General features: G+C 32.0%; 50 protein-coding genes (2 of these 50 cut by a window edge). 20 read left to right on the forward strand and 30 right to left on the reverse strand.

Annotated elements, in window-relative coordinates; all coding sequences use genetic code 11:
* The 8 genes from J1D01_RS15250 to J1D01_RS15285 all read right to left on the reverse strand — a co-directional run.
* On the reverse strand, positions 1 to 241 hold the beginning of the coding sequence (locus J1D01_RS15250; RefSeq protein WP_421151449.1) for an NAD(P)/FAD-dependent oxidoreductase. Its footprint begins 824 nt before the window's first position; the window shows 241 of its 1,065 coding nt (coding positions 1-241); its start codon is at positions 239 to 241; its stop codon lies off the left edge, out of view.
* Positions 242 to 313: 72 nt separating this feature from the next.
* On the reverse strand, positions 314 to 1,204 hold the full coding sequence (gene gldN, locus J1D01_RS15255; RefSeq protein WP_372937443.1) for a gliding motility protein GldN: 891 nt from the start codon (positions 1,202 to 1,204) through the stop codon (positions 314 to 316).
* A gap of 39 nt (positions 1,205 to 1,243) precedes the next feature.
* Positions 1,244 to 2,809 carry a gliding motility protein GldM gene (gene gldM / locus J1D01_RS15260; protein WP_421151450.1) on the reverse strand — a complete coding sequence of 522 codons (1,566 nt, stop codon included), beginning with the start codon at positions 2,807 to 2,809 and terminating at the stop codon, positions 1,244 to 1,246.
* Between the two features lie 53 nt (positions 2,810 to 2,862).
* Entirely contained in the window at positions 2,863 to 3,501 is a 639-nt protein-coding gene (gene gldL, locus J1D01_RS15265) for a gliding motility protein GldL (protein ID WP_372937441.1), read from the reverse strand.
* Positions 3,502 to 3,585: 84 nt separating this feature from the next.
* Positions 3,586 to 4,950 carry a gliding motility lipoprotein GldK gene (gldK, locus tag J1D01_RS15270; protein ID WP_372937440.1) on the reverse strand — a complete coding sequence of 455 codons (1,365 nt, stop codon included), beginning with the start codon at positions 4,948 to 4,950 and terminating at the stop codon, positions 3,586 to 3,588.
* 163 nt (positions 4,951 to 5,113) lie between these two features.
* Entirely contained in the window at positions 5,114 to 6,280 is a 1,167-nt protein-coding gene (locus tag J1D01_RS15275) for a formimidoylglutamase (protein ID WP_421151451.1), read from the reverse strand.
* 5 nt (positions 6,281 to 6,285) lie between these two features.
* Positions 6,286 to 8,775, reverse strand: a complete 2,490-nt coding sequence (gene topA, locus J1D01_RS15280; RefSeq protein WP_421151452.1) for a type I DNA topoisomerase — start codon at positions 8,773 to 8,775, stop codon at positions 6,286 to 6,288.
* Between the two features lie 138 nt (positions 8,776 to 8,913).
* A complete protein-coding gene (locus tag J1D01_RS15285; protein WP_372937998.1) occupies positions 8,914 to 9,696 on the reverse strand; it encodes a hypothetical protein in 783 nt (260 codons plus the stop codon).
* 258 nt (positions 9,697 to 9,954) lie between these two features.
* On the opposite strand from J1D01_RS15285, the gene miaB reads away from it, so the two are divergent.
* From miaB to groL, 7 genes are all read left to right on the forward strand, one after another.
* Positions 9,955 to 11,403, forward strand: coding sequence for a tRNA (N6-isopentenyl adenosine(37)-C2)-methylthiotransferase MiaB (gene miaB, locus J1D01_RS15290; protein WP_372937997.1), 1,449 nt, complete (start codon positions 9,955 to 9,957; stop codon positions 11,401 to 11,403).
* Positions 11,404 to 11,411: 8 nt separating this feature from the next.
* Entirely contained in the window at positions 11,412 to 12,680 is a 1,269-nt protein-coding gene (locus J1D01_RS15295) for a sigma-54 interaction domain-containing protein (RefSeq protein ID WP_421151453.1), read from the forward strand.
* A gap of 115 nt (positions 12,681 to 12,795) precedes the next feature.
* Positions 12,796 to 13,302 (forward strand): LPS assembly lipoprotein LptE, encoded by a 507-nt coding sequence (lptE, locus tag J1D01_RS15300; protein WP_076697941.1) that lies wholly within the window; start codon positions 12,796 to 12,798, stop codon positions 13,300 to 13,302.
* A gap of 31 nt (positions 13,303 to 13,333) precedes the next feature.
* Positions 13,334 to 14,293, forward strand: a complete 960-nt coding sequence (locus J1D01_RS15305) for a hypothetical protein (protein ID WP_372938221.1) — start codon at positions 13,334 to 13,336, stop codon at positions 14,291 to 14,293.
* Positions 14,290 to 14,643 (forward strand): preprotein translocase subunit SecG, encoded by a 354-nt coding sequence (gene secG / locus J1D01_RS15310; protein WP_076697944.1) that lies wholly within the window; start codon positions 14,290 to 14,292, stop codon positions 14,641 to 14,643. Before J1D01_RS15305 ends, secG begins: the two co-directional genes overlap by 4 nt.
* Before the next feature lie 166 nt (positions 14,644 to 14,809).
* Positions 14,810 to 15,085: a co-chaperone GroES gene (locus tag J1D01_RS15315; protein ID WP_421151454.1), complete on the forward strand. Its 276-nt coding sequence runs from the start codon at positions 14,810 to 14,812 to the stop codon at positions 15,083 to 15,085.
* 89 nt (positions 15,086 to 15,174) lie between these two features.
* Positions 15,175 to 16,806 carry a chaperonin GroEL gene (gene groL / locus J1D01_RS15320; protein ID WP_421151455.1) on the forward strand — a complete coding sequence of 544 codons (1,632 nt, stop codon included), beginning with the start codon at positions 15,175 to 15,177 and terminating at the stop codon, positions 16,804 to 16,806.
* Between the two features lie 123 nt (positions 16,807 to 16,929).
* On the opposite strand, the gene J1D01_RS15325 is transcribed toward groL, so the two are convergent.
* The 8 genes from J1D01_RS15325 to xrtF form a co-directional block, all read right to left on the reverse strand.
* On the reverse strand, positions 16,930 to 18,054 hold the full coding sequence (locus J1D01_RS15325; protein WP_372938259.1) for a PepSY-associated TM helix domain-containing protein: 1,125 nt from the start codon (positions 18,052 to 18,054) through the stop codon (positions 16,930 to 16,932).
* 97 nt (positions 18,055 to 18,151) lie between these two features.
* Positions 18,152 to 20,548 (reverse strand): TonB-dependent receptor domain-containing protein, encoded by a 2,397-nt coding sequence (locus J1D01_RS15330; RefSeq protein WP_421151456.1) that lies wholly within the window; start codon positions 20,546 to 20,548, stop codon positions 18,152 to 18,154.
* 176 nt (positions 20,549 to 20,724) lie between these two features.
* The gene (locus J1D01_RS15335) at positions 20,725 to 22,002 is read right to left on the reverse strand and encodes a cryptochrome/photolyase family protein (RefSeq protein ID WP_421151457.1); all 1,278 of its coding nucleotides are present in this window, start codon (positions 22,000 to 22,002) and stop codon (positions 20,725 to 20,727) included.
* Between the two features lie 25 nt (positions 22,003 to 22,027).
* Positions 22,028 to 22,375, reverse strand: a complete 348-nt coding sequence (locus tag J1D01_RS15340) for a heavy-metal-associated domain-containing protein (RefSeq protein ID WP_372938831.1) — start codon at positions 22,373 to 22,375, stop codon at positions 22,028 to 22,030.
* Positions 22,376 to 22,417: 42 nt separating this feature from the next.
* Positions 22,418 to 24,658: a TonB-dependent receptor gene (locus J1D01_RS15345; protein WP_421151458.1), complete on the reverse strand. Its 2,241-nt coding sequence runs from the start codon at positions 24,656 to 24,658 to the stop codon at positions 22,418 to 22,420.
* Between the two features lie 72 nt (positions 24,659 to 24,730).
* The gene (locus J1D01_RS15350; protein ID WP_421151459.1) at positions 24,731 to 25,141 is read right to left on the reverse strand and encodes an HYC_CC_PP family protein; all 411 of its coding nucleotides are present in this window, start codon (positions 25,139 to 25,141) and stop codon (positions 24,731 to 24,733) included.
* A gap of 57 nt (positions 25,142 to 25,198) precedes the next feature.
* On the reverse strand, positions 25,199 to 25,627 hold the full coding sequence (locus J1D01_RS15355) for an exosortase F system-associated membrane protein (protein WP_372938020.1): 429 nt from the start codon (positions 25,625 to 25,627) through the stop codon (positions 25,199 to 25,201).
* On the reverse strand, positions 25,620 to 26,171 hold the full coding sequence (xrtF, locus tag J1D01_RS15360; RefSeq protein WP_421151460.1) for an exosortase family protein XrtF: 552 nt from the start codon (positions 26,169 to 26,171) through the stop codon (positions 25,620 to 25,622). The genes J1D01_RS15355 and xrtF overlap by 8 nt, the downstream gene beginning before the upstream one ends.
* A 75-nt stretch (positions 26,172 to 26,246) precedes the next feature.
* Between xrtF and J1D01_RS15365 the strand changes: the two genes are divergently transcribed.
* The 8 genes from J1D01_RS15365 to def all read left to right on the forward strand — a co-directional run bounded on the left by J1D01_RS15365 (position 26,247) and on the right by def (position 34,767).
* A complete protein-coding gene (locus tag J1D01_RS15365; RefSeq protein WP_421151461.1) occupies positions 26,247 to 26,702 on the forward strand; it encodes a GAF domain-containing protein in 456 nt (151 codons plus the stop codon).
* A 166-nt stretch (positions 26,703 to 26,868) separates the two neighbouring features.
* Positions 26,869 to 28,401, forward strand: coding sequence for a bifunctional phosphoribosylaminoimidazolecarboxamide formyltransferase/IMP cyclohydrolase (gene purH, locus J1D01_RS15370; RefSeq protein WP_421151462.1), 1,533 nt, complete (start codon positions 26,869 to 26,871; stop codon positions 28,399 to 28,401).
* Between the two features lie 158 nt (positions 28,402 to 28,559).
* Positions 28,560 to 29,588 (forward strand): rod shape-determining protein, encoded by a 1,029-nt coding sequence (locus J1D01_RS15375; RefSeq protein WP_421151463.1) that lies wholly within the window; start codon positions 28,560 to 28,562, stop codon positions 29,586 to 29,588.
* 11 nt (positions 29,589 to 29,599) lie between these two features.
* Entirely contained in the window at positions 29,600 to 30,412 is an 813-nt protein-coding gene (gene mreC / locus J1D01_RS15380; RefSeq protein WP_421151464.1) for a rod shape-determining protein MreC, read from the forward strand.
* Positions 30,405 to 30,911, forward strand: a complete 507-nt coding sequence (locus J1D01_RS15385) for a rod shape-determining protein MreD (protein WP_421151465.1) — start codon at positions 30,405 to 30,407, stop codon at positions 30,909 to 30,911. The genes mreC and J1D01_RS15385 overlap by 8 nt, the downstream gene beginning before the upstream one ends.
* Positions 30,908 to 32,812 (forward strand): penicillin-binding protein 2, encoded by a 1,905-nt coding sequence (gene mrdA / locus J1D01_RS15390; protein ID WP_421151466.1) that lies wholly within the window; start codon positions 30,908 to 30,910, stop codon positions 32,810 to 32,812. The genes J1D01_RS15385 and mrdA overlap by 4 nt, the downstream gene beginning before the upstream one ends.
* A gap of 8 nt (positions 32,813 to 32,820) precedes the next feature.
* A complete protein-coding gene (gene rodA, locus J1D01_RS15395; RefSeq protein ID WP_421151485.1) occupies positions 32,821 to 34,098 on the forward strand; it encodes a rod shape-determining protein RodA in 1,278 nt (425 codons plus the stop codon).
* Positions 34,099 to 34,131: 33 nt separating this feature from the next.
* Positions 34,132 to 34,767, forward strand: coding sequence for a peptide deformylase (gene def, locus J1D01_RS15400; protein WP_372937248.1), 636 nt, complete (start codon positions 34,132 to 34,134; stop codon positions 34,765 to 34,767).
* 66 nt (positions 34,768 to 34,833) lie between these two features.
* Here the strand turns inward: def and gldC are convergent, their stop codons facing one another.
* Positions 34,834 to 35,169: a gliding motility protein GldC gene (gene gldC, locus J1D01_RS15405; RefSeq protein WP_372937247.1), complete on the reverse strand. Its 336-nt coding sequence runs from the start codon at positions 35,167 to 35,169 to the stop codon at positions 34,834 to 34,836.
* Positions 35,169 to 36,131 (reverse strand): gliding motility lipoprotein GldB, encoded by a 963-nt coding sequence (gene gldB, locus J1D01_RS15410; RefSeq protein WP_372937246.1) that lies wholly within the window; start codon positions 36,129 to 36,131, stop codon positions 35,169 to 35,171. The genes gldC and gldB overlap by 1 nt, the downstream gene beginning before the upstream one ends.
* Before the next feature lie 92 nt (positions 36,132 to 36,223).
* Between gldB and nadE the strand changes: the two genes are divergently transcribed.
* Together nadE and J1D01_RS15420 are read left to right on the forward strand one after the other, a co-directional pair.
* Positions 36,224 to 37,012 carry an NAD(+) synthase gene (gene nadE, locus J1D01_RS15415; protein ID WP_421151467.1) on the forward strand — a complete coding sequence of 263 codons (789 nt, stop codon included), beginning with the start codon at positions 36,224 to 36,226 and terminating at the stop codon, positions 37,010 to 37,012.
* Positions 37,013 to 37,110: 98 nt separating this feature from the next.
* A complete protein-coding gene (locus J1D01_RS15420) occupies positions 37,111 to 37,743 on the forward strand; it encodes a response regulator (protein ID WP_372937244.1) in 633 nt (210 codons plus the stop codon).
* Here the strand turns inward: J1D01_RS15420 and dnaG are convergent.
* Complete coding sequence (gene dnaG, locus J1D01_RS15425) at positions 37,738 to 39,696, reverse strand: DNA primase (RefSeq protein ID WP_421151468.1); 1,959 nt, start codon at positions 39,694 to 39,696, stop codon at positions 37,738 to 37,740. The two genes, J1D01_RS15420 and dnaG, sit on opposite strands and share 6 nt — an antisense overlap.
* A gap of 140 nt (positions 39,697 to 39,836) precedes the next feature.
* Between dnaG and J1D01_RS15430 the strand changes: the two genes are divergently transcribed.
* Entirely contained in the window at positions 39,837 to 41,882 is a 2,046-nt protein-coding gene (locus tag J1D01_RS15430; protein WP_421151469.1) for a hypothetical protein, read from the forward strand.
* A 77-nt stretch (positions 41,883 to 41,959) separates the two neighbouring features.
* On the opposite strand, the gene J1D01_RS15435 is transcribed toward J1D01_RS15430, so the two are convergent.
* From J1D01_RS15435 to porU, 11 genes are all read right to left on the reverse strand, one after another.
* Positions 41,960 to 43,036, reverse strand: a complete 1,077-nt coding sequence (locus tag J1D01_RS15435) for a hypothetical protein (RefSeq protein WP_421151470.1) — start codon at positions 43,034 to 43,036, stop codon at positions 41,960 to 41,962.
* A gap of 38 nt (positions 43,037 to 43,074) precedes the next feature.
* Positions 43,075 to 43,824, reverse strand: coding sequence for a hypothetical protein (locus J1D01_RS15440; protein ID WP_421151471.1), 750 nt, complete (start codon positions 43,822 to 43,824; stop codon positions 43,075 to 43,077).
* A complete protein-coding gene (locus J1D01_RS15445) occupies positions 43,811 to 44,377 on the reverse strand; it encodes an RNA polymerase sigma factor (protein ID WP_372937239.1) in 567 nt (188 codons plus the stop codon). The genes J1D01_RS15440 and J1D01_RS15445 overlap by 14 nt, the downstream gene beginning before the upstream one ends.
* Before the next feature lie 132 nt (positions 44,378 to 44,509).
* Positions 44,510 to 45,145 (reverse strand): HAD family hydrolase, encoded by a 636-nt coding sequence (locus tag J1D01_RS15450; RefSeq protein ID WP_421151472.1) that lies wholly within the window; start codon positions 45,143 to 45,145, stop codon positions 44,510 to 44,512.
* A gap of 2 nt (positions 45,146 to 45,147) precedes the next feature.
* Entirely contained in the window at positions 45,148 to 45,831 is a 684-nt protein-coding gene (locus J1D01_RS15455; RefSeq protein WP_421151473.1) for an SDR family NAD(P)-dependent oxidoreductase, read from the reverse strand.
* Positions 45,824 to 46,756 carry a M28 family metallopeptidase gene (locus tag J1D01_RS15460; RefSeq protein ID WP_421151474.1) on the reverse strand — a complete coding sequence of 311 codons (933 nt, stop codon included), beginning with the start codon at positions 46,754 to 46,756 and terminating at the stop codon, positions 45,824 to 45,826. The genes J1D01_RS15455 and J1D01_RS15460 overlap by 8 nt, the downstream gene beginning before the upstream one ends.
* A 100-nt stretch (positions 46,757 to 46,856) precedes the next feature.
* Complete coding sequence (locus J1D01_RS15465; RefSeq protein ID WP_421151475.1) at positions 46,857 to 48,500, reverse strand: pyruvate dehydrogenase complex dihydrolipoamide acetyltransferase; 1,644 nt, start codon at positions 48,498 to 48,500, stop codon at positions 46,857 to 46,859.
* A 3-nt stretch (positions 48,501 to 48,503) separates the two neighbouring features.
* The gene (gene pdhA / locus J1D01_RS15470) at positions 48,504 to 49,502 is read right to left on the reverse strand and encodes a pyruvate dehydrogenase (acetyl-transferring) E1 component subunit alpha (protein WP_372937027.1); all 999 of its coding nucleotides are present in this window, start codon (positions 49,500 to 49,502) and stop codon (positions 48,504 to 48,506) included.
* A gap of 186 nt (positions 49,503 to 49,688) precedes the next feature.
* Positions 49,689 to 50,171 (reverse strand): cytidine deaminase, encoded by a 483-nt coding sequence (cdd, locus tag J1D01_RS15475; RefSeq protein WP_372937026.1) that lies wholly within the window; start codon positions 50,169 to 50,171, stop codon positions 49,689 to 49,691.
* A 182-nt stretch (positions 50,172 to 50,353) separates the two neighbouring features.
* Positions 50,354 to 51,556 (reverse strand): type IX secretion system outer membrane channel protein PorV, encoded by a 1,203-nt coding sequence (gene porV / locus J1D01_RS15480; RefSeq protein ID WP_421151476.1) that lies wholly within the window; start codon positions 51,554 to 51,556, stop codon positions 50,354 to 50,356.
* Positions 51,557 to 51,590: 34 nt separating this feature from the next.
* Positions 51,591 to 55,472 carry a type IX secretion system sortase PorU gene (gene porU, locus J1D01_RS15485; protein WP_421151477.1) on the reverse strand — a complete coding sequence of 1,294 codons (3,882 nt, stop codon included), beginning with the start codon at positions 55,470 to 55,472 and terminating at the stop codon, positions 51,591 to 51,593.
* Between the two features lie 263 nt (positions 55,473 to 55,735).
* Between porU and gldJ the strand changes: the two genes are divergently transcribed.
* Entirely contained in the window at positions 55,736 to 57,430 is a 1,695-nt protein-coding gene (gldJ, locus tag J1D01_RS15490) for a gliding motility lipoprotein GldJ (RefSeq protein ID WP_372937023.1), read from the forward strand.
* Positions 57,431 to 57,518: 88 nt separating this feature from the next.
* Positions 57,519 to 57,671, forward strand: the start of a protein-coding gene (locus J1D01_RS15495; protein WP_421151478.1) for a UDP-N-acetylmuramoyl-tripeptide--D-alanyl-D-alanine ligase. It continues 1,122 nt past the right edge of the window; 153 of the gene's 1,275 nt are visible here — the first part of the coding sequence; it begins with the start codon at positions 57,519 to 57,521; its stop codon lies beyond the right edge, outside the window.

Below are 57,671 nucleotides of genomic sequence, written 5' to 3' on the forward strand. Positions count from 1 at the left end.
AATTAGCATACATGGGTAATGCTAACTCTAATTGTTCTTTGGCTTTCCATACAGGCGTAAATCTTTTTAAAACTACAGGATTGTAAAGTCCGCCCGCAACTGCTGATGATAATTGCGAATTATTATCAAAAACTATAAAGGTTTTGTTGTTGTTTCTAAGTTGTTCGCAAAAACTAATACCTGCTAATCCAACACCTACAACTATATAATCTACATACATACTGCGAAGATAAAAAATCAATGTCTACCTATGTAATGATAGCAAAAAAAAGCCCACTTAAAAGTGGGCTTTTTTAAATTATGTTTAAGTGGATTAGTAGGTCCACATATCTAATTCAAAATCTCTGATTTTATCTTTAATTCTTTCAGATTCTAACAACTGCATTAAAGAATTATCAGTTACATATTCTTTGATTTCACGGTCTCCATAAACATTTTCTTCTTTGTATATTAAGCCGTTAAAACGTCTAGAATTTAAAAGATGATCAAAAGAATAAGGTTGTGAGCTATTTTGGTTATTAAACGCTTTAGCCTCATGCAACACCTCTCTAGCATCTGGGAAAAACACCCAAAATAAAGGTACTAAATCAGGAGAATCAGAATCAATAAAATTCACATCTGGAGCTACAGGAGCTATGGCTAACAACCTGTATTTCATTTCAGCTTGACGTTTATCAAAATACCAAAGACCTTTCATACGGTATTCAACAATATCTGCTGCTGTTATCTCTCTTCTGTTTATATACTCTTCTGATACCTGTTCCCCAGCATTTAATTGTTCAATACCTAGCTCTGTGGTATCAATTTTAACTAATGCAGCTTCAATATCTTTTAAGGTACGTTTTGTTGAAAAGTAAGAATCATCATAGATGTTTTTTATTTTTCCGTTTTTAACATTCTTCATAAGAACATCATATAAACAACGTCTGTCTTTACCAATGTTATTGGTATCAATTGGGTAGTATAACGGAAAATTAATACGTTCATCAAGAACGACTCTTTCCCAGGTCATTTTAGCAAACAGAATATCTCTATCGTCTACGTAACCATACTCTAAAGGTTTATCGTTATCTACTGCCTTTTGTGCTTCTGTTCTTACCCCAATTTGGTCTGGACTTGTGGCGTTTAATATATTGGCTTGCGCAAACATACTAGTTGCTGTAAAAGCGGTTGCCACGGTTAATAAAAAACTTCTTAAATTCATTTTCTTTACTTTTTATTTATTAGGTAAATACCCAACATTTTAGTTTGTAAGTTCAATAAATACTGGTGAAACTTTCTTTATTTTCACACTAACACCCGTTGCTTTTGCTTGAATATCGAATATTTGAACTCCAGAACCTCTTTTAGCTTTACGTAAAGCTGCTTTTGCTCTACTATCTAATTTGTTTCCTTTTACTATAATTGTTGGTTGTCCTGGTACTTTAAATTTAAATTCTGCTACGCGTAATGGTAATTCAAAATCAAAATCATCAAATTTAGCACCAATGGTAGCAATTTCTAAAGAGTTTCTTTGCATTTTTAATGCACCATCTTCTCCTCTTACTGTACCCGTTGGTTTTGGTAAATCTTTAATTCTAAATTTAGCGTTATCTGATACTTTTTGACCATCTGGCAATGTACCTGTTACGTTAATAGTTACTTCTCTACCTTTAATTCTTGTAGCATCCATTACATATTTACTACCAGAAACTCTAGATAAACCTTGAGCACTAGCGTGTACTTTATTGTCAGAAACACCTGCAAAAGAAATAGTCATAGGGTTTTTAACACCTCTATATACAACATTCATTTTATCTGCAGAAATAGTTGCTGCATTTGGTTTTGGCACTGTAGCAAAAGATTGATTTACTTCAACTTCTACTTCTTCTCCATCTTGAGCAAAGATTAATTTTCCTTTAATTTTGTGCTCTCCTGCAGAACCAGAATTTACATTTAATTTAACTTTACCGCCTTCTAGAGTAAAATCTTTACCTTCTTCTAGCTTTCTGCCGTCTAAAGATAATTCTACTCTACTAGGTTTAGTAGAAGCATCTGTTCTTCCTAATACAATTTCTCCATCAAATTTTTCACCATTAAAATAGGCTGACTTTGATGTTTCCATTAATGTAGAATAGTTTGTCATAGACACCTCGCTAGAAAGCGTTCCTGCTAACATTTGAGATAAAACTTCAGATTCTGTAGTTTTAACATCAGACTGTAATTGAGTCATCTTAGTTAATGATGCCACTAAAGGAAAGCCTTTATAGTGATAATCTAACCAATCTACTTTTCTGCCATCTCTATTAATTTCTGGCTCAGTACTGAATTTTTCTTTTACATCATTAACAATAGTTTCCATACCTTTTTTACCTTCTAGTAAAGAAACAACACCTTCTCTAAAAGTATTTATTTGGTCTAAAAACTCTTGTCCTTCTGGTTTAAGTTTATCTCCTTTAAAAAAGTTTTGATCAAGATAATCTCCTTTATCCATGATTTCATAATCAGTTGGATTGTCAACAGTTGCTGTCATCTTGCTCTTTAGTTCTGCTAAATATCTATCAAAATTAGAAGCTAATTTGTGTAAACTCTCTGCCTCTGCTTTTAAAGGTTGATATTTTTCTGGTTGTTCTTCAGCCTTAAGGTTTAAGCTTGCAACAAAATTATTGTTACGCTCCTCGGCTGCTTCGTTTGACTCTACAAGTCTTTCATTCATTAATCCGAAGGCTGAAAGCACTTCTTTAGACATATTTAATGCTAACATAGCAATGAAGATTAAATACATCAGATTAATCATCTTCTGTCTTGCTGATAAATTATTTCCTGCCATTTTTAATTAGGTTTTGGTTAATTATTTAGTATGATAATTTGGGCAACCCCTAATTAATTTTTATTCATTGCAGATAACATACCACCATAAACGCCGTTTAATGAAGAAAGGTTAGATGCTAATGATTGCATTTGCTCTTTTAATTTAGCTGCATTTTCTACAGACTCTTCGTTAATTGCTGCTTGTTTGTTAATGCTCTCTAATTGTACTTTATATAAACTATTTAAAGATTCCATTTGAGCTGCTGCTAATGATAATTCTTCGCCATATTTCTTAGTAGCTTCAATTGAGTCTACAGTAGATGACATATTTTTAGCTGCACCTTCAAAATTTTTAATGCTTTCTCCTAAACTAGAAATTAATTCACCATCAATTTTAGCTTCTTTTAATAAGTCATCTAATTTTTTAGACAATAATCCTTGAGGATTTTCTTCTTTTTCTTTTTTGCTTTTTTGCCCGCCAGCTAATTCTGGATATACTAACGACCAATCTAAATCATCATCAACTGGTTCGAATGCAGATAACGCGAAAATAATTGCTTCGGTTACAAGACCTATGGTTAACATAACGTTACCAGTTAAAAATCCAATTTCGAAGTGTGTGATTTTAAACAATGCTCCAACGATTACAATAGATGCACCTAATCCGTAGGCCATATTCATGAATCTTTTACTTGTTTTTGACTGTGCCATAATTTCTGGTTTTTAAATATTAAGCAGACAAACTACTTAAGTAGGTTAATTAATAGTATTAAATTTGATTTGATTAAATAAATGTTATTTACCCCCGTTACTAGTTACTTTTGTCCCCATGTAATCTTGAACGGTTCTGAAACCTATATAACTTCTTGCAGAATCTGCATATTCATAATCTCTTGAACTAACTTGTAAAAAGTAAGCAACATCTTTCCAAGACCCACCTCTTATAACTTTACGTGTATTGTCTTCATCATTAACATTTGGATTAATGGTTGACGTGTATTCATAAGAACCTGGATCATACGACGCGTTTACCCATTCTGAAACGTTACCAGCCATATTGTATAAGTTATAGTCGTTTGGTTCATATGACTTAGCTTCTACTGTATATAATGCTTGGTCTGCAGCGTAATCTCCTCTTACAGGCTTAAAGTTTGCCATAAAGCATCCTCTATCACTTTTAGTGTATGGCCCACCCCAGGGGTAAGTTGCTGCTTGTAAACCTCCTCTTGCTGCATATTCCCATTCTGCTTCTGATGGTAATCTAAATCTATTTACTAAAGCAGCTCCTTTAGATTTTTGGTAAGAGTTTTTCTTAATGGTTCTCCATTCACAAAATGCTTTTGCTTGTTTCCAAGTTACTCCAACTACAGGGTATTCACTGTAAGCATCATGCCAAAAGTAATCATTATGCATTGGCTCATTGTATGAGTAAGCGAAATCTCTAATCCAAACTGTAGTATCTGGGTATATTTCTATTTCTTCTTTTTTAATAACATCTTTTCTAGCTACACCTCTATTTCTTGCAGCCTCTTTAATATCCATGTAATTGTATTGAAATTTAAATTTCTTTACATCCCATGTGCGCTGTCCGTTATAAGATTCTTCTATAGGCAAATACATAGTATCCATTACTTCTGCATAATACTCATCTATATATTCTGAGGTATCAAAGATTAAATCTATGTCTTTATTTATTTTTCTGCCTTCGTAACCTGTAGGTCCTAAACCTGTATAGTTTTCGAACATGTATTTTTCATAAACGGTCATATTAGAGGTATCTGCATCTTTAAATGCATACTCGCCAATAGTACCTTCATCTTCTTGTGTTAACCCTACTTCATCGGCAAGAATAGCTAATTTCATCCTAATTATTGAGTCCCTAACCCAATGAACAAATTCACGATATTCACTGTTAGTTATTTCTGTAGCATCCATATAAAATGCTCTAACAGTTACAGTTTTAGCAGGTGCATCATGCACTCCAGCTAAATCATCGTCTGCTTTTCCCATAATAAATGCTCCACCCGGAATAAGTTCCATTCCATAAGGCTTCTCTGGGTGCCATTTTTTACCTTTAACACCCACTAGCTCACCTCTATCTTTAGAGCCACAACTAGCTAGCATTGTTATTACTGCGGTTAATAAAATAAACTTCTTCATATCTATAGTAAACTCGAGGTTAATTAATTAAGCTTCACTTTTCGTGGCGTAAACATATTTATAATATTCTATAAAAACAACTTTTTCTACAAAAAAATTACATTTCATCGTGAAAAAATAACGTTTCACCGATGAAATAAACCCTTTAACCATACTTAATATCTTACATGCAATTCTTTCTAAAAGCTTTATACCAGCGGTCTGGCACCTTATTATTACAGGCATCTAGGTAATCTTGGTGCATGCAAGGTAATAACGTATGTCTTTTCAATTTATTATTTACTTCTGATAAAAAAGGAATCTCAATCCACCATCTTCCTGTTTTATTACTTTTATAAAATATTAACTCTTCTGACTCTATTAATGTAATAAACTTCTGGTAGTTTCTTTCGTCTGAAAAGTCATCATCTTTAACTCTTAGGTTTACACCTTCAATAAAATACCATAGCATTTGAGAGATGAGCATAGATGTAATTTCATCATCTTTAGATGGTTTATATTCATAGATACCAAATGAAGTTACCTTGTTACTGATACCTGCATATCTTGATATAGCACAAATTTCTTTTCCATCTAAGCCATTAGGTGAATACTTTTGATTTAAACTTACTTCTGCGCTTCTAACTGATGATAAATCTATAGTTACAATGTTAGCATCTCTTAAAACAGGCTCTACTAGTGATATGTTATTAGATACATCTCCCAATCTATAAGATTCAAAATAAAGATTATCCATTAAATCAATTTCTTCTTGAGAGTTGAAATAAGTTTGATATCCTATTGTTGCATAATTAAAGAGGTTGTAAGGTTTATCTAAAACAATCTTACCTACAAAGCTGTTATTTTTAATAGGTTTTGTAGAATCTCCTAAATCAAACTTACTATCTACATTCACTATGTTTACCATAGGAATTAGGTTATCATAAGCTCTATAGTTAGGATATGTTAAATCTTGAGTACCTCCTAATATAACAGGAATGATGTTTTTTTTAACTAATAAATTAATGGCTGTTTTTAATGCAAAATAGGTATCTTCTACACTTTCGCCTTTGTTTATATCGCCTAAATCTGCAATGGTAGTGGTCCATGTACCAGGGTAAAGACTATAAAATGACTTACGAATTTCATCTAAATTAAACTCTGCACCAATGTAGTTTATATCATTTCTATTTTCTAAAACACCTATAATAGCAATAGAAACGTCTTCTAAATCTGGAATACCATTTTGTTCTGAGTGAATTTTAATTTTTCTTCCTAGTGCTTGTGCAGATAACAGCTCGTTATGAGCTAAAACTAAATCTGAAACTGGAGATAGAAAGTTAAAATTCATTTATGTTATTTCTTTTTTGTAGTTTTTCGTTTTCTTGCTGTTTTTTTCTTTGGTGCATTGGCTTCAATAATGGCTTTTGCTTCTTCTAAAGTCATTTCAGACACATCAACAGTTTTGGCCAACTCTACTTTAATTTTACCTTGTATAACATTATGTCTTCCCCAACGAGCCTTTTCTACTCTAATGCCCTCATCTTCCCAATGGTGAATTAATTTATCTTTTTCTTTTTGAATTTTATCTTCAATTAATTCAACAATATCATCATCAGATAAATTATCCCAATCGTACTTTTTGTTTACGTTAATGAACATATTGTTCCATTTAATAAATGGCCCAAAACGCCCCTTACCTTTTTGCACTGGTAAATCTTTATACATATATATTGGCGCATCTGCTTTTTGTTTTTCTTTTATTAAAACAATAGCATCATCTAAATCTACACTTAACGGATCTGTTCCTTTTGGTAGAGAAACATAAGCTTTTCCAAATTTAACATAAGGACCAAAACGCCCGTTATTTACTTGAACTTCTTCTCCTTCATAAGTTCCTAAACTTTTTGGAAGTTGAAATAAATCCATTGCTTCTTCAAAAGTAATGGTGGTTAATTGTTGGTCTGGGCTTAAACTTGCAAATTGCGGTTTTTCTTCGTCATCAACAGTTCCTATTTGCACCATAGGGCCAAACCTTCCTAAACGTACGCTTACTTGCCTTCCTGTTTTAGGGTCTGTTCCTAAAATACGTTCTCCAGATTCTCTATCGGCATTTTCTTTTACATCTTCTACTTTAGGATGGAAGGTTTTCCAGAATGACTTCATCATTTTTGTCCAATCTTCTTCTCCTTCGGCTATACTATCAAACCCTTCTTCTACTTTAGCTGTAAAATTGTAATCTAAAATTTGATCGAAATGATTTACTAAAAAGTCTGTTACTATCATTCCTATATCTGTTGGTACTAGCTTACCTTTATCAGATCCTACTTTTTCTGTAAGCGTTTTATCTGTAACACTTCCTGCCTTAAGTGTTAGTTGAGCATATTGCCTTTCTTCTCCTTCAACTGACCCTTTTTCTACATAATTTCTATTTTGAATAGTTGAAATTGTTGGTGCGTAAGTTGACGGACGACCAATACCTAACTCTTCTAGTTTTTTAACCAAAGAGGCCTCGGTATATCTTGCTGGCGGACGTGTATAACGTTCTGTTGCTGTAATATAATTATTAACAAGTGTTTCTCCTGTTTTCATTGCTGGCAACATACCTTCTTGTTCTACGTCTTCATCATCAGTTCCTTCTAAATATACTTTTAAAAAGCCATCAAAAGTAATTACCTCTCCGTTGGCCGTAAATGTTTCGTTATGCGTTGACGCTTCAATTTTAACATTAGTACGCTCTAATTGTGCTTCACTCATTTGTGATGCAATGGCGCGTTTCCAAATTAATTCATATAAGCGTGCTTGATCTCTATCTATATTAACCGTATGTCTTGAAAAATCTGTTGGCCTAATAGCCTCATGTGCTTCTTGGGCACCTTTTGATTTTCCAGAGTAATTTCTAGGTTTACTGTAATTAGAACCGTAAGCTTTTTCTATTTCTTCTTGGGCGCCTTGTCTTGCTTCATCAGATAAATTAGTACTATCTGTTCTCATATATGTTATTAAACCAGCTTCATATAGGCGTTGTGCCATGGTCATGGTTTTACTAACAGAGAAATATAATTTACGTGATGCTTCTTGCTGTAAAGTAGAAGTTGTAAATGGTGCTGCTGGTGATTTTTTTGCAGGTTTTTTTGTTAAATCTGCTATTTTAAAACTTGCAGTAGCATTTTTTTCTAAAAATGCCTGTGCTTCCTTTTTTGTTGAAAGGTTTTTTGGAAGCTTTGCTTTAAATGACTGTCCGTTTTCATTAGCAAACTCTGCATCAATTCTGTATGAAGCTTCTGGTGTAAAATCTTGAATCTCACGTTCTTTTTCTACAATCAAACGTACTGAAACCGATTGTACCCTACCTGCAGATAAACCTCCTTTTACTTTTCGCCATAAAACTGGAGACAACTCATACCCCACAATTCTATCTAAAACTCTACGTGCTTGTTGTGCATCTACTAAATCATAATCTATTCCCCTTGGGTTTTTAATAGCTTTTTGAATAGCAGACTTTGTAATTTCATGAAAAACAATACGCTTAGTTTTTTCTTTATCTAGTTTTAAAGCTTCGGCTAAATGCCACGCAATAGCTTCTCCTTCGCGGTCTTCATCACTAGCCAACCAAACAGTTTCTGCTTTTTTAGCTAATTCTTTAAGTTTTTTAACTACTGCCTTTTTATCTTTTGAAACTTCATATTTTGGTTTAAAGTCTCCATCTACATCAACCCCTAATTCTTTTGAAGGAAGGTCTGATATGTGCCCAAAACTAGACTCTACTTTAAAATCTTTTCCTAAAAATTTCTCAATAGTCTTTGCCTTTGCAGGTGACTCAACAATCACTAAATTCTTCGCCATACTTCCGTTTTTGAAGCTACAAATGTATATGAAAAAAAGTTTATCTGCTGCATTTTAAAGATTAACTGTAAAATATTTTTTAAAAAAAGCCCTTGTTAAACATAGAAAACATGGGCTTTTAAGAGTATTTTAAAAAATTTATTCTTCTGGAGTTCCTATTTCTTCTATAGCAGAAGTTTCATCAAAACCTATTACTTCTTTATAAACATTATAAATTGGATGATAAGGAAATGCAGCCGTAAACAAAATACCTATACCACATAATAAAAGCCCCACTATTTCTGCTAATAAGCCAGAAACTATTAATAAACCAAAAATAAGTAACCACTTCTTATTACCTAGTTTAAAGCTCACTTTCACAATCTCCCCAACGCTTAATTCTGGATTAAACGCAAAGACTATTGCAAATAAAGATAAAGGTACCATGACATATAAAATTGGCAAATAGCATAATAAAGCCGCTACAATTCCTATTCCTATAGACACTAGCATTAAAACAAAAGTTTTGCTTAAATATTTTCCTTTAACAAAATAGAAAAAATCTGAAGTAGACACTTGCTCATCATAATCTAACCGCTTCATTATTCTATAAAAACCAGCATTCAACGCTACAGAAATAGCCCCTAACACTAAAACACCAACAATAACAAATAGAATATAAAGAATAGACATACCAGCAAAAAGGCTATCAAATGCTTGAGTATTTCCATACCCACTTTCTTGTTGCGCAATAACAGCCCCTATAAACGGAATGTAAAACACAATAATTAAAGGTAACATTACAATTACCGTAAACAGTTGAAGCAAAAACCCTTGGAGCCATGTTTTTTTAAACAACTCTATAGAATTACTAAAAATAGTACCAAAATCTAAATCTTTGGCTGTACTTATCTTTTCAATTAAAGTATTAAGAGAATTCATTATAAAATGTATTTGGTTAGTTAATGAGTTAAATTTCTACACAATAAAAGTAATTGTTTTTTACAATTTGTTACTCATTGAAACAAAAAAACTATTTAAAAGCAGATTTTCTTGATGGTTTATTTTCTTTTTCACAGTTCTATCGCCAGAAATAATCTCAAAAATTTAACTTAAAATTAGAACATGCCACTTTGTCAGAAAACCCAAATTAATTGTATCTTTGCACACTTATTGACCATAAACTGGTTCTAATATACTATGGAAAAGATAATAGACGAAAACAAACAAGGAGAATCTTTAATTTTAGAGCAAAAAGAAGGCAACAAACGTAAGCTTTTTATTGAAAGCTATGGTTGCCAAATGAATTTCTCTGACAGTGAAATTGTAGCTTCAATTTTAGCAGACCAAGGATTCAATACAACCCAAAACCTTGAAGATGCCGATTTGGTTTTGGTAAACACCTGCTCTATTAGAGACAAAGCAGAACAAACGGTACGCAAACGTTTAGAAAAATATAACGCTGTTAAAAAACAACATAATCCACATATGAAAGTTGGTGTTTTAGGTTGTATGGCAGAACGCTTAAAAAGCAAATTTCTTGAAGAAGAAAAAATTGTAGACTTAGTTGTTGGACCAGATGCTTACAAAGATTTACCTAATCTTTTAGCTGAAGTTGATGAAGGAAGAGATGCCATTAACGTTATTCTTTCAAAAGAAGAAACCTACGGCGATGTTTCTCCCGTACGTTTAAACACTAATGGTGTAACAGCATTTGTTTCTATTACTAGAGGGTGTGATAACATGTGTACCTTTTGTGTAGTGCCTTTTACACGAGGGCGCGAACGCAGTAGAGACCCTCAAAGTATTATTGAAGAAGTAAACGATTTATGGAATAGAGGTTACAAAGAAATTACATTGCTTGGACAAAATGTAGACAGCTACCTTTGGTATGGCGGTGGACTTAAAAAAGATTTTGATAAAGCCAGTGATTTACAAAAAGCTACCGCCGTTAATTTTGCTCAATTATTAGCAATGTGTGCAGAGGCGCAACCTAAAATGCGTTTTCGCTTCTCTACATCAAACCCGCAAGATTTTACTATGGATGTTATTAAAACCATGGCAAAATATAAAAACATCTGTAATTATATTCACTTACCTGTTCAAAGTGGTAGCAATCGTATTTTAAAAGCCATGAATCGTTTGCACACCCGCGAAGAATACTTTGAATTAATAGATAACATAAAACGTTTAATTCCAGATTGTGCTATAAGTCAAGATATGATTGCCGGTTTTCCAACAGAAACCGAAGAAGACCACCAAGACACCTTGAGTTTAATGGAATATGTAAAATATGACTTCGGTTTTATGTTTGCCTATTCTGAAAGACCTGGCACTCTAGCAGAACGTAAAATGGAAGACAACGTACCTTTAGAGGTGAAAAAAAGACGCCTTAATGAAATTATAGCGCTTCAACAAAAACATGGCTTAATGCGTACTCAAGAACATGTAGGAAAAATTGAAGAAGTTTTAATTGAAAAAGCATCTAAAAGATCAGATGCGCATTGGTCTGGCAGGAATAGTCAAAACACGGTTGTAGTATTTCCTAAAGGTAATTATAAAGTGGGCGATTTTGTAAACGTAAAAATTACAGATTGTACCAGTGCTACACTTATTGGTGAAGCTATTGGGTACTCTGAAAATAATTAAAAAAATCAATGGAATCAATTCAAGCTATAAAACAACGTTTTGGTATTATTGGTAACTCACCATCGTTAAATCGTGCTATTGAAAAAGCCATTCAAGTAGCACCAACAGATATTTCGGTGTTAGTAACTGGTGAAAGCGGTGTTGGTAAAGAAAGTATTCCTAAAATAATACACCAATTATCACACAGAAAGCACAATAAATATATTGCTGTAAACTGTGGTGCCATTCCTGAAGGCACCATAGATAGTGAACTTTTTGGTCATGAAAAAGGTGCCTTTACAGGAGCCACACAAACCCGTAGTGGTTATTTTGAAGTAGCCGATGGCGGAACCATTTTTTTAGATGAAGTTGGAGAACTACCACTAACAACACAAGTACGGTTACTTCGTGTTTTAGAAAATGGCGAGTTTATAAAAGTAGGCTCTAGTAAAGTTCAAAAAACAAACGTACGTATTGTTGCTGCTACAAATGTTAACATGTTTGAAGCTATTGAAAAAGAAAAATTTAGAGAAGATTTGTACTACCGCCTAAGTACTGTTGAAATTCATCTACCTCCGCTTCGTGAAAGACAAGAAGATATTCATTTGCTTTTTAGAAAATTTGCTAGTGATTTTGCTTTAAAATACAAAATGCCAACAATAAAATTAACAGATAATGCTGTTCAAGTTTTAACAAAATATCGTTGGAGTGGTAACGTACGTCAACTTCGTAACATTGCCGAACAACTTTCGGTTTTAGAGCAAAACAGAACCATTTCTGCAGATACACTTCGTGGTTATTTACCAACTGCAAGTAATAATCTACCAGCAGTGGTAAAAACATCAAAATCTGAAAGCGATTTTAGTAGCGAGCGTGAAATTCTTTACAAAGTTTTATTCGATATGAAAAACGATTTAAACGACTTAAAGAAACTCACCATGGAACTCATGAAAAGTGGCAATGTAAAAGATGTTGAAAAAGACCACGAACATCTCATACAAAAAATTTATGGCGATGATAAACCAGAGGAAACAATATACAATGAGCCCGTTCAAGAAACCGAAGTTTTATCAATTCCAGAACTTGTAACAAACAACGAAACCGCCACAAATACTCAAGATAAATATCATTTTGCTGAAGAGATTGAGGAAGAAGAAACTTTATCTTTACAAGACAAAGAATTAGAATTAATAAAAAAATCGCTTGAACGCCATAATGGAAAACGTAAATTAGCTGCAGCAGAACTAGGAATTAGTGAACGTACCTTATACCGAAAGATTAAACAATATGATCTTTAAAAAGCACATTAATAGCTCTTGCTTAAAATCTAGATTACAACATTATAAAAAAGTAACCGTTTAAAAATAATTAATAACATACTTAGTACTATTTAGAGGTATCTATATACATAGAATGAAACACTTAAAATATATTTTTTTAGCATTAGCATTTGTTACTTTAACAAATTGTAAAGTACAATACAGCTTCAATCCACCAACCTCAATAATTGCAGAAACATACCAAGTAAATCAATTTGAAAATACCGCATTATTATTTGATGCAACTTTAGCAAGAGACTTTAAATTGGCCCTTGAAGACTTAATACAAAATCAAACAAACTACAGGTTGGTACCATCTAGAGGCGACTTAATTTATGAAGGCGAAATTACAGATTACAGAATTTCTCCAACAACCTCAACGTCCGATAACACTGCTGCCCAAAACAGATTAACAATTTCTGTTAGGCTTAGATTTTACAATACAAATAATGAAGAAGATGATTTAGAGCAAACGTTTTCTTTTTTCTATGATTTTGATGCCAGTGAGCAATTAGTAGGCTCTGTAAAAGAAACAGCTCATGAAGAGATTTTAGACCGCTTAACACAAGACATATTTAACGCCACCCTAGCTAGGTGGTAATAAATGATTAAATTTGGTTTATCCAAAAAAAATGAATTCGTCAGATTTTATAAACATACTACAAAACCCTCAGAATATTACGCATCAACAAACTGAAGCTATCAAGTCTATTATAGATGAGTTTCCATATTTTCAATCGGCCAGAGCAGTATATCTAAAAGGTCTAAAAAATGATAGTAGTTTTAAATACAATCAAGAATTAAAAACAACAGCTGCCTACACTACAGACCGTAGTATTTTATTCGATTTTATTACTTCTGAAGCTTTTGCTCAAAACGAAATTTCTCAATTTATAAAGCAAAACACCGCACATTTAAAAGATATTGAAGTTTCTGCCGATGATATTTCAGTTAATAAAAGTGTTGCAGTTGATGAAGCTTTAAAACGTCAAATTAAAGAAACTAAAGGTGTTCTAGATCCTGCTCTTTTTCAACCTAAAAACCCCTTACCCAAACAAGAAGAGAACACTTTTAAATTAGATGAATCTAAAAGCATTGAAACTACAACAGAAATTAATGAAACACCTCAGCTTTCTGCTTCTGAAATATTAAATTTAGGAAAACCGCTTCATTTTGAAAAAAACGAAAAACATTCTTTCAATGAATGGTTAAAACTAACTCGATTTAAACCTATTGATAGAGAAAATGAAGTAGTTGAAACAAAATTAGAAGAAAAAAAAGAAGTTTCTAATAAACCAACATCTATAGAAAAAGCCAAAAAATTTGAATTAATTGATAGGTTTATTAGCAAAAACCCTAAAATAAAACCCTCAATTCCCAATAAAAAAGGCAATTTAGCAAAAGCTCAAATGATAAAACCAGAGTCTTTAATGACGGAGACTTTGGCTCGTATTTACGTAGAACAAAAAAACTATAAAAAAGCAATTCAATCTTATAAGATTTTAAGTTTGAAATATCCAGAAAAAAGTGGTTTCTTTGCAAACCAAATTAAGGCAGTAGAACAATTACAAGAACAAAACAATAAAAAATAATGAGTTTTACAATATTTTTAGTATTAATTGTGGTAGTAGCATTTTTACTAATAGTAGTTATTATGGTACAGAACCCTAAAGGTGGCGGATTATCATCATCTTTCGGGGGCGGTGGCACACAACAATTAGGAGGCGTAAAAAAAACAACCGACTTTTTAGATAAAAGCACTTGGTATTTAGCAACCTTTTTATTGGTGCTAATTTTAGCTTCTAACGTAGCAATAAACAAAGGAGGAGACAATGTAGAGTCGAAAGCGTTAGACCCAGACACACAATCTACGCAACCTTTGCCTGTTCCTACCCAAACAGACAACAGTAACACTGCAACAGATTCAACATCTGCAGAATAATACAATGATAAAACATTAAAAAAATGCCAACTCTTACAGTTGGCATTTTTTATTCCTACTACTAAAAGAAACAAATCTGCAAGTTTGTCAGTTCTTTACCATTGGCACATTTTTAGCATAACGCTAAAGCGTTAAATTAATCAATAAATAAAAAATATATAGAAAAATGGGACTAAACATTAAGCCATTAGCAGACAGAGTTGTTATTGAACCTGCTGCAGCTGAAACAAAAACAGCATCAGGTATTATTATACCAGACAACGCAAAAGAAAAACCACAAAAAGGAACCGTAGTTGCTGCTGGACCTGGTACAAAAGACGAACCTATTACTGTTAAGGTTGGTGATACTGTTTTATATGGTAAATATGCAGGAACAGATCTAAAACTAGAAGGTAACGACTATTTAATTATGCGAGAAAGCGATATTCTTGCTATTGTATAATTTAAGCTATTATAAGCTCAATTAAAATTAATTATTAATTCTTATAGCCAATAGCCCAAAGCTAAAGGCAAAAGCAAAATTTTAAAAAAATGGCAAAAGACATAAAATTTGATATTGAAGCACGCGATGGATTAAAACGCGGTGTAGATGCATTAGCAAATGCAGTTAAAGTAACATTAGGTCCTAAAGGAAGAAACGTAATTATTTCTAAAAGCTTTGGAGCGCCTTCTGTAACAAAAGATGGTGTTTCTGTAGCAAAAGAAATAGAGTTAGAAGACGCTCATGAAAACATGGGCGCACAAATGGTTAAAGAAGTAGCTAGTAAAACCAACGATTTAGCTGGTGATGGTACTACTACTGCTACCGTTTTAGCTCAAGCTATTGTAAAAGAAGGCTTAAAAAATGTAGCTTCTGGTGCTAACCCAATGGATTTAAAACGCGGTATTGATAAAGCCGTTGAAGCTATTACTGCAGATTTAGAAAATCAAGCTCAAAAAGTAGGTAACTCTTCTGAAAAAATAAAACAAGTAGCTGCTATTTCTGCCAACAATGATGACACTATTGGTGAGTTAATCTCTCAAGCTTTTGAAAAAGTTGGTAAAGAAGGGGTTATTACTGTTGAAGAAGCTAAAGGAATGGATACCTATGTTGATGTTGTTGAAGGTATGCAGTTTGATAGAGGTTACCTTTCTCCTTACTTCGTAACAGATTCAGATAAAATGATTGCAGATTTAGAGAATCCATATATCCTTTTATTTGACAAAAAGATTTCTAACTTACAAGAAATTCTTCCAATATTAGAGCCAGTAGCTCAATCTGGTCGTCCATTATTAATCATTGCTGAAGATGTTGACGGACAAGCATTAGCTACCTTAGTAGTAAACAAATTACGTGGTGGTTTAAAAATTGCTGCCGTTAAAGCTCCTGGATTTGGAGACAGACGTAAAGCTATGTTAGAAGACATTGCTATTTTAACAGGCGGAACTGTTATTTCTGAAGAAAGAGGATTTACTTTAGAAAATGCAGACCTTTCTATGTTAGGAACAGCAGAAACTGTAACAGTTGATAAAGACAATACAACTATTGTTAACGGTTCTGGTGATAATGAAGCTATTAAAGCTAGAGTAAACCAAATTAAAGCACAAATTGAAACTACCACTTCAGATTACGACAAAGAAAAACTTCAAGAGCGTTTAGCTAAATTAGCTGGTGGTGTTGCTGTACTTTATGTTGGTGCCGCTTCTGAAGTAGAAATGAAAGAGAAAAAAGACCGCGTAGATGATGCTTTACATGCTACTAGAGCTGCTGTAGAAGAAGGTATTGTTGCTGGTGGTGGTGTAGCACTAGTTAGAGCAAAAACTGTTTTAGAGAAGCTAACTACAGAGAACTTAGACGAAACAACAGGTGTTCAAATTGTAAATAAAGCTATTGAAGCACCTTTAAGAACTATTGTTGAAAATGCAGGTGGAGAAGGTTCTGTTGTTATCAATAAAGTTTTAGAAGGTAACAAAGATTTTGGTTACGATGCTAAATCTGAAGAATATGTTGATATGCTTAAAGCTGGTATCATTGACCCTAAAAAAGTAACACGTATTGCTTTAGAAAATGCTGCGTCTGTTGCTGGAATGATTCTTACTACAGAATGTGCTTTAATTGATATTAAAGAAGATGCTCCTGCAATGCCTCCAATGGGAGGTGGCGGAATGCCAGGAATGATGTAATCGAGAACCCTCGATACGGAAAAGAACATCTCTCACTCAAACTTTAAAACTTTTAGTGAGATATAGATATAAAAAAACGCTTCAATTAATAATTGAAGCGTTTTTATTTTATATAATGAATATTTAAGTCTGTTTTTTATATTTCCGCCCATACCAAAGTAAAATTCCTGTTACTGGTAATGTGGCAATAATTAAGCTTACCAAAAAAGCAATAATTTTACCTGCTATACCACCAATAGCACCAACATGAATATCATAATTCATTCTAAGAATCTTATCGGCTAATTTAGCATCTTTATATTTACCAAAAATTCCTGGAGTCTCAATTTCTTCTAAGGTATTCTGATCGAAAAAACGATAATCAGAGTCATAATACAAACCCTTACTGTTAGATACTTCTATATAAACACTCGAGGTATCAGTTTCTGGGTAGTGTAATTCAAAACTCTCAGCATTTGGAGATTCTTTTTTAAGTTTATCAATTAAACCATCAATAGGCTTTACGTAATAGGAATCTTTTAGTTTACCGCTATTATTTTCTGGAATTATAAACGCAGGTACTTTATCTCCACCTGCCGATACATACACCACATATTTTAACCAATTATAAGAAATAACAGAACCTGTAAATGCCACCACCAAAGCCAAAGAACAAATATAAAAGCCAACTATGGTATGTAAATCAAAGTTTTTACGTTTCCAACGTGTGGTAGATTTCCAATCAAATGTTATACGCTGTTTTAAATTCTTTCGCTTTTTAGGCCACCACAAAATGAATCCCGAAATAATCATAACAATAAACAACAAAATAGATACACCAACCACTTGTTCTCCAATATCTTTAGGCAACCACAAACGCATATGCCCTTTTAAAATAAAAGCAAAAAACCCTGTAAGATGATCGTCAACTTGAATAACTTCTCCAGAATAAGGATTTAAAAACACACTTCTATAAAACTCAGGTTCGGCATCATAAAAGATAACTTCTACGGCTTCATCCTTGGCATTTTTAAATAAAGTACCATGTACAGAATTATTAGGGAAAAGGCCTTTTGCAATTTCTTTAGCTTGCGTTGGGGTAATAACAGGTTTATCTTGGGGAGTAACATATTTGTAATGGTCATACAAACTTTCAATTTCATCTCTAAATGCCCAACAGCACCCCGTTATAGCCACAATAAATACAACAGCTCCGGTAACAAGCCCTAATATTTTATGGAGTGTAAGTATCTTTTTTCTTAATGCCATAATTTTAAAAAAGTAATCATGCTATGTAATGTAAAGCTTATATAAGAGCTTCTACCTTACTTAGCATGATATTAAATAAACTAAAAAATAATTTATTTTAAAACTTAAATCCTATTGTTGCTAAAATCATTCTTCTTTGTTGTGGTGTAATTGTACTCCACCCAGAATAATAGGTTTTATCTGCTAAATTATTTCCTTTTATGCCTATTCTAAATTTATCTGTTTCATAGTATGCCGAAGCATTAAAAATGGTATACCCTGGTAAATAAAAACTACCTGTTACGGCTTTGTAACCTACCATAGTATCATATTCTGTTTGTCCATTAAAACCAGCTCCTACCCCAAACTTATCAAGAAACTTGTAATCTGCCCAAAAATTATACGTTATTTCTGGACCAGACTCTCCGTATCTACTTCCTTCTAAATAAGTAGCTGAAGGCGAGTTTGTAATTTCAGAATCATTGTAACTAAATCCTGAATGTATATTTAAGCCATCAATAGGGTTTGCGTTTACTTCCAATTCTATACCTTGACTGTTAATTTCTAAATCTTGAGTTTGAGTTGCCCAATAATACTTATTATCAACATTAATATTATAATAGCTTAAAGTAGCTTCTAATTTATTGTTGAATATATTGGTTTTTACACCTATTTCTAATTGGTTAGCTTGCTCAACATCAAACGCTTGAAGTGTAGTCTCTCCTGTTGAATAATCAGTAATATACTGTGGATCTACATAAGAAAACCCATTTTGGTAATTAGCAAAAATGGATAATTCATTAAGAATTGGTTGATAAACGATACCAAATTTTGGTGAGAATGTAGATTCTGTATATTCGGTTTCATCATCAGAATCAGTATTTTGATTGCCATTGTAATCAAATCTATCATAACGCACACTTCCCATAACAGATAATGATGGCAATATGTTTATAACATCAGATATGTAAGCGCCTAAAATATTTTGACGTACATCACTATCTACATTTCCTAAGCCAGATAAAGCATTACTTAAGTTTTCTTCGTTAATTGCTGGCTCACCATAAATTAAATCGCCGTTAATATTTATGGTATGTAAATACCCCCAATTAGAACTGTTATCAATTATTTTAGTGTTTAAGTAATCAACTCCTACCAATAATTTATTCTGCAAATCTCCAATTTTAAATGTACCAGTAAAGTTTTGCTGTAAGTTTATCGTTCGTGTTCTAGCGTTTGTATCTTGGGCATACAAACTAAAATTTTCTGTACCTATAGGAGCAGAAGGGTCTGTCCAATCGGCTGCATTCCACAGATAAGTGTAATACCCTAAAGATTTTGCTAAACCACCAGCCACAAGCGTTTGTGATGACCAATTATCTGAAATTTTCCAAGCAATTTCTCCACGATAGTTTTGGGTAATATTTTCTATAGTTACATCATTACTGGTAAAAGATAAATCTGTATCATAACCTAACTCTTCAATAGAATTAAAGGCAAGAGGACCATATCTATTTAAAAATAAAAAGGTTTCATTTGTTTGTTCATTTCCTGAAGCTTCATACGAAAAGTTAAGCGCTACATTATTACTGAATTTGTATGAAATAGAAGGCGCTACAAAAACAGATCTTTTAAATCCAGCATCTTGAAAACTATTATCATTTTGAAAACCAGCGTTGATACGTAACGACAATTTATCGCTACTACTTACATTAACATCGGCATTAAATTTTCTAAAGTCATAAGAACCACCAGCTACTGTAATTTCTCCACCAGTACCACTATATGGTTTTTTAGTTATAATATTAATTAAACCACCATAAGAAGTTACGGTACTACCAAATAAAGTTCCTGAAGGACCTTTTATAACCTCAACACGTTCTACATTTGAAGGATTAATAAACCCGTTTGTGATACCGGCAACACCATTAACCAATTGAGGTTGTACCGCAAAACCACGACTAGAATAATACCCAGCACCATCACCACTTCTACCTGTAGAAGACCATAACTTTGTAATACCTGCGGCATTTTTTAAGGCATCTTCAAATGTGTTAACCGATTGAGAAATAAGTAATTGGTTAGTTATAGTATTGTAAACTTGAGAGTTTTCTATGTTCTTTAAAGGCATTTTTGAAACATAGGCGCTTTGCTTTCTAGAAAACTTATTTTTTCTTTTAGAATCAATAACAACTTCTTGCAAAAGTTCATTTCCTTCATATAAAGTAATAGTACCTAGATTAACTGTTTGATTATTAACAGAAAACGCTACCTCTTTAGTTTTAAAACCCAAATAAGAAACTAAAAGTATATAATCTCCATTTTCTAGATTTTTAATTTCAAACGAACCATTCTCATTTGTTTGTGCGCCTTTTGAAGTATTTTTTATTAAAACATTTACTCCTATTAATTCATTTCCTGAATTATCTGCAATAGTTCCTTGCACTAAATTTGTTTGAGAAAACCCCATTAAACTTAAAGCAAAAAGAAGCACAAAAGTAATTTGATATTTCATTTTGTATTTATTTAGACTTATTTTAAATAATAAAATTTCGGCAAATATAGATGCTCTTATACAATTGAGCAAATTATTTAAACTAAATCTAAATAAAGATTTTAAAAATTTGTGGTTAAAGAAACCTCAAACTGAAATCACTTAAGCTTTGATTATTAAAGACTATGTTAATCAAATTATTGTAGTCCTTCTTTATAAACAGCAAGAGCTCTTTGTCTTGCATATTTATGGTCTACCATTGGTTCTGGATAATCTGATGCTCCAAATTCTGGAATCCATTTTTTAACATATTCTAAATTTGTATCAAACTTTTTTAACTGTTCAATAGGGTTAAATATTCTAAAGTATGGTGCTGCATCACAACCTGTTCCTGCTGCCCATTGCCAATTTCCATTATTTGAAGCTAACTCATAATCTAACAACTTTTTAGCAAAATAAGCTTCGCCCCATCTCCAATCAATTAATAAATGTTTACATAAAAAACCAGATGTTATCATTCTTACACGGTTGTGCATATAACCTGTTTTATTTAATTGACGCATTCCAGCATCAACCATTGGGTAACCTGTTTTTCCCTCGCACCACTTTTTAAAATCGGCTTTATCATTGCGCCATTGTACACCATCGTATTTAGATTTAAAATTACTAGTTACAACATGCGGAAAATGATACAGTATCTGCATAAAAAACTCACGCCAAATTAACTCGCTTAAAAACACGCTGTTTTCTTTATTTAATTTGCTAATTACTTCTCTAATACTTACTGTACCAAAACGTAAATGCGGACTTAAATAACTGGTAATATCGGCATATGGAAAATCTCGTTTTTCTTTATAAACATCTAAATGATTTAAATTATAATCTTTAACTTTAATAGAAGATGCAATAAAACCTATATCATTTAGTGTTGGAAAAACATATGATGTATTTAAAAATTTATTGGTATTTACTATTTTTTCAGGCGTTTTACTTTTATAAACTTCTAACCACTTGTTTTTATAAGGTGTAAAAACAGTGTATGGCCTGCCATCGTTTTTCAGAACATCATTTTCTTCATGAATTACTTGATCTTTAAAAGCACTATAAATTATACCTTTTTCTTTTAAAAATGCGGCTATTTTAGCATCTCTATTTCGAGCATATGGTTCATAATCTTTATTAGAAAAAACGGTTTTAACTTGATAGTTTTCTGTTAGTTCTTGCCAAATTTCTAGCGGCTTCCCTTTTAAAACTAAAAGCGATGTTTTATAATTTTGAAGTTGTTCATTTATCAGTTTTAGTCTTTCGTAAATAAAACTAACCCTAGCGTCATCTTCTAATAATTCATTTAAAATATTTTCATCAAAAATGAAAACACAAAGCACTTTCAGATTACTAGAAAGTGCTTTGTTTAATGCGGTATTATCATGAAGTCTTAAATCTCTTCTGAACCAAAAAACTGATATTTCAGTCATATAAACATCTTTATTTCCTTAATTGTTAATGAGCTTCTTTCACTTCTACATCGCGATATCTACAACATGGATGTACAGAATTATATGCCTCTTCTGTTGCTTTTTTATTTTTCACATCGTGTCCTACTGCTAGCACATTTGCTTCAATAGCTTCTAGATTTGTTTTGCGCTCATCAAAAATCAATTTCAATTCATGGGTATCTACATTCCATTCGGCCCATTTTACACCTTTGGTATTTAAACATGCTTTTTCTATACGAGCTTTACACATACCGCAAACCCCATCTACCTCTGTAGTTGCTTTGGCATTTTTGTTTTGTGCAAAGGTTGCGGTTCCTATTAATAATAATGTAATTGTGATTAATTTTTTCATTTCTTTTTGTTTTATAAAATTTTGATTTTCAGAGTAATCTATTTATTTTATTCTATATCGTAATCCTGCATAATACATACTTCCAAAAATTGGACCATAAACAAAAGTGGAATCAAAATTAGCTCCAAAGGGGTCATCTGCTCCTAAAATAGGATTTGATTGCCTAACATTGGTAATATTTTCACCTCCTAAATATACTTCAAATTTAGGAGAAAACACTTTTGTAATTTGGGTATTAAGAGTTGCTATGGTTGGAGTTCTTTCTGGTAATTGATATTGCACTGGATTGCTGGTAGTAGAAGCATATCTTTGATTGCTTAACCAATTATAAGTGATATCAAATTTCCAACGGCTTGTTGCTCCTTCTTCACGATTTGTTATATAACCTATGTTAGCAAAAAACCGATGTTTAGGTGTTAATGGTTTTTCTAATTTCCCAGAATTGTAATCGGTTTTTACATCATAATACTTATAGGCGGTACGTAAATCTACTCCTTCAAAAGGTGTGTAATTTACTTCAGTTTGAAAGCTATTGGCATAACTTTTACCTTCTAGGTTATAAAAATTAATCTCGGTAGGTGTTTCCCAATCTACTACTACTTGGTTTTTGAAATCGGTTTTATAATAATCGAAAGTAACATCTCCTTTTCTTCCTAAAAAATTAAACCCTTGTAAATAAGATACCCCATAATTCCATGCAATTTCAGGATCTAATCCGTAAACAGCGCCACCAGTATTTAAAATATTTATTTGTCTAGAGGTTGAGAACATTTGTTGGTTTTCGGTAAAAATATTAGCGCTTCGTTTGCCTCTACCAAAAGAAGCTCTAAAAGCCGATTTACTCCAAGGAGAATAACGCACATGCACACGAGGTGTGATAAATGTACCTAATAAATTATGATGATCTATACGCACGCCTGCAGTAAGATTTAGTAACTCTAAATTATCATAACTATATTCAAGAAACGCTCCTACTGAATTTTCGGTACGTTCATAATCGGTTGTATTTACAAGTTCATCATAATGATCATACGTGTAACTAACTCCTGTTTTTATTTTATTACGAGAATCACTTATTATTGAATTATAAATAGCATTAGCATACAAACTATTATGCGTTATATTATATTGATTTAAGCCAAAATATGATGCTTGTTCGTGACTACTAAATGCGGTTTGCACCCCCAAACTTTGCCAAGGCACATTGGGGTTTACATAACCAAATTTAGCTGATACTTCATAACGCTTGGTATCTATTTCGCTTCCCCAATGGTTTGTTGTTAACTTATCTGTATTGGGATTAAAATCTAATTCGCCAGTTTGTTTTTCATCATTTAAAAATTTTAAATTTATAAAACTAACAAAACCATTATTAGCATCTGTATACTGCCAGCGGTTCATAATATTTATTTGATTATAGAGTGGCATATCTAAAAAACCATCATCATTAACATCGTGTTTTGCTTGATGCGAATTACCATGAATATATAAACCTGTATCCCATTTATTAGACACCTTAGTATTTATATGGGTGTTAACCTCTACACGCTCGCTACTTGCTCCGTATAAGTTCACAAAGAAAGCATCATCGGTTGCTGGTTTTACAAGTTCTGCATTTATTTGGCCAGCTATACTTTCAAAACCATTAACTACACTACCAGCTCCTTTGGTAATTTGTATACTTTCTACCCAAGTACCCGGAATAAAACTTAATCCAAATGCTTGTGACGCCCCACGAATAGACGGTATATTTTCAGTAGCAATTAAAATATACGGACTTGTTAATCCTAACATTTTTATTTGACGTGTTCCTGTAATGGCATCGGCAAAATTCACATCAATAGATGGGTTTGTTTCAAAGCTTTCTGAGAGATTACAGCAGGCTGCTTTTAGCAATTCGTCACTACTTACCGTAAATGTATTGGTTGCTTTTAAGTAAGATTTTGCCGTTGCTTGCTTTCTTGAGGTTATGGTTACAGCATCTAAATTATCTGTTGGTTGTAAATAATGTTTAATAGTTTTAGGTGCTGTAATAATTAGTGTATCGGTTTTATACCCAACATAACTTATAACTAATTTGGTGTATTCTTGTTTATATTGAAGGGTAAATTCTCCATCAATATTGGTTACAGTTCCAATTTCTGTACCTAACCAATATACATTAGCGCCTGCTAACCTTATATTTTTATTTTGTGTATTTGCTTCTAATATTACACCACTAATTTGCTCTTGAGCATTAAATAATGATGGTATTAGAAACAACATATATAATAATTGTTTCATTTTTATGTATTTGATTTAATAACATTGTTTTTAAAATTTCTGCTTTTGCGGAAATGAAAAAATATGCTTAAATCAAATCAAAAAAACTTGGTCTAAAATTAAAATATCGGTTATTAATTTCGGTGGGGTATAATCTTTATGTGGTACGGTTTGCTTTGGCAAACTTTCAAAAAGATTATGATAAGTATAAACAAATGATGTTATGAATAATTGCTGTTCAAAATCTAAATCGTTAAAAGACTTTATAAGCTCATCCTGTCCTTTAATAACATCTACTTCATCTTTGCAGCAATGTTTTTTTGTGATTTTTTGTAAAGCTAATTCTTGCGTTTCCATAGCACATTTTTCAGCCCCAGCAAATAGAGCAACATCTACCAAAACATCGCCACAATAGTGTTTTTCAATGGTAAAAGATACCGTTGAAAACAGCACTAATAAAGCCATAGTAACTGAAAAACTTTTATGTAAAAATGCTTTAATCACAATACAAAAATACAAAACCTATATTTTAAACACCGTTTTTATTAAATGATTAACATTTTATTTACTTATTTTATTGTAATAAAAAGCAGGTAATAACAGCAACAAGATAATAGGTTGAATTAAAAACCTACGCACATTAAAAAACATATAATAGTCTTCTTGTTTGGGGTTTATAACAAAATACAAATAAATAAAAAGTAAAACAATAAAGGCTATAACATAAACAAAAACAGAAAACTTAATAACACCTTTATCTTTAAAAACAACAAATAAAATAGCTAACGATATTATAGTATTTAACACATAACGAAGTGTTGTAAAAGCTACAAGTTTAGCAACTTCTCGTCTAGGGCTGTCTACATATAAATAATCATTCTGAAAAAAGATTAAATAAGGATCATAAAATAAATCATTCTCAAAAATCCGGATTAAAACAAGTAACCCAAAAAGTACAAACAGTAAAACATATTTGGTTAAATTACCCATGTGTACGCCTTATTTTAGAAAACCTATTTACCCAAAAAATCCATAGTAAAAATACCATTCCATAAATAATAGCTGGAAAAACAACAGTATGAAAAACATGCTGCTTTTCAGGATAATGATATAAACCAAGAGATAACAAAACTATTCTTAATAAGTTAACCACATAAATTAACACACTACCAGAAAGTAAAAACAAAAAAGTGATTTTAAATGTTCCTGAAAAAGCAATTATAAAAGAAACAAACAAAATAATAACACTAATTGAGTTACAACCTTCTATAACCCTACCTAAATAGTTACCATTTACAATTACCTTCATAGAGGATTCTTCGGGGTGCGGTTGTACTTCTGAATTATAACCTAAAGCATCTATTATTGCTTCTGTTTGTATAGAAACCAAATTAGTAACGTAATCTGGATAAAATTTTGAACCATCAGAGACATGTAAATACCAACTGTATAATAATGAAAACCCAATATAAACCAATAAAAACTTAAAAATAAACTTTATTACCGCTTTATATTTTATAAGAAGTGTTTTCAAAAAAAATATTTTATGAATCTGAGTACCGAAATTACACCTTTTTAAATACTTTTACTCAAAAATTGAGATTAAAATATGAATTTTGAGCAACTAAAACCCGAAGTTGATAACATCATTTTAAAAACAAAACTTAGTGTTAATGACAAATTACTAGCTATTTGTAAACTGTTAGAGAAACACGTTGAATACTATAATTGGGTTGGGTTCTATTTTAGAAACGGAGATAAAGAAGAATTAGTTTTAGGCCCCTATGTTGGTGCACCAACAGACCATACAGTAATTCCTTTTGGCAAAGGTATTTGTGGGCAAGTAGCAGTAAGCAACCAAAATTTTGTAGTTCCAGATGTGACTGCACAAGATAATTATATTGCTTGTAGTATTACGGTTAAGGCAGAAATTGTAATTCCCATTTTTGTAGATGGTAAAAATATCGGTCAGATTGATATAGACTCTAACACACCAGACCCATTTACCAAAGCAGACGAACGCTTTTTAGAGTTTGTTTGCCAAAAAGTAGCTAAAATTTTATAGTTGTTAATAACTTCTGTTTTTGGTTAAAAAAACATCTCTTTTTTTATAGTTGTTACGTTTATTTTTTGGTTCAAATAGTTACTTTTGCACTTTATTAAAACTTTAATCAAAAAATAATCTTAAATACTCATTATCACAACAATAAGTATTTAAAAAACAAACAGGAATGAGCAACGAAAAAACTATCAAATCTGCCCTAATTTCAGTATTCAGTAAAGACGGTTTAGAACCCATTGTAAAAAAATTAAACGAACAAGGTGTTACCATCTATTCTACCGGTGGAACCGAAAAGTTTATTAACAATTTAGGCATAAATGTTGTTCCTGTTGAAGATATAACATCTTATCCTTCAATTCTTGGAGGGCGTGTAAAAACACTTCACCCTAAAGTTTTTGGAGGTATTTTAAATAGACAAAATCATGATGGTGATGTAGCTGAATTAGCAGAATATAACATCCCTCAAATAGATATTGTTATTGTAGATTTATATCCGTTTGAAAAAACGGTGGCTTCTGGCGCTAGCAATCAAGATATTATTGAAAAAATAGATATAGGTGGTATTTCTTTAATTAGAGCCGCTGCAAAAAACTATGCCGATGTAGTTTGTGTATCATCAGTTGATGATTATGCTGAATTTTTAGAATTAATTACAGAGAAAAACGGAACCCTTTCTGAAGAAGACAGAAAACGTTTTGCCACCAAAGCTTTTAACGTATCTTCACACTATGATTCTGCTATTTTTAATTATTTTAATGCAGACAAGCAAGAAACTGTTTTAAAAATAAGTGAAACCAAAGGTAAAGTATTACGTTATGGAGAAAACCCACATCAAAAAGGGTTTTTCTTTGGAGATTTTGATGAGTTATTTACCAAACTTCACGGTAAAGAATTGAGCTACAACAATCTTTTAGATGTTGATGCCGCCGTAAACCTAATGCTAGAGTTTAAAAATGATGCGCCAACATTTGCTATTTTAAAACACAATAATGCCTGTGGTTTAGCACAACGAGATTCTTTACATCAAGCATACGTTGATGCCTTAGCAGGAGACCCAGTATCGGCTTTTGGAGGTGTTTTAATTAGTAATACAGAAATTGATTTAGCAACAGCAGAAGAAATTCACAAACTATTCTGTGAAGTAGTTATTGCACCATCTTTTGCTCCTGAAGCATTAGAATTGCTAAAAGGTAAAAAGAATAGAATTTTACTTAAAATTCATGATGTAGAAATGCCTGCAATGAATGTAAGAAGTTGTTTAAACGGTGTTTTATTACAAGACAGAAACAATGTAACTGATACCGCTACAGATTTAAAAAGTGTTACAAACATCGCTCCTACCAAAGCTCAAATTGAAGACTTATTATTTGCTTCAAAAATTTGTAAGCATACAAAATCTAACACCATTGTTTTAGCAAAAAACAAACAACTTTGTGCTAGCGGAACTGGACAAACTAGTCGTGTAGATGCATTACAGCAGGCCATTCATAAAGCAAATTCTTTTAATTTTGATTTAAATGGAGCCGCTATGGCAAGTGATGCGTTTTTTCCATTCCCAGATTGTGTAGAAATAGCAAAAAATGCGGGTATTACTTCTGTAATTCAACCTGGAGGTTCTATAAAAGACCAATTAAGTATTGATTATTGTAATGAAAATGATGTAGCTATGGTAATGACAGGCACGCGTCATTTCAAACATTAAAAAGTTAATTAGCAAGTCTAAAAACCGATTAAAAACGTATAAGAATGATACGCCTAAAATTATTAGCATTTTCGGTGCTTGTATAGCGTATATTTTTATTAACTTTTATTACATTTACAAGATTTCAATTACTAACTCAATAAAACCAATAAAAATACATGGGCTTTTTTGACTTCCTAACCGAAGAAATTGCGATAGATTTAGGTACAGCCAATACACTAATTATCCATAATGACAAAGTTGTTGTTGATTCCCCTTCTATTGTTGCTAGAGACAGAGTTACGGGAAAAATAATTGCTGTAGGGCAAGAAGCCAGTTTAATGCAAGGCAAAACCCATGAAAACATTAAAACCATTCGCCCTTTAAAAGACGGTGTTATTGCAGATTTTGATGCTTCTGAACAAATGATAAGTATGTTTATTAAAAACATACCTGCATTAAAAAAGAAATTTTTTACACCAGCGCTTAGAATGGTTATTTGTATCCCTTCTGGTATTACCGAAGTAGAAATGCGAGCCGTAAAAGAAAGTGCAGAACGTGTAAATGGTAAAGAAGTGTACCTAATACACGAACCCATGGCAGCAGCTATTGGTATAGGGGTTGACATTATGCAACCAAAAGGAAATATGGTAGTTGACATAGGTGGTGGTACTACCGAAATTGCTGTAATTGCTTTAGGTGGTATTGTATGTGACAAATCAGTTAAAATTGCGGGTGATGTATTTACAAACGACATTGTGTATTACATGCGCACACAACATAACTTGTATGTAGGTGAACGCACTGCTGAAAAAATTAAAATTCAAATTGGAGCCGCAACCGAAGATTTAGAATTACCACCAGAAGACATGAGTGTTCAAGGACGTGACTTATTAACCGGTAAACCAAAACAAGTTTCTATATCGTACAGAGAAATTGCCAAAGCCTTAGACAAATCAATCCTTCGTATTGAAGATGCCGTAATGGAAACCTTATCTCAAACACCTCCAGAATTAGCTGCCGATATTTATAATACAGGAATATACTTAGCAGGTGGTGGTTCTATGTTACGTGGTTTAGACAAGCGTTTATCTCAAAAAACAGACCTTCCAGTTTATATTGCTGAAGACCCTTTACGTGCGGTAGTTAGAGGTACGGGTATTACACTTAAAAATTTAGCTAAATACAAAAGTGTATTGATAAAATAGGGCGTTAAAACATGCAACAGATTATAAATTTTATAATACGGAATAAAAACTTTCTGTTGTTCATGTCGCTATTTTTCATCTCAATTGTATTTACAATACAGTCGCACTCTTACCATAAAAGCAAATTTATAAATTCTGCCAACTTTTTAAGCGGAGGAGTTTATAACTCTTTAAATAATTTCAGTGAGTATTTAAATTTAAAATCTCAAAACAAACTACTTGCTGAAGAAAATAACAGACTACGTGAACAACTATTCAATATTAATACTACTAAAGATTCTACTTTTACAAACACCACTTCTTCTGGTAAACTGTATAAATTTTATTCAGCCAATGTAATCAAAAACAGCTATTCTTTAATAGATAATATTCTCTTAATAAATAAAGGCCAAAGAGATAGTTTAAAACAAGATTTTGGTGTTATTACAACCAAAGGTATTGTTGGTATTGTTGACAAAACCAGCAACCAATTTGCAACGGTAATATCTATTTTAAATTCAACTAGCAAAATTAGTGCTGGATTAAAAAAAACCAATCACTACGGATCATTAGAATGGGATGGTGAAAATCCACAAATAGTTCAATTAGTAGATATTGCCATAAACGCCAATGTAAAAAAAGGAGATACCATCATCACATCTGGACAATCTTCAATTTTCCCAAAAGGTATTCTTATTGGTACTGTAGAAGATTTTAAACATGATATAGCCGAAAACTTTTATGAAATTAATGTAAAGCTGTTTAACGACATGACCAACCTAGAGCATGTTTATGTTATTGAAAATATTCATAAAGAAGAAATAAATAATCTTATAAATGAATAACAGTTTAACCGGACATATCATCAGGTTTTTTGCACTTGTTTTTGCACAAGTCTTAATTTTTAACCACGTTAACTTTTTAGGCTACATTAACCCTTATATTTATATTTTATTCATTGCTTTTTTTCCAGTAAAAAACAATAGAGCATTATTCATTTTTTCAAGTTTCCTGCTAGGTTTATCTATAGATATGTTTTTAGACACCGGTGGCATTCATGCAGCTGCAAGTGTACTTATAGCCTATATAAGACCCGTAATTTTAAAATCTTCATTTGGAACAATTTATGAATACCAAAGCGTAAGGTTTAATGCTATAAGCTTTGGTGTTATAATTACATATATAACACTATTAGTCATTGCACACCACCTTGTTTTATTTTCATTAGAAATTTTTAGCATTTCTAAAATACTTTTAATCCTTCAAAAAACGTTATTCTCTAGTATATTTACTATTTTATTAAGCATTATAATATACATTATTTTTAGTAGAAACAATAAATGAGACAATTTTTACTTTTTGGTTCTGTAATTCTTGTTGGGGTTTTGTTTATTTTAAGGTTATTTTATCTTCAAATTTATTCTTTTGAAGGTCAAGATTTATTTGAAGACAACGCCATTAGAAAAGTATACGATTATCCTAAACGAGGTTTTGTTTACGATAGAAACGGGAAACTGCTAGTTTCAAATCAACCTTCTTATGATGTGATGGTGATACCCAGAGAAGTGAAACCTCTAGACACTTTAGAATTTTGCTCGCTTTTAAAAATTAGTAAAGAACAGTTTGTACAAACTTATCAAAAAGCGTATCGTTATTCTCCAAGACTCCCTTATGTTTTTGTTTCGCATTTATCTAAAGAAGACTATGCCGTTTTACAAGAAAAAATGCGAAAATTTGAAGGGTTTTACATTCAAAAACGCTCCTTAAGAGATTATCAAACCAAAGTAGGCGCCAATGTTTTAGGCTTTATTGCAGAAGTAAACCAAAGCCAAATACAAAACAATCCATATTACAAAATGGGTGATTTAATAGGTAAACAAGGAGTTGAATTATCTTACGAAAAAGAATTACGAGGTGTAAAAGGAATTAAGTTTATTCAAAAAGACCGTTTTAATAGAGATATAGGCCCTTATAAAGATGGGAAGTTTGACACCATTCCTCAACAAGGCAAAGACATTACAATTACTATAGACACCCAATTACAGGAATATGGCGAATTGTTGATGCGAAATAAAAAAGGTGGCATTGTAGCTATTGAACCCAAAACTGGAGAAATTCTTTCTTTAGTTTCTGCTCCATCATACAACCCTAATTTATTAGTAGGAAGAAAACGTTCTAAAAACTACACAAAACTGTATAGAGACAGTATTCACTTACCTCTTATAGATAAAGGTTTACTTAGAGTACATGAGCCTGGGTCTCCTTTTAAAGCATTAGTTGCTTTGGCTGCACTTCAGGAGCAAGCTATCACTCCAGAAACCACCGTAACGTGTACTGGTGTTTATCATTATGGGAGACATGGTAAAATGGGATGCCATTGTGGTGGTGGTATAAGAGATTTAAGAAAAGGCATTGCTAAATCCTGTAATTCATATTTTGCAACAGCTTTTAGAAGAACTATAGATTTATATCCAGATGCAAGTAAATCTATGGATAAGTGGAGCAAACACATTAAAAGCTTTGGCTTAGGACAATATTTAGGAACCGATTTACCAATTGGAAAAAAAGGAAACATTCCTGATGGCGCCTATTATGACAAATGGTATCCAGACTTTAAATGGGGGGCAACTACGGTCATTTCTAACGCCATTGGACAGGGAGAAATTTTAGTAACCCCTATTCATTTGGCTAACATGACAGCTGCTATAGCCAATAGAGGATATTACTATACGCCACATATTATTAAATCTATTGGAAACGAACCTATTGATGAAAAATTCACAACCATTAGGCATACTACTATAGATAAAAAACATTTTGAACCAGTAATAGAAGGTCTTTTTGATGTGTACGATAATGGTGGTACAGCTCATTTTTTACAAATACCAGGTATAGACATTTGTGGCAAAACAGGAACTGCTGAAAATTTCACTATGATTGATGGCGTAAGAACTCAATTAACAGACCATTCACTATTCATAGCTTTTGCACCTAAAGACGACCCTAAAATTGCCATTGCTGTTTTTGTTGAAAATGGTCATTATGGCTCTATATATGCAGGTAGAATTGCTAGCTTAATGATTGAAAAATATATTAAAGGACATACTACCAGAAAAGATTTAGAGAATTGGGTATTAACGCGTAGTTTAGAATTTGAATATCAAAAACCTTATCTAGGTGACCCTTTTACTATAAATGACAGACGAGAAGAAATTGTGCCTATGCCTAATGATAACCTGCAATAATTTACCACATAATGAGGCTAACAGATAGACATTTTAAATTTGATTGGATAACCATTATCCTATTTTTATTGTTAGTTAGTTTTGGGTGGTTAAATATTGCTTCTGCATCGCATACTGGAGACTCTCTAAATTATTTTGATTTTTCTCAATCATACGGTAAACAACTTATTTTTATATTTTTAACGTTTGGTCTTATTGTTATACTTTTAGCCATAGACGCTAAGTTTTACGAACGTTTTTCTAGTGTTATTTACATTTTATCAATGCTATCACTTATTGGTCTTTTTTTATTTGGAAAAAATGTAAATGGGGCTACTTCATGGTATGCTTTTGGCAGTTTTACTATTCAGCCTAGTGAGTTTGCTAAAACTGCTACCGCACTTGCAGTAGCTAAACACATTAGTGACTTAAATACTAATATAAAAGTCTTTAAAGACCAACTAAAAACATTTACTATTATTGCAATTCCTGCATTACTAGTTTTATTACAAAATGATACCGGAAGCACCATTGTTTATGGTGCCTTCTTTTTTGTTTTATATAGAGAAGGCTTACCAAAATACTATCTTACCATTGGTATTTCTGCTTTAATTACAGCCATTTTAGCATTAAAATTTGGAGCTATTTTCACATCGGTTATTGCAGGCGTGCTCATTTTTGCTTTCTATTTTTTTAATAAAAAGAAAATTAATTTTTTTCAGTCTCTCTTTATTTTAATGTTATCGGTAGGAATCTCTTTTGGTGTAAAATTTTTTTATGAATCTATTTTAAAACCACACCAGCAAGACCGCATTAGTTTATGGTTACGCCTAGAAAAAGACCCTGCAAAACTGGAGCAAATGAAAAGAACATTTGCATATAACTTGAATGAGTCTGAAAAAGCTATAAGATCTGGTGGTTTTAGTGGTAAAGGCTTTATGGAGGGTACCAGAACCACAGGTAAATTTGTACCAGAACAACATACCGATTATATTTTTAGTACCGTTGGAGAAGAATGGGGTTTTCTAGGATCTTCTTTTGTTGTAATTCTTTTTGTTCTACTCATTTTAAGAATTTTACACTTAGCAGAATTACAAAAATCACAATTTAGTAGGGTATATGGTTATGGGGTTGCTTCTATTGTTTTTATTCACTTTTTAATTAATATTGGTATGGTAATGGGGTTAATACCAACAATTGGCATACCGTTACCTATGTTTAGTTATGGTGGCTCTGGGCTGTGGGCTTTTACTATTTTAATATTTATCTTTATTAAATTAGATTCCAATCGTATAAACGAATGGTAGATAGATAAATTGACATTTAATTATTTCACTATAATGGAAAAAAGTTTCTTAATAGTTTTTGGAATATTTTTAATTATTGGGTGTTCTAGCACTAAAAACGCTTCAAAAAAAAGTTTTTCTAAAGCAGAAATTAATTTAATTGCATCTGCAGATTCTTTAACTCCAATGCGTGTTTATAAAATTACCAATAAAAAAGATTCTGTTTTACTACGCACAAAAAGCGCATATATAAAACCCAATCCTAAAGATAAGGTGCAACAAATGTTAATTAAAAGACTATATGCTACGGTAACAGATAGCATGTCTTTAGGTGTAGGCATTGCAGCTCCACAAGTTGGTATTTTAAAAAATATTATTTGGGTACAACGGTTTGATAAAGAAAATTTTCCGTTTGAAGTGTACTTAAACCCAAAGATTACTAAATATTCTGAAGAAAAATTAACTGTAAAAGAAGGTTGCTTATCTATTCCTGATAGAGTAGAAACTTTAAATTGCAGATCTAAAACTATTAATATTGAATATGACACGGCTAATGCAGAGCATAAAACTGAAACTATTGAAGGTTTTACATCTGTTATTTTTCAGCATGAAATAGACCATTTAAATGGTATCTTATATTTAGATCATTTGGATAAAGAAATTAACGATGCTAAACGCGTTAGGGATTGAAGCAAGTTACCGTGTAACGCGGAAAGCCCGCCCAAGCCATAGCTTGGGAACGCCCTAATTATAATTTTACTTTTTAAGTTCTAACTTTTCAGCAAAATAATCGCAAAAATCTTTCATGGTAGCTGTCATTTTTTCGTCTTGTGTAGCCCTATTAAACGTATTACTCATAGCAACTAAAGTTTGATGAAAAAACACTTTCATTTCATCAACCGGCATATCTTTAGTCCATAAATCTATACGTAAAGACTCTTGCGCTTCAGAATCCCAAACACTAAGCATCATGGCTTTAGATTCTTGGTTAGTGATACCGCCATCTTCTGCAGACCAAAATAGTTTTTCTGGCACTCTATTTTCATCTAATTCTACATTCAATTCTATCTTAGAGGTGTGTGTTTTAGGCATTATTTACTAGGTTTATATTTAGTGTTATTATAAATTTCTTCTGCACTGGTAATTAGCATTTTTTTAAGTGATACCTTATTTTGTTCCATATAGGCTCTAACCATTTTCCAACCAATATACTGCCCCAATCTACCAGGAGAATCGGCATCTATATCTTCTAAATAAAATTTGGTAAATGGTGCTGGATTTATAAATCTACTAGGTAATTTAGAGTCTGTACTAAAAAGTAGTTCACGTTCTACAAAATACCGCCATATATCACTCTCATTGGTATTTGCCCAATTTAGCTCATCTTGAGTGTAGCCTATGCGTTGTGCTTCGGTTTTAAAAGGAATAATTACATCTTTAAAATATAGTTGTTTCCCAAAATATATCATTTCATCTAATAAGGTTTTATTTTGCGCTTGATGAATATATTTTTTGGCATATTCTGTAGCTAAATCAACTACTATTTGTTCTTTTTCAAAATGACTTTTAATATATTTAGGGATATTAGTATAAAACTCGTGATTGCTTCCTAAATAATTATCTAAAGCAATTATAGCAATAGTATCTGTTACTATTACTCTATTTCTATAATCAACATCACTAGTAGTAGTAATAATTCTTGGAGGATTAAATGCTTCAAAATAATATTTTATATGATTAAAAAGTGATTCAATTTCGGCTTCTGTATCATTAAAATTGTTAAAGGTTTTATTAACTTCTGAAGATAACATTTGTTGTAATGTATCATTAATCTTGGCTAACCAAAAGGAGTCTTTATATTTTTTTGAAAACATAAACGGGTATGCTTTCTTTATTTTAGGAAGGGTTTCTGCATTGGTTTCTGCAAAAAATTGGTCAAATCTTTCTACTTCAACATCAATATTTATTTGTGCAATGTCATTTTCAAGTTGATTATTTTTTTTACATGAATATACAATTACAGTTAATAATAAAAATAATAATAGGTTTTTCATATAAAACTTACACGTTATAAATTTTTATTAATTAAGTCTTTCGTTTATTTTTGTTTGCAAAGGTACTATTCTTAGAATTAAATTCACTTAATATGCAAACAGAAAAAGTTGTTATTCATATTGTTAATTGGTTAAAAGATTATGCTACAAATGCTGGCGTAAACGGATTTGTAGTTGGCGTTTCTGGCGGCATAGACTCTGCCGTCACTTCAACTTTATGTGCTAAAACAGGTATGAATGTTTTAGTTGTTGAAATGCCTATACACCAAGCCAAAAGCCATGTAAGTAGAGCCCAAGAACATATTAAACAGTTAAAAACAAGATTTGATAACGTTAGCGATACACGTACCGATTTAACCCCTGTTTTTGATGAATTTAAAACGGAAGTATTTCTTGATGGAGACCAAGCCACTGTAGATATGGCATTAGCCAATACCCGTGCTAGATTAAGAATGACTACGCTTTACTATTATGCTGGTCTTTACAAACTTTTAGTAGCTGGAACAGGAAACAAAGTTGAAGATTTTGGTGTTGGTTTTTACACCAAGTACGGAGATGGTGGGGTAGATTTAAGTCCCATAGCAGACCTTTTAAAATCTGAAGTCTACCAATTAGGTGAAGCATTAGATGTACCAGAATCTATTATGAATGCTGCCCCAAGCGATGGTTTATTTGGTGATGCTAGAAGTGATGAAGATCAAATAGGAGCCTCTTACCCTGAGCTTGAATGGGCTATGAAAATGGATAATGAAGGCAAAACAGAATCTGATTTTAAAGGCAGAGAACAAATTGTTTTTAAGATATATAAAAGGTTCAATACAGCTAATAAACACAAAATGATTCCTATTCCAGTTTGCAATATCCCTAATAATTACAGATAAATGTTGTAAAGTATTCAGGAAATCACTACTTTTGAAGTTGCATATTCTCTCAACTATAATTATCTCTCTAAAATTAATTATGCAAAACAACCAAAATTATGATAAAGTTATTAATAGCAGACAATCACCCTATCACAAGGAAAGGACTTGAAGTACTTTTCTCAGCCTCTTCTGACATTAAAATTGTTGGAAGCGTAGACGATGGCGAGGCCATCCTTGAATTTATTAAGAAAAATCCAGTTGACATTATTTTAACTGAAGCCGATTTTCCTAAACTTAATGGTTTAACCCTGTTACGTCATTTAAAAAATGACTACCCAGATATTAAAACTATTATTTTTAGTGGACAGCCAGAAGAAGTATATGCCATAAACGCCATTAAAGCTGGTGCTGCTGGTTATATTTCTAAAACGGTAAATGTTATTACAATTAATGAAGCCATTTTAAAAGTTCATGAAGGTGGTATTTATTTAAGTAATGAGTTAACTCAGCAATTGGCGTTTGGAAATCGTGTTGGAAAAAGCACTGGATCTTTCTATAAAAAACTATCTACCAGAGAAGCCGAAGTACTTAAACTTTTAACTATAGGTAGAAAAAACAAAGAAATTTCTAAAGAACTTGATATTAACGAAAAAACCGTTAGTACTTACAAAGCACGTTTAATGCGTAAGCTTAAAGTGACTAATTTGGTAGATTTAGTTAATCAAGCTAAACTTACCCAGCAGTTATAACACTCTGTTAAGTTTTCTAGATAACAACATTTTTAAGCCTGAGTAGTCTTTTACTTCTTCAAGAACATTTTTATTTACCTCGCTGGTATTTTGTAATGTTTTTTGTTGATATTCTTTAACCTTTTGGTCTATTAAAAAGCAACGCAGGCTTAAAATTGTTTCGCTTACTAGTTGTGCTACTGTATGTGTTTTTTCTTTTGGATAAATTTCCATTCTATTCCAATTATCTAAACTGTAGCGCTCATCATCCATTAAAATAGTGGTAATTTCATTTGCTGTTTCTTGGTCTACAGAATTTATAAACATTTTTAAATCGAATTCAGTATTCTGATTTAAAGCATCTATAATGGTGTAATACAAAGTTTTAAACCTTTGGTTTGAAAATTCCATTTCATCTTCCTGAAGGTCTAAAAACACTTTCTCAAAAACTTTTGCTTCTTGAATAACCGGTTCTAGAATTAAATCGCCTTTATCATTTTCCTTTAAAACTAAATCTTCAAAATTTTCTATTCTACTACCATACAACAACAAAATTTCTATAATTTTTCGTTCTAACAAATACTGAACATCTACCTTTTTTACAGGTTGTTCATGTTTAATAACTTCAAATGATTTTTGTTGCTTTTTGTATTCTTTATTTTCTTCTTGAAATTCTTTTTTATTAATTTGTGCTAAGGTACTGAATAGAACTTCTTCACTAATATCCATTATTCTAGCACATTCCTGAATGTAGATTTCTTTTTTTATCCTATCAGGAATTTTTGAGATACTGTTTACAATATCACGTACAGTTTCTGCTTTTTTTATAGGATCTTCTTTAGAATCTTCATGTAAGATTGAAGCTTTAAATTGAATAAAATCTTTAGCATTATTTTCTAAATAGAGTGATAATTCTTCAAGAGTATTTTGTTTAGCAAAACTATCGGGGTCTTCGCCTTCAGGAAAAGTACATACCTTTACATTCATACCTTGCTCAAGAATTAAATCAATTCCTCTAAGAGAAGCTCGCATGCCCGCCGCATCTCCATCAAAAAGTACGGTAATATTTTTTGTAAGCCTGTTAATAAGCCTTATCTGTTCTGATGTTAGAGCCGTTCCTGATGAAGACACAACATTTGTAATACCAGTTTGATGAAACTGAATAACATCTGTATAACCTTCAACTAAATAACAATTATCTTCTTTTGCAATGCTTTGTTTGGCGTTATAAATACCATATAAAACCTTGCTTTTATGGTATATATCACTCTCTGGAGAATTAAGATATTTAGCAGCTTTTTTATCGTTTACTAAAATTCTACCTCCAAAGCCCAATACGCGCCCACTCATACTTTTAATAGGAAACATAACACGCCCTTTAAACCTATCAAAATGCTTATCGGGTTTAACTATTGTTAAACCTGTTTTTTCTAAAAATTCTAATTGATATCCTTTTTTTAAAGCTTCATCTGTAAAGGCTTGCCATTCATCAAGTGAATAACCCAAATCAAACTTTTTAATGGTTTGGTCTGTAAATCCGCGTTCTTTAAAATAACTAAGCCCAATAGATTTTCCTTGATCTGTTTTATGTAGTATATTCTGAAAGTACTTATTAGCAAACTCACTTACCAAATACAAACTCTCACGTTCATTGGCGGCTTCTTTTTGCTCATTGGTTTGCTCTGTTTCTTCTATTTCAATATTGTACTTTTTTGCTAAATATTTTATGGCTTCAGGGTATGTAAAATGCTCGTGCTCCATTAAAAAAGCAACTACATTACCGCCTTTACCCGTACTAAAGTCTTTCCAGATTTGTTTAACGGGAGATACCATAAAACTTGGGGTACGCTCATCACTAAAGGGGCTTAACCCCTTAAAATTACTACCTGCTTTTTTAAGGTTTACAAAATCGCCTATAACCTCCTCTACTCTGGCGGTTTCAAAAACTTGGTCTATGGATGATTGTGATATCAATGTTATAATTTAAAGCGAATGTAAATTTAATATTAATGAATTGATTACAGAAATATATATTGGCTTCAAAATTTGATTATGTAATTAATTTCATATAAATTCGTTTTAACCACCTAAAAACATCTTAAAATCAATAGTTTATGAAACTTAAAACTCCCTCTCACTTGAAACTATTTTTTGTTTTAACTTCATTCATTTTTGTTGCTCATAATACATTTTCTCAAAAAAGAGAAGATCTTGAAAAGTGGGTTTATGCTGTTGAAAAAGAATTCCCTGAAATTGAATGGCAATCTACCCAATCAAAATTAAGATCTGGTAGTTATAAGTACAACTTAATAAGGCATCACTTACTTTCTGACACCTATTTTGTTCCTGTTTTTGGAGTATCAATAGATAAAATGAGTGCTTCAAAAAGAAGCAAAGTGGCTTCAAAAGTTAATTCTTATAAACGAAAATCTAAGTATCCATGGGCCAATAGACTAGATTGGTATTTATGGGGAGCTCTCAATCAACCTAGGGCTTATACTAAAGTTTTAAAAGAAGTGGCTTTAATACGTGAAAATAGAAAAAACCTAAAAGAAACCACCAATAAAATCATTTCTAATAATGTAAGTTTTAATGAGCTTTTACAAATAAAAAGTAGCGTAAAGTATAAATATTCTAAACTATTGCCTTCTGAAATAAATAATCTAAACAACTTAATTAAAGAACATGAGCGGTTAATTGCCGACAATACATTGGAAGAAAAAATGGCAGAATTAAATAATTTGAGTCCAAGTTTTCAGTCTGTTAATAAACTAGAATCATTTAGAAATTACAACAGGCAATTATTTAGCAGTGCCTCTCCAGAACATACTTCGCAAATAGACGCCAATATTAAAAAACAATCTGAATCTATGGTAGCTATGTTAGCCACAAAAAAACAAGCTAATTTAATTTCTCAAAATTTTACAGGAAAAACTATTACTAGTGTAAATGATATCTGGAAAAATTTAAATACTTCTTATAAAAAATATCTTTATTTACCAGAAGTTAAAACACTTTTAAACACATACAAACAAAAAAAAACCGGCTATACAGCTAACCTAAAAGATGTCATTATTAACAAAGCCAAAACCCTATATACCACAAGTGAACTTTCATCTTTATTAAACCAATACACTAGTAACACAAATGCTAATACATCTATAAAAACCTTAACTAATTATATTGAATTAAGGAAAAAAGCCATAGAGCAAATACTTAAAGAGCGTGAAGAAGAAAGAAGAAAAAAAGAAGCCGAAAAAGCAGCTATAATTAGAACTAATAAACAACTAGTATCTAAATTAAGAAGTGAATTGCGTATTCAATATGAATCTAATCTACCAACCTTTGAAGAGTTACATTACATCTTGCAATCTTACCTTGGCTTAATAAACCCTAACGGAAAATACAATGTTAGTGATGCCAAACGTTTTATTAATCTAGTTGAAGATAAAAGGTATATGCGTTTAAGAACCAATGCCATATCTGGAGATAATGAAACTTTTCAGAACAGTAAGGGCATGAAAATAAAGTGTTCTGCACTCACATCTGTTGATGGTGAAGATTTTGCTTATACTGAACTGATTATACCCAATGTTACAAGAGAACTTTTTGAACTATACTCAAAAGAATTAACCTCTGAGTATAGAAACATTCTAAAAAACAGCATGACCCCTAATGTAAAACCAGATAAAAAAGATTTTTACATTAAAAGTGGTAGAACTTTGTATGGATTAGAAATTGACGATAATGGGGCATTAGTTGCTAGAGCTCAAAGAAACAACTTTGCAAATTGGCCAATAATGGCAGAAAGATCAGATTACAAAACTTTAAAAGTTTCTTCTTTTAGTAACGTAACTGATGTATTAGTTAAAACCGGTCAGCAAATTACTTTTAAAGCTTGGGGTAAAATACAAATAGGCGCTTTTGCAGGATACTCTACCCCAGCTGGCATTAATGGTTTTAGTGCCTATAATAAAGTTAGAAACTTTAAGCATGGTGCTTTAATGGGAAAAATAGGTAGTAAAGGCTCTTGGTTTTACATAGGCTCTAACAAAACCATTACTGCTAATGCTACTGGAAAATTATATTTAAGCATTAACGATAAAGATGTTAACAACAACAATGAAGGGTTTTATCATGTTCAATATGAAATAAGGTAGTTTATGCAAGATTATAACACAAAAAAGCTTCTCAGACCTATAAGCCTGAGAAGCTTTTTTTATAATTAGAAACTAATTTAATCCATATCAAAACGGACACCTATAGAAATATTATTTTGATCTATTAACTGATCTTTAAATATGGGAGACAAATCGTATTTAACATACAAAGCCGCATTACCAAAAGCAATGTAACTACTTAAGCCATAAACCAAATCTGTGGTATTAAGTCCACGTTTTTGTTTTTCTTTTATACGCTCTCCATCTAATTCATATTTTAATTTTTGACGTGTGCCTATGTTAAATCCAGCATAACCACCAAAACCTAATTTAAATTGTTTATCAGTTGAATACCTAAAATAAGTGTCTTTTTCTATTTTTTTTGAGGGACCAATTTCAAAATGAACGGGAAACACTAAATTTGTGATAGATAGCTTTGATTTTTTTAAATCATACGGAAACTCTTCTAATACAGTTAGGTTATCTTGTTTTACAAAATACATGTTGTCTTTAGGTTTTAACCCATTAATTTGAAGTGAATATCCATACTTTAGCCTTAAAAAATTAGAATTTTTAAAAACACGTGTTTTCCACGCCCACCCAATTTCAAAAAAACGAGAGCCACCAAATTTATATGGAGAATCATCTAAGTTTTCACCCTCAATAATAGCGTTGTTTAAACCAAAAGCCAATACCAAATCACTGGTGGTACGTTTATCATATTTTTTTGGCTTGTTTTTACTTTTTATTTTAACCCCTGCAAAACTACCTCCTTCACCTCCTATGCTAACCCCTATTTTTGATAAATCTTCATCGTTTTGAGTTTGGTAACCTTCTTCATTACGTTCTAATAAAGCTATTTTATTATTAATAATTGCTATTCTATTTTCAATGTTTAAAGCTCGTTTTTTAGCAACTTCTTGTTTTAAAGCCTCTGCCTCTGTATTAGTTATTTCTCCTTTTTCTAATCTCATATTAATAGCTTCAACTTCAACCTTTAAAAATTCACGCTCTTCTGTATTAATTTGTTCTTTAAATTCCTTTAAAGTTTCTATTTTTTCTTTATTTACCTTAGGAATAGAGTCTTGTGCATTGATGAGTTGCACACATAAACATAGCACAATGAGTGCCAAATAATTTGTAATTGTTTGCATAACTGTTCGTTTATTTAATTGATGAATGATGATTTTTTTTAATTATTACGATTGGCTACTGCTGTTTTTACCGTACCGTAACTTGCCTTTAAAGCTTCAAAAACTTTAGTTCTGAAAGATTTATCTAAATCGGTTTCAACCTCTTGAAGTAGCTTATTAGCATCAACAATTGTGTTACTTTCATTATGGCGTTTTGTAAAAACAATTTCTCTTTGTGCCTTTTGCAATAACTCTTCAATTTCTGCATCTGTTACTTGAGTCTTTTGTTCTTTTAGCTCTTTAACTTGCGCCACTACTTCCTGTATTTTTTGTTCTTCAAAGGTTAATGCTTCTTTTAATTGTTGTTCTGGTTTAATAGTTTTTGATGATTTTATATTTTCTGAAACTACTACAGGAATTTTATTTAAAATTGGCCCCACGCTTTTTACTGGTGATTCATCTTTTATTTTAATTTCTGTTTTTGGGGTAGTTACTACTTCCTCTTGGGTTTGTTTTTGGTCTGAACTATATAATGGTTTCTGTTCTAATACTTCAATATCATTAACCTTTGGATTTTTAACTACTTGTGGCTCTATAATTTCTTGTTTATTACCCACTAGTTGAGATACTACAAACAACACACCTACTATGCTTGCAGCAACACCGCACCACCAGTATAAATTAACGTGTTTCTTTTTTTCATTAGCTTCTAACCGTTCTGACAATTTATCCCAAGCATTGACTGAAGGGGTTAACTTTCTATCTTCTAGCTTGTCTTTTATATGTTTATCAAAATTAACTGGTGCCATAACTTGTTGTTTTATTAGATTTTCTAATTCGTTCTTGCAGCATTTTTCTGGCTTTAAATAATTGCGATTTTGATGTACCTAAACTAATGTTAAGGATTTCTGCTATTTCATAATGTTTATACCCCTCAATGGCATACATAACAAATACTAATTTATAACCTTCGGGGAGTGCATCAATGTGTTGCTGTATTTCAGCTACTTCAATATCTGTATTGATACTATTAGTATGCTCATTTTTAATATCAATCTCATCAAAAGGAAGCTCAATTTTTTTTTGCTTCCTTAGCATAGAAATAGATTCGCGTACCATAATACGTCTTACCCAGCCTTCAAAACTTCCTTCAGATTTATAGCTTTTTAAATTTGAAAAAACTTTAAAAAATCCGTTAAGCATTGCTTCTTCAGCATGTTGTACATTTTTTAAATAATACCTACAAACGCTTAACATTTTTGGTGCATGCAACTCAAACAATACGTGTTGCGCCTCACGATTGTTTTTAACAGCTCTTTTAATGAGAGCAGATTCGTTCTTGTGGAGTTGTATAACTTTCAAAAAAGGTTTCATTTGGCTTTATACTATTACAGACGCAAATTTTATGCAAATGGTTGCCTTAAGTTTAAAAAATATTTTGAAAGCTAAAATATTTACTGCTTATCAGTAAGTTACAATATTAATATTTATAAATTAAATTAGTTGTAAAAGCGCTTCCATGTTATTGAAAGTTTTGGTAGCATGGTCTTTTAATTCATTTTTATAATCGCGAGCTGTGTATCCAAAAACATCAAAACCTCCATTAATAGCAGCTTTAATTCCAGATAAACTATCTTCTATTACCAAACATTCTTCTGGTTTAAAACCCATGGTTTTTGAGGCCCATAAAAACACATCTGGTGCGGGTTTCCATTTTTGAATAGCATAACAGCTAAATATTTTACCTTCAAAATAAGGTAGAAGGTTTGTTAATTCTAAATTAAGTTTAATTTTTTCTTCAGGTCCGCTAGAAGCCACACAAAATGGCAAGCTTAAATTATCTAAAACATGATGAATTTCTTTAACGGGCTCCATATTTTCTTTAAAAGCGGCAAAACTTCTGTTTCTATATTCTTCAATAAAACTGTTGCTTACAGGTTTTTTAGCCAGTTTTTTTATTCTTTCTAAACAGGCATCAATATAACTTCCTTTAAAGTACTTAAAGGCATATTCTAAATTAATATTAGCGCCATACTCATTGGCCATATCAACTAAAACTTGATTGCTGATGACTTCGCTGTCAACCAAAACTCCATCACAATCAAAGATTATACATTTGTATTTACTCATAACTAAGGTGTAGAATTTGAAACTTGCAACAACTTACCATTATAATATTTGTTTCCGGTGAGTGAAAAATTGAAGATATATTCTGCCATATCTAAAGCGTTTATTGGGGCTTGATAACCAGGAAAAGCTTCTTCTAGCATTTCGGTTTGTACTGCTCCCAGTGCTAATACATTAAAACTAGGGCCTGTTTCTTTGTATTCTTCGGCTAAAAGTTCTGATAAAGTTATTACAGCTCCCTTACTAGAACTGTAAGCTGCTAATCCCGGAAATTTCATGCTTCCTTGCACACCACCCATAGAACTAATAGTTACCACATGACTACTTTTATTCATGAATGGCATACTGGTTCTTATCATTTCTGAAACTCCAAATACATTGGTTTTATATACCTGTTCAAAATCTTCAATAGTAGTTTCTAAAAATGGTTTATTTAAAAGCGTTCCTGCATTATTTATAAGAATATCAACCTTTTTAAATTTTAGTTCTAAAAACGTTTCAACTCTTTTATAATCTAATGGGTTACTTAAATCGAAAGGGAAAGTGGTTACATTATCAAACGGAAGCTCAAAAACGGGCTTTTCGTTTCTAGATAAGGCTAAAACTTTATGACCTGCTTTTGCAAATAGTTTTACTAGTTCAAAACCAATGCCTCTGCTGGTTCCTGTAATGATGACATTTTTACTCATTATTCATTTTAATTTCTTTAGACATACTATTAGTCATTCCTTCAATAGCAGGAATCATTTTATTAATAAAGTTCGTCATGTGATTGAAATCCATTTTATTAGATTCATCATCTACATGATGATAGTAATCAAAATTTGTAAAGTCGAAGGTAGAAATAGCATGCGCTGGTACCTTAAATTGATTAAAAAATGGGAAGTTATCAGAACGTTTAAATAATTTATACTTTTGAGCTTGAGGTAAAAACCCAACTAAAGACTCGCCTGCATACATATTTAATTTTTCGGCAATATTAGATTTATTATATCCTGTTATATAACTTAATTTATTACCAGAATTTCTAGGTACACCCATCATTTCAAAATTAATCATGGTATACAAATCTATATTCCTTTTCTTTAACCGTTCTGCAAGATGCTCTGAACCTTTTAACCCCATTTCTTCTGCAGAAAATAAGGTAAACAATAAGCTACGTTTATTACTTTTAGATTTAGAAAAATATTTAGCCCACTCCATAACCGCAACTGTTCCAGAAGCATCATCATTGGCACCATTTGCAATAGTGTCTCCATTTACTTCTTCAACAATACCAATATGATCATAATGCGCCCCAAGAATAACAAACTCATCTTTTAATTTAGGGTCATTGCCTTCAATAAACCCTACAATATTATAACCTATAATATTATTAATATTAAAGCTATCTCTGTAAGTTTTAAAGTAAGGTTTCACCTTATGTTTTTTAAAAAATTCTTCTATATATACAGCTGCTTTTTCAATTCCTTTAGAGCCCGTATTTCTTCCTTCCAATTCATCTGAAGCTAAATATTCTAAAGTCTTTTTAACACTATCTGACTCGGGAAGTACAGATTGAGATTTACAACTTAATACTAGTAATAGAGAACAAATGCTTAATATCTTTCTCATATATTAAATATTAAAAAATTAAAGATAAAAAAACCTACTTCAAAAAGAAGCAGGTTTTTTTTATTTAGATAGTTCGCACTATAGCGAACTTATTTCTATTTTAAACTAGCATTGTTACTGGGTTTTCAATATACCCTTTTAATGTTTGAAGGAATTGAGCACCTGTAGCACCATCAACAGTTCTGTGATCACAAGCAAGGGTTAATTTCATAGTATTACCTACTACAATTTGTCCTTCTTTTACCACTGGTTTTTGTACAATGGCTCCAACAGATAGAATTGCTGAATTTGGCTGATTGATAATAGATGTAAAATAATCTATACCAAACATTCCTAAGTTAGAAACTGTAAATGTACTACCAGACATTTCATCTGGAGTTAATTTCTTATTTCTTGCTTTACCAGCTAATTCTTTAACCTCTGCTCCAATTTGTGGTAATGATTGTTCATTAGCAAAACGCACAACAGGTACAACTAATCCGTCTGGAACAGCCACCGCTACCCCAATATGTACATGGTTATTTAAACGCATTTTATCATCAAACCACTGTGAATTTACTTGAGGATGTTCTTTTAATGCTAAAGCACAAGCTTTAACAACCATATCGTTAAACGAAATCTTAGTATCTGGAATAGAATTGAATTGCTTACGGAAAGCAATAGCGTTATCCATATCAAATTCTACTGCTAGATAATAGTGTGGCGCTGAGAATTTTGATTTAGTTAGTGATTTAGCAATTGCCTTACGCATTTGAGAATTAGGAACATCTTCATAATCTTCTTGACCTGTTGGCACATATTTACCAACAGCTCCTGCAGAAGAACCTGGTACAAAATTCTCTATATCAAATTTTACTATTCTTCCATTTTCACCAGTACCTGTTATATGAGCTAAATTAATACCTCTTTCTTCGGCCATTTTTTTAGCCAAAGGAGACGCTAATATTCTTTCTCCAGGTTTAGCTGGTTTTTTAGGTTTTGGAGCTTCCTTTTTTGCTTCAACTTTAGGAGCTTCTTCAGCCTTAGGTGCAGCTGCAACTGGTTTTGGCGCTTCTACCTTTGGTGCTTCTGCTTCTGTACTAGCTACAGATTTAAAGTTTTTAGCTACATCTGAAACATCTGTTCCAGCAGGTCCTATTATTGCTAAAAGTTCATCTACCTTTGCGGATTCTCCTTCTTGTAACCCAATATAAAGTAGCGTACCTGATTGGAATGATTCAAATTCCATAGTAGCTTTATCTGTTTCAATTTCAGCTAGAATATCTCCTTCTTCAACAGTATCACCTACTTTTTTAATCCAAAGTGCTACCGTTCCTTCTTCCATGGTATCACTTAAGCGTGGCATAGTTACTACTACAACACCTTCTGGTATATTAACTGTTGTTGTTTCTTGTTTTTCTTCGGTAACAGGCTCAGAAGTTTCTGCTTTGGCAGGTTCTGCTACTGCTTCTTTACTTTCTTCAGCTGGAGTATCTCCTCCATTTAATAAAGCAGAAATATCTTCTCCTTCTTCTCCTATAATAGCTAAAAGCTCGTCTACTTTAGTGGTTTCACCTTCTTGAACTCCAATATAAAGTAAAGTCCCTTCATTAAAAGACTCAAACTCCATAGTGGCTTTGTCTGTTTCTATTTCAGCTAAAATATCACCTTCTTCTACTTTATCTCCTACTTTTTTTAACCACGAAGCTACGGTACCTTCTTCCATGGTATCGCTTAAACGTGGCATATTTACTACTATTGCCATAGTTTATAATTTATGTTGTATAAATGGATAGTCTTCTTGTTCGTAAACCATATCGTAAAGTTGTTGCTTTTCTGGGAATGGAGATTCCTCTGCAAACTTTTCGCATTCTGCTACTCTTTCTTTTACACGCTTATCAATAGCTTTAATGTCTTCTTCTGTTGCGTATTTCTTTTCAAGAATAACATCTTTAACCTGTGTAATAGGGTCTATTTTTTTGTATTCTTCTACTTCAGCCTTCGTTCTATAATGTTGAGCATCACTCATAGAGTGTCCTCTGTATCGGTAAGTTTTTAATTCTAAAAATGATGGCCCACCACCTTTTCTAGCTCGTTGAATAGCTTCATCAAAGGCTTCGGCAACTTTTACAGGATTCATACCATCAACAGGTGCAGAAGGCATTTCATACCCTAAACCTAATTTCCAAATGTCTTCGTGGTTTGCAGTACGTTCTACAGAAGTACCCATTGCATACCCATTGTTTTCACAAACAAAAACAACTGGTAAATTCCAAAGCATTGCTAAATTAAAGGTTTCATGTAACGATCCTTGTCTTGCAGCACCGTCACCAAAACAACAAAGTGTTACAGCATCTCTTCCGTGGTATTTATCTCCAAAAGCTATACCAGCTCCTAAAGGAATTTGACCACCAACAATACCATGACCTCCGTAAAAACGGTGTTCTTTTGAGAAAATATGCATAGACCCTCCCATACCTTTTGAGGTTCCGGTTGCTTTCCCGTATAACTCAGCCATAACTCGTTTTGGATCTTCTCCCATACCTATTGGCTGTACGTGGTTTCTATAAGCCGTTATCATTTTATCTTTGGTCAAATCCATAGCATGTAAAGCTCCTGCTAACACAGCTTCTTGACCATTGTATAAGTGAAGAAATCCTCTAACTTTTTGCTGTATGTAAACTGCTGCTAGTTTATCTTCAAACTTTCTCCAGAACAGCATCTCTTCATACCAATTTAGGTATGTTTCTTTAGTGATTTTTTGCATCGACTAATAAAAGGTTTTAATTAAGCGGAATACAAAAGTAATACATTGGTTATTATTGTAAAAATCTAATTTCATTAAACTAAAAAAAATATCAAAAAAATGACTCTAAACAAACAATATTACCAATTTGCTAATTTTTTAATATGAAACATATAAGAATTTTAATGTAACCTATTCTTAACACAACTATAATACAGATTTATCAAAAACCAATGGTAATAAATTAGCTAGCGAATTTGACTTAACAATCTTACCTTTTTCTCCCATGAAATAGATTTCGATAGGCAAATCTTGTTTTATCTCGTACTCTGCTATTGCTTGCCTACAAGCTCCACAGGGCGGAATTGGCTTATCTGTAACTTTTTTTGTAGAGCCAGCTACAATAGCCATTTTGAGTATTTTTATGTTTGGGAATTGAGAACCTGCATAATAAATAGCTGTTCTTTCTGCACACAAACCAGATGGGTACGATGCATTTTCTTGGTTACTTCCTGTAATTATTTCTCCGTTTTCTAGCAGTATTGCAGCGCCTACTTGAAATTTTGAATATGGTGCATAAGCCTTTTTACGGGCTTCTTTAGCTTCTTGTAGTAATGAAAAAACATCTTTGGGAAGTGTTTCTAGGTTTTGATAAACAAAAAAATTAGATTCTATTTTTATTTCTTTCATCTGTTTTTTTTTATTGTTTCTGTAAAGTCAGATGTAATTACCATTAAACATTGAGGTGAATAATAAAAACTTTAGTTGATGTGGCATATTTCATTCTTATAAAATTAAGAAACATTTTTAGACAAAAAAACTATTGCCATAGACAATAGTTTTTGATATGTGTTAGATATTTTTATGATTTATTAATATTCTTGGTATTCTCCTTCACCTATATTAAATGTTAAAGAAAAACGAAGTGTGTTTTCTAATGGGCTTTGTATTTTTGATGCTGAAAACAAGTATGATAAATCTATATTTACAACATTTGCTTTAAAACCAGCTCCTAATGCCAAAAATTTTCTAGCACCTTTATCTTCACTTTCATTAAAATAACCTGCTCTAAATGCAAAAGAGTCTTGATATAAATATTCTGCTCCTAATGCCCAAGTAAACTCTTTTAACTCTTCACTAAAACCATCGGGGGCATCTCCAAACGATTGAAACATTCCTGAAAGAAAGCTAACGTCTGGATCTTTACCTTCTACTATAATAGTTGGTTCATCGGTGTCTTGGGTTTCATCGCCATCTGTATCAACATAACCATAAACAGGTGGTGTTGGCACTAATAATTTAGCTACTTCAGCAGTTACTGAAACTTTATTGTAATTATCAAAAATAAAGTCGAAACCACCTCCTAAACGTAAATTAGTTGGCTGGAAATTTTCTTGTCCGCCATCATCATATTTAAATTTAGGCCCAATATTTTGTATAGCGAAGCCTGCTCTCCAACGTCCATTAAAATCTGCATAGGCTTCTTCTTCACTTTGATAGTATCCTGAAATATCTACTCCAAAGGTATTAGCTGCCGATGAATCTCCATCTACACCATCTAGTCTTAAATCAGATCTTAAATAGCGCATTGCTACAGACATAGCAAATTGATCTGTTAGCCTTAGAGCGTAAGATGCATCTAGGGTAAACTCATTAGGTCTTTGAATTAGAGCTTCTGAAAACTCATCGGCTACAAATTCAATATCTCCTAAAGAGAAATATTTTAAACTTACCGCAAAGGCACTACGTTCATCTAAACGATTGAAATAAGTTACATTTCCTAAAAAGATATCATTTACCAATTTACTTAAGTATGGTGTATAACTTACTCCAAAGCCTGATTTGGTTTCTGAAAAAGCATATTTAGACGAATTCCATTGTTGAGAAAACGCATCAACAGAAGTAGCTACTCCCATATCTCCCATAGCTGCAGCTCTAGCATCTGGCGCAATTAAGAGAAATGGAACTCCTGTAGTAATAACTCGTTTATCTTGATTTTCAAAGATTATCGTTTCTTGTGCATTTAGTTTAACTATAAAAGCGAAGGCAATTAATAGCAATAGTTGATTCTTCATGAAATAGTTTTTATTTAACAAATATAATTTTTTATTAGAGTATAACAAGTTTCTCTATTTTTTCTACTTTTTTGTTTAAAAGGCTTGAGTGTACTGTTAATTTATAAATATATACACCTTTACCTATTTTATCACCAAAATCATCTCTACCATCCCAAACAATATCTCTAGAAAGGGAACTTGTAGTGATGGTTCCACCGGCTGTTTGTCCATTTAAAGTTCTAACCAATTTACCAGACACGGTGAATATCTGTATAGAAACGTCTAAAGACTCTGAACTATTGTGATTGAACCAAAATTCTGTGTAATTTACAAATGGATTGGGGTAATTTAGTACATTATTAATGACTAATTCCTGATCTTGATCATATACTACAAACTGAATTTCAGCTTCTGAGGAATTGTTATAAACATCCCAAGCTTTAAGGGTTAAGGTATGAAGCCCTGGTTCTAAATCGCTAAACGGAAAACTTACAACTCCTTTTTGATAATCATCAACTTCTGTTTGATAGTAATCATTTAACACATATGGGTTTGTTTCATCACCATCAATAATTGCTATAATATCATGCCCTATACCACTGGCAGTATTTATTCCATTTTCATCTTCTAATTTTGCTAGTAAAGTTGGAGATTCATTTGTAATGCCTCCAGAAACAAAACTCTCATCGTTCATGTAAAGAGAAATTACTGGTCCTGTATTATCTTCAGGCGCATTTTCATTAATACCTCCAATCCTTATAATATCTACACTGGCTCCTGTTTGATCTTCTAAAAGCTCATCATTTTCAGCATAAAAACTAACCTTACCAAAGCCAACGGGTATACCAACATCTTTAGGAGCAATGAAATCAAACTCGAAAATTCCATTTGTTATAGACGCCTGTCCTCTAAAGATAATTTCTCCTAATGTTGTAAAATCTAAGGTTACTAACTCACCGTTTAATTGTGTACCATCATTAGCTAGTGTTTGTCTATCTATAGATTTATCATAAATAGTTGTTGAAAGCACCCCATTATAATCTGTTAACACATTACCTGAAACATCTGTAACTTCGCCTGTTAATTTAACATGGCTTAAAGCTTTTATAGTATCTGTTGATTGCCCAATTGGCACATCATTTAATGTGGTTAACCTAATATTTGGTTTTGGAAATGCCAATTTCATAGCAGGGTCTCCTATAAAAAATATAAGACGCCTTTGAGAGTTACTTGAAATTGAAGAATTTCCTTTTGCTAATCTTAAAGCTTCTGCCATAGAAGGATAATCATAATCTGTATAGTTATCATCATCACTATAAGAAAACAAATACTGCCCAAGTATACTATTAAAGGTTATGGCAAAATTAACATAAATTTGACGCGTTGTTGTTATTAGTCCAATGGCTCCTGCCTCTTCATTCCAATAAATATATTCTCCAGCTGTTTCTTTATATGGATTATCAAATTTTGTAAATTCACATGTTACGGTTACAAAACAACTTAGCTTATAATAATTACGAAGCCCTTCTATATCTGTTTTTAAAAAAATGCGTTCTTGTGCTAAACCATCTTCACCTCCATGACCAAAATAATTAACCACTAAAGCACCTTTATCAATTGAGTTTACTAACTCTGTGGTAACTTCTGAATATCTATCACCTCCTGCCGAAGATTCTTGTTGATAAGCATCACTATGTATCTTTACAACATTAATAAAAGGTTTCTCTTCTGACACTAAGTTACCTATTTCATCTGTGGTTTCTTGTAAGATGCCTTCCCAGTCTTCATCAACATCATCTGAAACCACAACAAATTTGTTGCGCCAACTTCCAAAAGCTTCTTTTTTGTAATAAGACTCTATTTTATCAACTAATTCAGTAGCTCGCTGTGGTGTATCGGCTATAATTCTACCCACAGCAATATCTAATCTATCAGTAGTTGCCATTGTACCTTCGTTATCATCCATCATGCCATAAAAATCATCTGAAACAAAAGAACTTGTTAAATTAAAACTATTATAAGAATGCCATGACGGTACTATATTGGTGTTATTTGAAATTCTATCTTTATAATCATAAGACGTATCACCAAACAAACACAAATATTTTATTCTGTTTTCTGTTGTGCTAGCATTGTCATAAATATATTTTACTAAGTTTCTAATAGCACCTATATCTTGATTACCAGTACTAAATTCATTATAAATTTGACTTAGCGAAACCACTTTAACATTTAAGCTGTATTGATTTCTATTAATTTCTGCCAAACGTTCTGCTTGATTTAACATATTATCTGGCGAAACAATTAAATAATCAACATCTTGAAAGCTCCCAGAACTATTTTGAAAAATAGTGCCTTTAATGTTTTGATTAGCCACCGTTGTTTGAGAATCTAACTTAGGTTCAAAATAATCCTGTGCAGTTACAACTACATATGTTTTTAAACTTCCTAAAGTAGCGGTAAACGTTATATTATCATTAGCGTTTTCATTTATAAAACTTGAAACATTATAAATGTCTGTAACATCCCAAATTTCAGACACATCAGAAGCGTTAGTAATATTGTATTCCCCTATACCAGATGCTAATGCAACATTATTGTTTTTAAATTGAAATTGATTGCCGTTAAATTTCAAAGCGCGTTCTGCTTCAATTGAAATATAATCTAAGTATGCCAAAGCACTTGGATTTCCTTGATTGTTATAGTTTAACCCTACTTGAATGTTTGAAGAATTAACATTTACGTCTCCAGAATAAATTGCCTCATTGGCTAAAGTTGGAGACGAAGCTGCACCAATACTCAAAGTAGTAATATTGGCTCCGTTAACACTTAAATCCATAGACGTTGTAGTAGATGACACCGCTGCCACATATACTTTTAACGTAATCGGCTCTGTGGTTACCAAATCTGGAAAACTAAAGTCAAAAGTTTTATTGCTATCAACATCAAACCTATCTCCAAACCAGCGCCTTCCTAAAGATGCTATGTTATATTCATCAATTTCATGAAATTGATAATCATGAAAAGTGTTAATTATTAAATCTGGGGTTTCTGTTGGTTGATAAAATGGCTGAATACGCTTACCATAACCAGAACCAACATTTATAAAATAGTACGTTTTATCTGTATAACAATTAATATTTGTGTTACTTTCTGCATTATACCCTTTTGGTCCTTGCGCATAAAACAAGATGTAATCTTCATCATCAAAAACCCCGTCTGCTTCACCAACAAATTTTATAGCATTTTCAGTTATATCAAAAGAATATACTTCTGAATTTAAAAACGGAATCATATTACCACCATTACCATATAATTTAATGGTTCTAGGATCTACACTATTAACACTTACTCCTAAACGCTGTAAAAAGTTTTTAGACAACTTGAATACGCCTGTAGTATCAACATAAAAACGGTACCATTGACCACTACTTAAAGCCGAATTTGATATTGCATTTGAATTTAATAATTTTCTATTTTGCAATGTTTTTGCATTGTTAGAATTATTGTAACTTATTTGAAATGAAGTAACTTTTTTAAACGATCCATTGGTATCTTTTATAATAGGCGTTATTTGAAAAAAAGCATATTGATTATCTCTACCAAAAGAATTTTTTAAACTGTATTCTAATGTGTTAGGTATTTTAGATATATCTAAATCGTATAATTCATTTTTTGAGATGTACGCATACCTAACATTACTTATATTTATAGAAGTTTCATTAACTGCACCATTAATTTGCCATTGGTCTGTAAATAATAAACCATCATCAAAATTAAACGTTATATTTTCTTTATTAAATGATGGAATTTTAAAACTAAAATCACCTCCAGAGATTGTTTGAGTTCCCTCCCAAACTATGGTATAAGTTTTCTGTTGAGAACTCCCTAAAACAGAAATAAGTAAAAAAAACAGTAAAATTTTCTCTTTCATTGCTAAAATAACGCCATTAAAAGTGTGTTATTATTCAAATAAACTACAATTTTAATTTTTGAAACAAAAATACAATAATAAATTCGTTAAATGTACGTTATTACAACACTAATTAAACATAAAACACAGTAAAATCATCGACAAAAAGCATCAAAAACAGGTTGAAATACACTTTTTTTTGGTTAAAATGCAAAAAACAGCTTGCTTTATTCGGTTTAATTCTTATATTGCAGCACCAAAATATTATTAGCTTACTTAAACCTATGGATATGAAAAAAGTAGTAGCATTCAAGATTCTATTAGTTTTAGCCCTCACAGTGGTTACAACTGGTTGTAAAAAATCTTCGAGTTCAAAGAATACCTCAAGAGCTACAGGATGGCAAATAAACTCTAGAGAAGGTGGATTTCAGTACAATACAGATTTTAAAGAGCAAGAAACTGCTCCTGGTTTAGTATTTATTGAAGGTGGCACCTTTACTAAAGGTCGTGTTCAAGATGATGTTATGCACGATTGGAATAATAGCCCTACACAACAACACGTTCAATCTTTTTACATGGACGAAACAGAGGTTACCAATGCTATGTACATGGAATACCTAGATTGGATTAAAAGAGTTTATCCTCCATCTGATGAAAACTTTAGAGCCATTTATCACGGTGCTTTACCAGACACTTTAGTTTGGAGAAACCGTTTAGGTTTTAACGAAGTAATGACAGAAAATTACTTACGCCATCCAGCTTATGGCGAATACCCTGTTGTAGGTGTTAGTTGGATTCAAGCAGTAGAGTTTGCTAATTGGAGATCTGATCGTGTAAACGAATACTATTTAGAAAAAGCTGGCTATTTAAAACGCGATGCTAAAATCACAGATGTAGATGCAGAATCTACCTTCAATACAGATACTTACATTAACGCTCCAACATTAACTTACGGCGGTAATGAAGAAATTATAAATGGAGATGGAAGAGCCAGAAGAAATGTACGTGTAGATGCTGATGGAAACGAAACTGGTATTTATGCTACTCGAGAAACTGGTATTATATCGCCAAAATACAGACTCCCTACTGAAACAGAATGGGAATACGCCGCTTTAGGATTAAGTGAAATTAGAAGCTACAATTTGTACAGAGGGCGTAAAAAATACCCTTGGGACGGTCAATATACCCGTAACGGAAGTAGAAAATACCGTGGAGACCAATTAGCTAACTTTAAGCAAGGAAAAGGTGATTACGGTGGAATTGCAGGTTGGTCTGATGATGGCGCTGATATTACTAACGCTGTAAAATCTTACGAACCTAACGATTTTGGATTATATGACATGGCAGGTAATGTTGCAGAATGGGTTGCTGATGTTTACAGACCTATTATTGATGATGATTTTAACGACTTTAACTACTACCGTGGTAATGTATATACAAAAAATGCTATTAATGAAGATGGCTCAGTAAAAATTGTTACAGTAGATGATATTAAATATGATACACTATCAAACGGTAAAGTTGTTGCTAGAAATCTTCCTGGTGAAATAGTACAAGTTCCGGTTGATGAAAACGAAACTTATTTACGTACCAACTTTGATAGAAGTAATGAAATAAACTTTAGAGACGGAGATAAACGCTCTTCTCGTTACTTTGAAAGTTTTAATGATGAAGGTGAGGATGGCGAAAACGTAGATTCTGAAACCAGAAAAATGTACAACTCGCCTAAACACACTATTACCAGAGATGAAAACGGCAACATTATTAGAGAGTATGACAAGAATAATAACAGAACATCTTTAATAAACGATCAAGTAAGAGTTTACAAAGGTGGTTCTTGGAAAGACAGAGAATACTGGTTAGACCCAGCACAAAGACGCTACTTCCCACAAGATATGGCAACAGACTATATTGGGTTTAGATGTGCTATGTCTCGTGTAGGCTCTAAAAGTAAAGCTAAAACCAAAACTAAGAATTAATCATTCTTTTTAAGATAAATTAAAAAGTCCTAGCTACTAGTTAGGACTTTTTTTATACTTTTAATTCAAAATTTATATCTACAATCATTTGAATACTGAAGAACTTCATAAGCTATTTTTAAAGTGTAATAAAGTAAGTACAGACACTAGAAAAATTGAAACAAACGATATATTCTTCGCTCTAAAAGGCGAAAATTTTAATGGTAACATATACGCAAAACAAGCTCTTGAAAAAGGTGCT

It is taken from the genome of Seonamhaeicola sp. NFXS20, from assembly GCF_049132085.1.
GTDB lineage: Bacteria > Bacteroidota > Bacteroidia > Flavobacteriales > Flavobacteriaceae > Seonamhaeicola.

What these genes read in the sequence shown, in the direction of transcription:
- mreC (WP_421151464.1), top strand. Translation starts at nt 29,600, where the DNA reads ATGCAACAGATTATAAATTTTATAATACGGAATAAAAACTTTCTGTTG.
- gldJ (WP_372937023.1), top strand. Translation starts at nt 55,736, where the DNA reads ATGGATATGAAAAAAGTAGTAGCATTCAAGATTCTATTAGTTTTAGCC.
- purH (WP_421151462.1), top strand. Translation starts at nt 26,869, where the DNA reads ATGAGCAACGAAAAAACTATCAAATCTGCCCTAATTTCAGTATTCAGT.
- nadE (WP_421151467.1), top strand. Translation starts at nt 36,224, where the DNA reads ATGCAAACAGAAAAAGTTGTTATTCATATTGTTAATTGGTTAAAAGAT.
- J1D01_RS15465 (WP_421151475.1), bottom strand. Translation starts at nt 48,500, where the DNA reads ATGGCAATAGTAGTAAATATGCCACGTTTAAGCGATACCATGGAAGAA.
- J1D01_RS15335 (WP_421151457.1), bottom strand. Translation starts at nt 22,002, where the DNA reads ATGACTGAAATATCAGTTTTTTGGTTCAGAAGAGATTTAAGACTTCAT.
- topA (WP_421151452.1), bottom strand. Translation starts at nt 8,775, where the DNA reads ATGGCGAAGAATTTAGTGATTGTTGAGTCACCTGCAAAGGCAAAGACT.
- J1D01_RS15325 (WP_372938259.1), bottom strand. Translation starts at nt 18,054, where the DNA reads ATGGCATTAAGAAAAAAGATACTTACACTCCATAAAATATTAGGGCTT.
- J1D01_RS15440 (WP_421151471.1), bottom strand. Translation starts at nt 43,824, where the DNA reads ATGGCACCAGTTAATTTTGATAAACATATAAAAGACAAGCTAGAAGAT.
- gldN (WP_372937443.1), bottom strand. Translation starts at nt 1,204, where the DNA reads ATGAATTTAAGAAGTTTTTTATTAACCGTGGCAACCGCTTTTACAGCA.
- J1D01_RS15330 (WP_421151456.1), bottom strand. Translation starts at nt 20,548, where the DNA reads ATGAAATATCAAATTACTTTTGTGCTTCTTTTTGCTTTAAGTTTAATG.
- gldB (WP_372937246.1), bottom strand. Translation starts at nt 36,131, where the DNA reads ATGAAAAACCTATTATTATTTTTATTATTAACTGTAATTGTATATTCA.
- miaB (WP_372937997.1), top strand. Translation starts at nt 9,955, where the DNA reads ATGGAAAAGATAATAGACGAAAACAAACAAGGAGAATCTTTAATTTTA.
- lptE (WP_076697941.1), top strand. Translation starts at nt 12,796, where the DNA reads ATGAAACACTTAAAATATATTTTTTTAGCATTAGCATTTGTTACTTTA.
- porU (WP_421151477.1), bottom strand. Translation starts at nt 55,472, where the DNA reads ATGAAAGAGAAAATTTTACTGTTTTTTTTACTTATTTCTGTTTTAGGG.
- mrdA (WP_421151466.1), top strand. Translation starts at nt 30,908, where the DNA reads ATGAGACAATTTTTACTTTTTGGTTCTGTAATTCTTGTTGGGGTTTTG.
- def (WP_372937248.1), top strand. Translation starts at nt 34,132, where the DNA reads ATGGAAAAAAGTTTCTTAATAGTTTTTGGAATATTTTTAATTATTGGG.
- J1D01_RS15355 (WP_372938020.1), bottom strand. Translation starts at nt 25,627, where the DNA reads ATGGGTAATTTAACCAAATATGTTTTACTGTTTGTACTTTTTGGGTTA.
- gldM (WP_421151450.1), bottom strand. Translation starts at nt 2,809, where the DNA reads ATGGCAGGAAATAATTTATCAGCAAGACAGAAGATGATTAATCTGATG.
- J1D01_RS15275 (WP_421151451.1), bottom strand. Translation starts at nt 6,280, where the DNA reads ATGAATTTTAACTTTCTATCTCCAGTTTCAGATTTAGTTTTAGCTCAT.
- pdhA (WP_372937027.1), bottom strand. Translation starts at nt 49,502, where the DNA reads ATGCAAAAAATCACTAAAGAAACATACCTAAATTGGTATGAAGAGATG.
- J1D01_RS15420 (WP_372937244.1), top strand. Translation starts at nt 37,111, where the DNA reads ATGATAAAGTTATTAATAGCAGACAATCACCCTATCACAAGGAAAGGA.
- J1D01_RS15315 (WP_421151454.1), top strand. Translation starts at nt 14,810, where the DNA reads ATGGGACTAAACATTAAGCCATTAGCAGACAGAGTTGTTATTGAACCT.
- cdd (WP_372937026.1), bottom strand. Translation starts at nt 50,171, where the DNA reads ATGAAAGAAATAAAAATAGAATCTAATTTTTTTGTTTATCAAAACCTA.
- J1D01_RS15375 (WP_421151463.1), top strand. Translation starts at nt 28,560, where the DNA reads ATGGGCTTTTTTGACTTCCTAACCGAAGAAATTGCGATAGATTTAGGT.
- J1D01_RS15435 (WP_421151470.1), bottom strand. Translation starts at nt 43,036, where the DNA reads ATGCAAACAATTACAAATTATTTGGCACTCATTGTGCTATGTTTATGT.
- J1D01_RS15450 (WP_421151472.1), bottom strand. Translation starts at nt 45,145, where the DNA reads ATGAGTAAATACAAATGTATAATCTTTGATTGTGATGGAGTTTTGGTT.
- J1D01_RS15430 (WP_421151469.1), top strand. Translation starts at nt 39,837, where the DNA reads ATGAAACTTAAAACTCCCTCTCACTTGAAACTATTTTTTGTTTTAACT.
- J1D01_RS15365 (WP_421151461.1), top strand. Translation starts at nt 26,247, where the DNA reads ATGAATTTTGAGCAACTAAAACCCGAAGTTGATAACATCATTTTAAAA.
- gldL (WP_372937441.1), bottom strand. Translation starts at nt 3,501, where the DNA reads ATGGCACAGTCAAAAACAAGTAAAAGATTCATGAATATGGCCTACGGA.
- J1D01_RS15385 (WP_421151465.1), top strand. Translation starts at nt 30,405, where the DNA reads ATGAATAACAGTTTAACCGGACATATCATCAGGTTTTTTGCACTTGTT.
- gldK (WP_372937440.1), bottom strand. Translation starts at nt 4,950, where the DNA reads ATGAAGAAGTTTATTTTATTAACCGCAGTAATAACAATGCTAGCTAGT.
- J1D01_RS15340 (WP_372938831.1), bottom strand. Translation starts at nt 22,375, where the DNA reads ATGAAAAAATTAATCACAATTACATTATTATTAATAGGAACCGCAACC.
- J1D01_RS15345 (WP_421151458.1), bottom strand. Translation starts at nt 24,658, where the DNA reads ATGAAACAATTATTATATATGTTGTTTCTAATACCATCATTATTTAAT.
- porV (WP_421151476.1), bottom strand. Translation starts at nt 51,556, where the DNA reads ATGAAGAATCAACTATTGCTATTAATTGCCTTCGCTTTTATAGTTAAA.
- J1D01_RS15455 (WP_421151473.1), bottom strand. Translation starts at nt 45,831, where the DNA reads ATGAGTAAAAATGTCATCATTACAGGAACCAGCAGAGGCATTGGTTTT.
- groL (WP_421151455.1), top strand. Translation starts at nt 15,175, where the DNA reads ATGGCAAAAGACATAAAATTTGATATTGAAGCACGCGATGGATTAAAA.
- gldC (WP_372937247.1), bottom strand. Translation starts at nt 35,169, where the DNA reads ATGCCTAAAACACACACCTCTAAGATAGAATTGAATGTAGAATTAGAT.
- J1D01_RS15285 (WP_372937998.1), bottom strand. Translation starts at nt 9,696, where the DNA reads ATGAATTCTCTTAATACTTTAATTGAAAAGATAAGTACAGCCAAAGAT.
- J1D01_RS15460 (WP_421151474.1), bottom strand. Translation starts at nt 46,756, where the DNA reads ATGAGAAAGATATTAAGCATTTGTTCTCTATTACTAGTATTAAGTTGT.
- J1D01_RS15295 (WP_421151453.1), top strand. Translation starts at nt 11,412, where the DNA reads ATGGAATCAATTCAAGCTATAAAACAACGTTTTGGTATTATTGGTAAC.
- J1D01_RS15305 (WP_372938221.1), top strand. Translation starts at nt 13,334, where the DNA reads ATGAATTCGTCAGATTTTATAAACATACTACAAAACCCTCAGAATATT.